Raw genomic sequence first — 57,671 nt, forward strand, 5'->3', positions numbered from 1 at the left:
ATTGTGATGGTTTGTTTACACTTGTTATTTCAAGACGGTGCATTGCCCTGGTACAGGCCACATAAAGCATTTGACGATCCGGTTCGGTTTTGTAATTTTTCTCGGTACAATTAGGCACAATTACCATATCAAATTCAAGACCTTTAGCTAAATGGGCTGTGGTAATCACCACACCGCTTCCAAATGCAACACTCTTTCCATCCAGCAAGCTTACCTGGAATTCTTCTTTTAGCTCCTCGTAAAGTTTGTTAACCTCCTTTTGTGTCTTACAAATGATCCCCAGGGAATTATGATCTTTATTTTTAAACCTTTCAATAAGCTCTTTTATGTAGCTCAATTCCTTTTCTTTAGTATTAAAGCTATGTACCCCGGGTTCGCTTCCGTGACGCTTTAGGGCTTCAACCTCAATCCTATCACTTATTCTTTTAGAAAATTGGGTAATCTCATACGTAGATCTATAACTTTTAAGCATGGTCATTGCCGTAGAATCCGGAAATATGGATTGTATGGTCTTAAGATCTGAGGAACTGAAAGGATTTACAGATTGGTTGATGTCTCCCAGGATGGTTTTCTTACAACTGAATAATTTAGAAAGTACTTTATATTGAACCGGGGAATAATCCTGCATTTCATCAATTACCAAATGTTTTACTTGGCTAAAGGCAGGAAGGCCTTCTAATTTCATTTTTAAATAAAGTAGTGGGTAAACATCACTATATTCATAGGTCGCTCCTTTGCGCATTTTCAGCAAATCTTTACGCTCCATCCATTCGTAAAAGCCCTTGTAAAGCATCCTAAGATTGGTAGAAGGAAACATTTTTCTAATAGTGGAGTGAAGTTCTGTACGCTCTTTACCTTTCACCTCGTATTTATAATACATAAAGGTGTTATTTACAATTTCACGAACCACTTCATTAAATCTTTTAAGAATAGGCAGGCGGTGAAACTGTTTAAATTTCTCTTCGATAAACCAGGCGGGAACCGGGTTTTTATTGATGAAAATATCCTGAGGTTGGAAAGCATTGTTTTCTAAATGAACCAGGTATTCATCCATCCTTTTCAGGATTTCCTGCGATGATTTAAACTCGATGCGTTCAATTAATTTCTCATTGGTACGCTCTAATAACTCCGAAACCTGCTCAAAAAAGCTTTGAAATTTAATTTGATAATCAAAAAGCCGGTCTGCGATTTCTTCAAGGCTGATCTCTTCTACGGTTTCTTCACCTAACTCAGGTAGAACATTAGAAATGTAGCTTGCAAAAACCTTATTAGGGGAGATAATTAAAATATCTTCAGAGGAAATATCATCTTTAAATTTATACAAAAGAAAAGCAATCCGGTGTAGTGCGATAGAAGTTTTACCCGATCCGGCAACTCCCTGGATAATTAAGTTTTGGGCCTCTTCATTACGGATAATAGCATTTTGTTCCCGCTGAATGGTAGCAACAATATTTTTCATTTTACTGGAAGAAGCTTGCTTTAATTCCTTTTGAAGTACCTCATCCTGTATGGCAATATCATTATCCAGCATATATTCCATTTCCCCGTTTCTTATCCTAAATTGTCTTTTTAAAGACATTAGGCCATCCACTACCTTTTCCTGGGTTATGTAGGAGGAAGGACCAGGTTCATAATCGTAGAACATACTGGAAATGGGCGCACGCCAATCATAGACCAAATTTTTATTGGTCTCCTCATCTTTGAAATTATGCACCCCTACATAAATTTCATCTTTTGCGGCTTTTTTATCTTCTTTAAAATCCAATCGCCCGAAATACGTGACATTTTTTAAACGTAGCAAACGTTTCTTTTTATCCAGGGATGCCCGCCCCAACATTGCCATATTGGAAACCGACTCTCTAACGGCATTTTTTTCGAGATGGTCCATATCCCTCTTATGCTCTTGCATATGCTCATTGGCGTCCTTAATATCCCGCCCCTGTTTGTTTAATCTTTTTGTAATCTTAGTAATGGCAATATCTATTTTAGTCAGGGTTTGTTTTAATCGCTTTTTTTCTAAATTTTCCTGTTCCATTATTTTAATTTTTAACGCATTCCATGCATAAAGAAGCATTGGAAATATTCACCTTGCTCATCAGAATTTCCTTACCGCATTTTTTACAGGTTCCCATCTTAGCCTTATTTAATTTCTCCAGAAGGTTAAATAGTTTTTCTATTCCTTTTTTCTGTTTTTTTGATTGCCAGACGGTTCACATTAGATTCTTGTTTATTTGCAATGCTTATATTCATATCCTTTTCTCGCGGCAGAGCCTCTGGAAAAGACTGATAAAGTTTAAGCACTTTTTCTTCTTTAGCTATTTCCTCAAATATTTTTTCTATTAATTCTTCTTTTTTCATAATCGATTATCATCCGGAACAGTTTGAAGCTTTTCTTAAATTCATATTCCAGATTGGACTTAAATATCATATAAAAGAAGTCATCAAGGTCCTCACAATTCCACCATCCTTCCAAGTAACTTCTCCAAACCCCAGAGATCCATCTTTCCGGATACGATCGTAGAAAGATGGATTGCGAATTTGGGGATCAAAGGAATTCTTCCCATTGATCTTAATTGGTGTTTTTGCCAATAGTGTCTCAATTGTCTTTTTGGCTTATTTCATAGACTAGATTTTATCAGTTGCTACTTTATAATCCGGATCTTCAATGATATTCACTTCAATAATTGCATCAGCATTACTTAATAATCTCCTGCAATCTCCGCTTAAGTATTTCAGGTGTAATTTTTTACCCTGTTTTTTATAGCGCTCCGTTAATTTATTTAAAGCTTCTATGCCGGACATATCTACAACCCTACTTTCAGAAAAATCAATTACTACTTCTTCAGGATCATTCAGAACATCAAATTTGTCACTAAAAGCCTGCACAGACCCAAAAAATAAAGGACCATATATTTCATAATGTTTAACACCTTCTTCATCGATTCTTTTTCGAGCCCTGATTCTTTTTGCATTGTCCCAGGCGAATACCAGTGCAGCAATAATAACACCTACTAGTACAGCTAATGCGAGGTTATGAAGTACGATGGTTACCACCGTAACTAAAACCATTACCAAAATATCTGATTTAGGCATTTTGTTTAGGGTTTTTAAACTGGCCCATTCAAAGGTTCCTATAGCTACCATTATCATTAACCCGGTTAAAGCAGCCATAGGTACTTTTTCAATTAAACCTGCACCGAACATTACAAAAATTAAGAGCATAACTGCAGCTGTAATCCCTGATAATCTCGCCCTCGCCCCGGAAGAAACATTAATAAGGCTTTGGCCAAGCATTGCACAACCACCCATTCCACTAAAAAAACCTGATAGAATGTTAGCACTACCCTGTGCCACACATTCCTTATTTCCCCTACCGCGAGTTTCTGTTATTTCATCAATAATATTAAGGGTTAATAGACTCTCGATTAATCCTACCCCAGCCATAATTGCGGCATACGGTAAAATGAGTAAGAAGGTATCCAGAGTCAAGGGTACCATGGGTATGTGAAATGGTGGAAAACCACCTTGAATAGAGGCGATATCCCCAACAGTTTTGGTTTCAATTCCAAAAGCCAACACAATTCCAAAGGTTACTAAAACAGCTACAAGAGTTGCGGGAATAGCTTTAGTAAGTTTTGGAAGTCCCCAGATAATTAACATAGTAATCAATACTAATCCTAGCATTAAAAATAATTGCGCACCCTGCATCCAAACCAGATCACCGGCAGCATTTTCTACTTTAAACTGGTTTAATTGAGACATAAAAATAATGACGGCGAGTCCATTCACAAATCCAAAAATTACAGGGTGTGGCACCAAACGCATCAGTTTTCCCAGACGCAGTAGACCTGCCGCAACCTGGATAATTCCAGCAAGAACTACAGTGGCGAAAACATATTCGGGCCCATGACTAATAGCCAGGGCTACAATTACTACAGCTACGGCTCCGGTAGCTCCGGATATCATTCCTGGTCTGCCTCCCAGAATTGCAGTAACCAGGCCTACAACAAAAGCGGCATACAATCCTGTCAAAGGTGAAAGACCGGCGATTAAAGAGAACGCTACGGCCTCAGGTATTAAAGCCAGGGCTACAGTTAGACCAGCGAGTATTTCTGTTTTATAGTCAACCTTTTGACTGAAATCGAATAAATTTAAATATTTCTTCATTTGTTATAATTGATTGGTTTTTGAATTATTTATTTTTAATGGGATAGGTTGTAAAGAACAATTAATACATTTACGGTTTGTAGGAGATGATATTAGTCTCCGGTATGAGATCACGTTATTGCAATTTTCACATCTAATTTTTTTGTTTTGCATTACCAAATCAAGAAGCCTGACAAGCTCTTGAAGATGGTTATTTAAGTTAAACTTCATAAATTCCATATGCTTTTTTCGTTCAATTTCTTTGGCAGTAATCCTGCCCCAATTTTCAATTTTATGTAACAGTGGATCTTTCCTTGTTTCATAGGAAGCCAGCATTCGATCACATTCTTCGATCTCTTTGAAAATTGCTTCTACTATAAGACCTTTCTTTTGCTTACTTTCCATAGGTTTGATTTTGATAGAACCTTACCGATTCATAGGTAAATGGATAAGACAGTTTTGTAAGTACTATTTCAAATAATTCAATTCGTTTCGTTCGTAATGAAGCAGCAAGGCAGGATAAATAATATTCCCATAACAAAAGACTGTCTTGAGGAAATTCAACTTTTAATTCATCGCTCTCATTTCGAAAATTTAAAAGCCAGTTTACCACGGTAGTATCATATTGTAATCCAAAACTTTGAAGATCCTCTAATTTTAAAACTGTGGGAATCAACCTGCTTTTTTGCACAAATGATGGAAGGATGGAGGAAGGGAAAATATGCTTATTAAGCCAGGGATCAGTTCCGTTATTATCACCTGTTATAATATTTAATAAACTGATTCCATCTTCCTTTAAAATTTGGTCTATTTTAAACTGAACCTTTGAAAAATCAGCATTAACAGTATTATCAAAGAGGTCCCAACCAACTATTTTATCATATTTCTCAAATACCGCGAAAAAATCCTTTTTTTCAACGCGAACATTTAGTGAATTGCAGGTTTGACCAATATATTTTGATTGTTTGTTTGAAGGATTCAGCGCGACTACTTCAACATGATATTTAGAAGCTGCATAGGAAGTAAAACCTCCCCAGCCAGGTGTTATGTCCAAAATTTTATCCCCGGAAGAAATTTTTAATTTCTTGCAAATGAGATCGAATTTTTGCTCTTGTGACTCCTTAGAAGAATAAACCTCCTGCCAATATCCCGAGGAAGTGTTTAGGTTATTTCCGAGAACCGAGGTGAGCAGGTTTTTTTGTGTGACAGAATGATATCTTTTATTTTCAAAGTCTTCAGGATACTTATTTTTTAGAACCTTTAATTTCATGTTGAAATTTTCAGCAAAATAAGATTGGACTTCCTTATTTAAAAAGAGCCTGTGAAATAAGCCAGTAAGATCTTTGCAATACCAGTATTCTTTAGAAAAACCTTCGGCAAGCCCTAAAGAACCTTTATTAAGGAAAAGAGAGTAGAATTTATCATCCCTAACCTGTAAGTCAAATGTGTTTGCACCATTTATGGTGATGTCCGCTTTCTCTAATAAATCGTTTACGACTTTTTTAGAATTTACCATGCTAACAGATCTAAATATGTTTCAAAGAAGTATTTTTTAAGTTACAGTGTGAAATCAGGAATTATTTGGGAATAACTATGGTGGAGTAACAAAAACCAATGGCTGGTTACATAGTAGATTTTCCGGTCGGAAAGTCGCTTTTAAAAAAGTAATTATATATGTGTTGAAAAAAAATTCCATAATAGGAAAAAAGGAAAATGATAGAAAAAAATAAATGAATGCGTTGATCCGAATGGATAGGCTTAGATGCCCGGATAATTAGGGGGGAGTAACTTTAATAAAGTATAAAGTTTGTGTTTCATTCATAACGGGGGCAAAAATATGCTAAAAGAAGGGTTAAACCAAATTCATACTGTCTTATAATTGATTAATTGTAGGTTTGTCAATTTAAGGTTAAAAAAATAATGATTTATTTTAAAGTTGGTTATTTCTATGTGAATAAATCAACCCCTAATATGATTAAAATCTTTTAACCTGCGCTTAAATCGTTAGATTCAACTGCTATATCTGGGGCGCCCCCATTAATCCTTTAACCACAATGAAAAATAAAATTCAATAACACCTATCCCATATAGGCAAAAGTTTGTTAGGCTCTTATTCAAGTGATACAGATGATATATTATTATAAGTTAATACTTGGTACTATTAGTGATTTTCTTACATTGAAAGTAAGTGAAAAACCGTTCTTAAAAAATGTAGATGACAGACCTTGAACAATCGGTAAGATTAATTGAACGTGCCGGTAAAGAGATTCTAAGATACCGTGATGCCCATACGGGTAACAGATCTTTTATTCAAAGATGTGAAACAGAAAGTTATGAAGTTTTAAAAAATCTCCAATCCCAAACCGGACTTCCATTAGTATCTAAATTTGATAATCCTGAAATTGACATCCGAAAGGACTGGGAAGAATTCTGGTTAGTTTCTCCCTTATTAGGAAAAAAAAGCTTGAAAGAGGGAAAAGATGATTTTGCAATTTCTATTGCTAAAATTAGCCACAAACGCCCTGTTCTGGGAATTATCTTTGCTCCCGCCGATAAAGTTATGTTTATAGCAACTGACAATAAACCGTACAAAATTAAAAATTTCTCTTTCGGAAAAGATGAAGATGTAAACATATTGTTGCAAGAGCAAAATGTAATTAGAAAGCCAATTGAAGGTTTCTTTTTAAAAATTTTAAAAAGTAAAAACCAGATGAATAAAAAAACCGAAAGATTCCTGGAAAATTTCAAAGCCTATCAGGAAGGGTCCTTAAAGGAAGTGGTGGATCAAAGTCCGCTCAAATTATCCGGAATTGCAGAAGGAAAATACGATTATTATCCTCATTTAAAGCCAATCCATGAATGGGAGATTGCCGCTTTTGATGCTCTTATAACAGCAAGCGGAAATATGGTGACCAAAAAGGATGGAATCCTTTCTTTAGAATATAATACTGTGAAGCTAAAATTCCCTGCCTTTATTGCCAAAAGTAACTTTCAATTTGATTCAACAGAAATAAACTAATATATTATGTTATCAGGTTCCTGAATAAAATTGACAAATAGCTGCGAGAATAAGATATCGATGAGATCCAACAAGTGCTTAATAAAAGCCTCAAAAAGAAATTACGTGATAATTTTTATCGGGAAATTCTTCCTATTTTCAGTAATACCTGCGACACCAAAGCCAATATAAGTAGTTCCAACAATGGCCCTGTCACAAGTGCGAGGGAAATTAATGGATCCTTTGGAAAAGCAGTTAAAGCAATTGCAAGTGCAATAGGGAAGTTTCAGGCAAGAGTGGATGTCGAAAACCAGGATTTGTCATGACAAATGCCCTGGTCGCAAAAACCAGTAAATTTGCGGCAAATACCCTGAAACCCTCAGTAAACCTGTTGAAATTTGCGGCAAAACTTTCCAGTAATCAGGACAATTTTTTTAAATTAATTGGTGAAATGCGGCAATAGAACTTTTGAAGGAGTTATAAAAATTGAGGATTTAATATTTATTTTTTGCATAAGTATATCCAATACCTATTAAATTATCTAATAACCGGATTAATTATCCACAATTAAGAATCCAAGAGAGTGTACCCGCAATAGCTCCTCCTATTGCTGCTCCAACAGCGCCAGATATTAGGAGATTCGTATTTAAAACTTTCCATTTCTTTGGCATCCCCCTGGGCCTCAATTTCTCTGCGAGATGGATATATTTTTTAGGACCCAACTCTACCATTTCACTAAAATTTTCTCCAGGAAAAATTAAGTTTGGAGTCATACGAGTCGCTTGTAATACTGCTCGAAACTGTAAAAGTAAAGCAACGGCTTTTTCTTCATTAGGGGAAAGATCCTGAAGCGCATAACTCCCACTAGAATCAATTTTTCTTAATATTAGTTCCATTGTACGATAAACACTTTCACTACTTTCCATAAAAATTAAAAATATTATTTTAGTGCAACAGCCTAAAAAGGTAGCAAAAACTACATAGACCATAAGTGGTTCCTGAAAAAAACTTATATTCATTAAAAATTAATTTATAACTGTCCAAGAACATGAAGTTTAAATCCTTCTTTTCATTGCAAAAATTTCTGGACTGGAAAAACACAAAACTCACCCCTCACCAATTCTTAATGATTATCAGTTCAATAGTCGGTTTTATCGCCGGTGTAGTGGCTGTGATAATCAAAAACCTTACTCACTGGATTCAGGCTGTTTTAGAAGGAGAATTGATTTCAAATTACCACAATGCATTTTATTTTATATTTCCAGTAATAGGATTATCAGTGGTACTAATAATCATAAGATGGATTTATAGAAAAGAGGTTGGTGCTGGCATACCGACTACCCTATTTGCAATTTCGAGACTAAAAGGTATAATGTCAAAATTTCAAACCTATGCTTCCTTAATTACAGCACCGATAACGGCTGGTTTTGGAGGTTCGGTTGGATTAGAAGCACCTGCAGTAGTAACCGGTGCTTCTTTAAGTTCTAACCTTTCTAGAACCCTGAAAATGAACCAGGCTTCAAGAACACTCTTAATTGGCTGTGCTGCAGCTGGAACAATGTCATCTTTATTCCAGGCTCCAATAGCCGCTATAATTTTCGCTATAGAAATCTTTAGTCTTGATCTTACTTTAGTGTCAATGATACCGCTATTATTGGCTTCGATATCAGCTATTTTAACCACCTATTTTTTTTATGGCTCTGACGTAATGCTACATTTCACCCTTTCTGAAGAATTCGATATTTCTGAAGTTCCTTTCTATATTCTTCTTGGTATACTTTCTTCGTTATGTTCTATATACTTTACCAAAATCTATTTTAGGTTTGCTAAATTCTTTAAGAAGTTTAAATCTAAATGGAGACGTTTATTAATTGGAGGTTTTGGATTGGGAATTCTTACCTTCTTTATCCCACCCCTATATGGAGAGGGTTATGATGTAATAAACAACCTTCTCCAGGAGAATTATCTCACTGCTCTTGGTACTAATAATATCTTTAGTGAGTATTTGCAAAACATTTGGGTAGTAATTGCTCTTTTAGCCGGGCTAGCCATATTCAAGGTAGTAGCAACATCCTTAACATTTGGTGCTGGTGGAGTAGGTGGTATTTTTGCTCCCGTTTTATTTATGGGCAGCGCCATGGGACACTGTTTTGCTTTAATAATTAATAATTTAGGATTGCTTAAAAATGAAATTTCTGTAAGCAACTTTACGTTGGTAGGAATGGCAGGGCTAGTGGCAGGCATCATGCACGCCCCATTAACGGCAATATTCCTTATAGCCGAAGTAACCCGTGGTTATGAATTATTCATTCCTCTAATGATAACTGCAGCGATTTCATATATGGTGACTAGTCAGTTTCAAGCCCACTCCGTCTATACACTGGATTTGGCTTCTCGAGGAAATTTACTTACTCACAATAAGGATCAGGCGGTACTTACCTTATTAGATATTAGCCAGGTATTAGAAACAGATTTTATTCCACTTAAAATTGAAATGACTTTAGGTGAAATAATTCGGGAAGGAGTGGTGAAATCACAACGAAGCATTTTTCCTGTTGTAGATCAGGAAGGTGACCTAAAAGGAATTTTACTATTGGACGATTTACGGCCCATCATGTTCGAGCAAGAGCTTTATGATAAATTAAAAGTAAGCGAAATAATGCAGGAAGCTCCTCAGGTAATTAATTTCGAAACAGATGGAATGCATCAAATAATGAAAAAGTTCGAAGAGACAGGTGCCTGGAATTTACCTGTGGTAGAAGGGCAATGCTATAAAGGATTTGTTTCAAAATCTAAATTGTTAACTGCCTATAGGGAAATCTTAATTGATGTTACCCTATAACTCAGAGATCCAAATTTCACTGATTTTTCAGGGATCAGTTCGAATGACCGAAACGAAAATTTTTAAAATATAAAACAAAACTAATAAGGACTAAAAATATACCAGTAATACTGGTGATTGTAATTAAAAAACCGAGAAATAGAAGAAGAATACCTGACAGTAAAGTCTTTTCAGAAAAATGAATTAATTCCATGGCTTCTAAATTGTCAATGTTTCTTGAATATTTATAAAGTTCTCTATCTAGTTGAATTTGAGCAATTAAAATCCAAACTAGCGACAGTTTCATTACAATCAGCCCTATTTCATTAATGAACGGGTGATTCAGACGTTCTATTGGAAGTAAATATGAATATAGCTCGGGAGCTAATGTATATATTATTGTAATTAAAAGAAAAGCAATAAATAATAACCAGTAATAGCCACCCAATCTTTTTAACCGGTTATAATTAGTGATTTTTTCAATATTAGGATGTGGTACACGAATAGGGATTGCCTGACGTACATATTTCCAAAATAGCAAAATTAACATTGCTACCAACATTAAAGCGGGGATATAAATTTGTAGACTTCCTTCCATAATTCAATACTTACTAATCAGTCGGGATTTCAAATTTACTATAAATCATTTGCATTGATTCCTTATTCTCCGTTAAAATAACTAAGGTGTCATTTGCTTCTAATTCCGTATTTCCGGACGGAGTTAAAAATTTCTCGTTACGCATAATCATAGCGATTATCGCACCTTTTGGAAAATCAATTTCCACAATTCTTTTTCCCACCAATGGACTTATAGAAGGTAAATCTATTTCCTTAAGGAAGGATTTTGCACTCTCAGATAACAAAGCATCAACAGGTGATTTTTTCTTGACTTTAAAGGGTAAAGACACATGAAGCCAATTTGCTACTAGAGATAAGGTCGTTCCCTGAACAAGAACTGAAATTAAAGAAACGAAAAAAACCACATTAAAAATCATTTCTGCTTTTTCAATTCCAGCAATTAAAGGATACGTCGCAAAAACAATGGGAACTGCTCCTCTTAAACCTACCCAGGAGATATATAGGCGTCTTCTCATTTTCATCTTAAAAATCGATAGACCTATAAAAACACTGAGGGGTCTGGCAACAAATATTAAAAAAACAGAAACCAAGATTCCAACACCCATTACAGGAATTATATGTGAGGGAACGACTAGTAAACCTAATGTTAAGAAGAGTGTGATTTGCATGAGCCACGCTAGACCATCAAACATTTTAATAATTGTCTTTTTGTGAATTAGATTTTGATTTCCGAGATAAACAGCACATAAATAGATAGCCAGAAATCCGTTGCCTCCTACAACATCGGTTGCAGAAAATGTTATAAACATAATTGCTATTGCAAGAACCGGATATAAGCCTTCAAAGTCTAAGTTTATTTTATTAATAACCTGGTGACTCACATAACCAAAGAAAAGTCCGAGACTTGCACCTAATAATATTTGTTGGAGAAATAATGGTATAAGGCTCCAGATGTCCTGGTTTTGATTAACTACTAATCCCAAGAAAGCTATTGTCAGAAAATAGGCCATCGGGTCATTACTACCACTTTCTAATTCCAGGGTTGGCCTTAAATTAGTTTTCAAAGCCATTTGTTTTGATCTTAGAATTGAAAAAACTGCAGCGGCATCTGTTGAAGAGACAATGGCTCCTAATAAAAGGCCCTCGTATATTGAAAAATCAGTAATATACCAAACAAACACCCCTACACTAATGGCCGTTAAAAAAACTCCTACGGTAGATAATGCAACTCCCTGCCATACTACGGGTTTTATACTCTTCCAGTTTGTATCTAATCCTCCAGAAAATAGAATGAAATTTAGAGCAACAATTCCAACAAACTGAGCGAGTTGAGCATTTTCAAATTCAATTTGACCAAGGCCTTCAACACCAGCTAACATTCCAATTGATAGAAATAAAATTAAGGTTGGCACCCCAAATTTGTACGATGTTTTACCTGCGAGTATACTAATAAAGAGCAAAAGTGAACCAATTAATAGTATGTTTTCAATGGTAATGTTCATTTTTTAGCCTTTTTTCGAAAATAGTTTTAAAATGTCGATGGAGCAAAAATTCAGTTTATTAAAATAAAACCAAAGAGTTTCAATAGACAATAGAGAATCTGCAAATAGCAAAATATAATCCTCCGGAACTTGAATTCCGGAAGATAATAAAAGTAGATTAAATATGATTTTGAAGGATTGTATGCCATTTTTTAGCTAACTGATACTGAACCTCCGAATCTGGAACTGCATCAATATTTTCGTCATAGAAAATCATCTCTTGTTTTTCAGTTTGGGTTTTTCCCGAGAAAATTAAACTTATAAAATTCATTTTTCCTTCCCTTTCAGGGAAATCAATAGTTTGAATTTTAACCTGGGTAATCTCTTTCAAATTAATTATGTGGAATTTGTTCTTCTCACTAGGTTCTGTATAAATTATTTTCTTTTGGGAATTATCGAAACCAATTAAAATAGAAGGATCTATTTCAAAAACTGAAAGTCGTAGGTCATTCTCTTGGGCAAACTTCATTAATTGTTTTCTATGAGAATTCGTTTTTCTATTTTGATTTATAATTAATAAAATTATTGGGCCGATAAAAAGCAGTAAAATGCCTAACCCAATTAGGGTGGAGCTTAAATCCATTTTAAAAAATTTAATGTTAAAAAATATTATTTTTTCCGTGTACGGAACTTAATGAATGAGGTACTGCTACCAGAAGAGATGAAATGGAAATATTTGTACTGACAGTTCTTTTTTAATATTTGGAGAGAACTTAAAACTACTGAAGTTATTTCTTGAAAAACTAAATCTATAATTATAAAAAGTTTTAAAAAAACCAAAGGGAACAAAATAATGTTCAGCCGTTATCGATAATCCTGCTAAATTTCTTACTTGTTCTTTATAATGCTGGGGCAGATCTGAATCGGCCTGAACATAATCCTCTATTGCTTTACCATAAAAAATAGAGTCAGCGGTATTTGTACCTGAACTAGTCCAGGTACTGAGAAGTATTAGGGTAAGAAAATTGAGTAGAAAATTCACTTTGAAGTTTAGGTGACTTTTATTTTTTTTATCCTCTGCCGAGCTAAGCGATTAAGGATGCTTTTTTTTTGTAATTGACAATGATAACTCCTTATAATCTGTGAAGGAAGCCAATTTAAGGTCTACCCATGATTAATGTTTAAAAGTAAATAAAATAATGATTCAGTCTTAATAAATATGCTCTCTATCGGACGAAAATCATAATAACGAGTTAATACGAAAGTAAATACTCCGGTAGATCTGAGTCAGATCTTTGATTCGCACATTTCAATATTCATCTGGCATGCCCATTCTCAAAGCTAAAAAAGATCAGGTGGAATTTTTCTTACCTTTAATAACAGCGGTAAAAAGTATTGCTTTCATTTAAATTTGAGCGTTATAATTTATTAACTTTAAAGGCTTTACGTTCTTTTTGATAACACAATTAATGGGGTTTGTGCGCGGTATACCAATTCATTAATAGTGAATTGTCTGAAAAGTATATTGGTTAAGGACCGGGAGCCCTGTTGAAGAACCAAGATAGAATTATGACTTAGTTTCATCTTATCACTTAATGTTGAAGCAGCATCATCACCCCTATAAATCTGGATATCAGGCTCAAATCTTTTGTATTCGATTTGTAATTTTAAAAGATGCTCTCTTGTGGTCTGTTCTGCTTCATCTTCTTTTAAAATAGTAAAGAATTTAAGATTCTTTACATTATTTTCCAGTCCTTTTAATACTCTATGAAAGTGCTCGGGGTTCAACGGATAGTTGGGGTTTACCCCTACCAGAAGTTTTTCGGGAAGGTTCATCTTCGTTTCTGTTGGTACGGTGACTGTCAACATATCTGATTCTTCAATAACAGATAAGGTAGTGCTGCCAATAAACAAACGTTTTAGTACGCCACCTTCTTTAAGGCCCGTGAAAACCCAATCAAAGTACTGGGGTGACTTTAAATTCCTAAGAAGAGTTAGAATGGGTTTCTCACTTATCTGGAAGGAATCATCACTATATACACGATCTCTTGCCAGTTCACGAAGTTTCGAAGAAGCTTCATTCATCTCTTCTTTTAAAATTTCTCGCCTGCTCACTTCATCGGCCATAGAAGGAACCAAACCGGGAATCTTATGCACAAGAACTACCTTAGCATTGATGGTCTCTGCTATACTGAATGCAAAATCTATAAGGTTGTCTGTATTTTCAGAAAAGTCAATCAAGACCAGTATTCTGTTTCGCTTATCCATAGCCTAATTATTATGTTAAGGTATATATAACAGGTTTACATAAAAATACAAAAAAGAAGCTTACTCGGTTTTTTGATAAACTCTCTATCCTATTGAATTCCTGGAAAAATTATCCTACAATGTTAAGCACATCTGCCAGCGCCGTGGCCAAACCCAGAAAGCTTAAAAATCCGAAGATGTCAGTCACCGTGGTCAGCACGATCGAAGAAGAAGTAGCGGGATCCTGTCCCAGAGATTTCAAAATTATCGGGATGACCGCTCCCGAAAACCCTGCAATCACCATTGATACCACCATTGATATTCCAATGACCACGGAGAGGCCGAAGGAGGAAGTCCAGAAATAAACGATAACAGAAGTGGTTAATGCCACGGCAAACCCATTAATCAATCCTACCATAATCTCTTTTCTCGCCACTTTGAACCACTGCGCTATCCTAATTTCTCTGAGCGCCAAACCGCGCATGGTAACGGCCAGGGCTTGTGAACCCGTATTGCCCGATTGCCCCGCCACAACCGGTAAGAAAACAGCCAGAACCGTAATTCTGGCTATTGTATCTTCAAAAAGGCCCACCACGAGGGAAGCCATAAATGCAGTAACAAGATTGATATGCAGCCAAGGTAGCCTGTTCCTTACTGCCAGGGAAACTTTTGAAAGGGCTCGTTCTTCTCTACCCGCACCAAACATCGCTTGCAGGTCTTCCGTTGCCTCTTCTTTGGAGGCAGTCACCAAGTCGCCGTTTCGAATTACGCCCAGTAACTTGTTATTGATGTCAATAACCGGCAAATGAATGATCCTCTTTTCTTCCAGCAGCTCCACCACATCTTCCAGGGGTGCCAGGGCATGTATTACACCCAAAGGAGTTTGTATGAGATCCTGTAATTTCACCTGGGGCTCCGAAATGGCTATTCTTTGAAGTGTTGCTACGCCCAAAAAAGTGCCTTCCTGGTCGACCACATAAATATTGGAAATTCGGCGGTCTCCCAGTATTCGCAGACGCTTCAACACCTCCTCTACCGTATTTCCTGGATGGAAAGTGGTTGTCATAGGGTTCATCAAATGACCCGCAGAATCCAGTGGATAACTCATCAACTCCTTAATTTCTCGGGCCAACGTGGGGGATAACAAATCCGATTTGGCTTCAGCTGTTTGCTTATCCAAACGGGAAAGCAATCTCGCTCCCAAATAAGCATCGATATTGGTGAAAGTTTGAACAAACAATTGATTATCCATTATATCAATGACCTCTGTGGCAACATCGGGATTCAGGCGTGCAAACACCTTTTTGGAATCGTTGGGATCCTGTCTTTTGAGATAATCAATGATCTCCTCAGTAGAAAAGTCATTGAGCAAGGATGCGGCATCTCCCGGAAATTGCCTAAAAAAACCGTTTATCAATTTTTCTTTAGCCGAGGAAGGAGTTTGTGACATGATTAAAATTTTAGCTTAATTTAAATGCAATGAGGATACTGGGTTTTTCATTCTCCCGGGCCCCGTAAAAAACCCGTTAACCCGATACGGTATAGCTCTCCCAGGGCGGCACCTGCCCTGATAGCTTGTTTGTCAAGCACTTCTTCGCTTTTTACACTTCCCCGGCGAACGGTTTCCAGCTTTAATGAGCCCACAAGCACGTCGGCGCGATCTGTTACCGGCAGGGCATAATAGTAAAGCCAGCTTTCATAGTTAATGACCGTTTCTAAAGGAACATCATCGTAGAGCTTTGGTACATCACAATTTGCTAAGGCAGTAAGAGGGGTCTCCTCCTCGGCCAAAAAAAGGTCCTGCAGGTTTACAACGCCATACAGTGTTTTGTCCGGATTGACTACAAATACATAAGGAGAGACGGGCCGCCTGTGCTCCTTTAAGAAGGTCAGCGCCTGGCCCACCCTGACAGATTTCCGCAAGCTAAATACGATGGGATCCATCAGGGCACCTACCGTGTTTTCCGGGTTCTTCAGTTTCAGACGCAGTGGATTTGATAAATCCGATGCCAGACCTTCCAACAGGGAGTTGCGGAGCGACCCCTCCATCTGTCTCATTATCAATTCAGCCGTTTTCAGGTCTACAGCTTCCAGTATTTCGATAGCGTAGGCCCGGTCAAGGCGTTCCAGAATACGAGATGCCTTGTAGGCATACATCGGCTCCAGTATTTTTGCTGCCAGTTCAACGGGGATTTCCTGTAACAAGTTCGCCACCTCTTCGGGCTCAAGCTCCTCGAGAATTTGCGTTGCTGCCCGGCCGTGGTTCTGAATAAAAGCTTCCAATATCCTTTTATCCGTATCCATTACTGTTCTTTTTTGATCAATACAGACTTTACTTCGTTAAACTCCTTTGAAGGGATGGTCACTTTGTCGGTTTCCGATTCCAGAAAAACTGCCGTAGTGCCTATTTTAATGATCCTGCCTTCTATATCGCTTATCTTCACATAATCTCCCTCTTTATACATTTTATGTATGTAATAAGAAGCGAGGATATTGCTGACCGATGTTTTAGCACCCAGACCAAATGCCAGGGCCGCGCCGAAAACAAGAGCCGCCAAAAGGATGCTAATCAATTGGGTGAGGAAAGTAATATCTATTCCGATCTGATCAACGGCAATAATGATGGACGTGATCAGAATAGTGTACTGCGCTATTTTTCCGAAGATCCTGCCGTAGGAAACGGCTACCCGGGACGTGGCCGAGGTAATCAATCTTCCAACCATCCTGCCCGCAATGATTCCTACAAAAACAATTAAAATGGCGGCTAAAATCCTTGGCAAATAGATCAGAACGCTTGCAAGCCAGGTGGTGATCATAGATAAACCGAGTACTTCGGTACCGAGAATAAGAAAGAAAACAAAAATAATCCAGAAGAAAGTCTTACTGATAAATGTGGTAGAGGGGCCGAAGTTGATATGTTGAACCTTGTCCCTGAATCTGTCATTGATGAGGCTGTTTAAGTAAATCAACAAGCGCCGCGCCGCCCATTCAATGAGAAGCGCCACAAAATAACCGATGGCAAAAATAATAAAGGCAAGGATTAGTTTTGGAAAGATATCTATCAGGTTATCCCTGAAACCAAATGCTATTTCACGAAGCTCTTTCATTAGCTGACTATAATTCCTGATTTAAATTTGACTGAATTAAAGAACCCTGTCTTTAGTATCGTTCCAAAATACAAAAAACTTCCAATAATCTGCAATCTTAATTTCCGCCAGTTGTAGTAGGTGTCCCCGAAGAGTCTTTTGTAAAAGATTCATTGGTTGAATTAACGCTACCCTGAGTCTTTGTTGAGAAATCAGATAGGATATAAAAGGTTATATATTTTTATGCCCTTTCTGATGTTTTCACAATAAGTCTAAAATCGTTGTTGACAACACTAAAAATGGAGTGAAAAACAAAAAGAATAAATAGCACCATGTCCCAATCGAGTAGACGGCTCCGCAGAAACTGACGTGCGACTACACACCAAAATACGTGCAGGTGTACCTTAGGTTCCTTGAATCAAAAAAGTTAATGACATTAATATTTCTTAAATTAGGGTATTTGCATTTAAAATACAGGTGGTCAGAATACGATTATACAGCCAGTAAAGCCCTAAACAAATGAAAATTCACTAATAAACAAAAGGGTGCGCCCTATGCTGTTTTTACTTTACGCTTAACTTCCCGTACACTATAAAAACAGCATAGGATCCGGCGCAAGTTTTGGTAGATATGGGGCTTAAACACTATTACCACCGCAATCTAAAAACTACTTATAAGCTTTTCTAATCCTTAATAAAATTTGAGAAATTAAAGCCAATATGGGTAACTCTAGCAAAGGCCCTATTACCAATGAGAGGGAAACTAATGGATCATTTGGGAAAGCTGTCAGGGCAATAGCCAGCGCAATAGGTGAGTTTCTTGCAAGAGTGGTTAAGCTCAGGCTTGCAGAATCCTTATAATTAAATTTTAATAGTAAGCTGGCAAAACGACCTACCAGAAAATTAATCAGAAAGAACAGAAGGATTGGAATCAGAAGAATATAAAGTACGCTAAGGTTATTGGTTAAATATTCTCCCTGCGATGCAAACATAGCTACGATGGCCAAAGCCAAAAAAATGATTTGTGCAGATTCAAAAAAAGAGTGGACCTTCTTTTGCATCAATTCTGTTTTTCTACTTTTAGCATTCCAATATTTTATAAGCTGTGCAATTAAAAATGGAACCAGAATCACCAAGAGAATACTTTCCCATAAAATTGAGGTATCTAGGGAACCTGATTTCCCGAAAAACAATAGCAGATAAACCGGAAGAAGAATTAATTGTAAAATAAGATTTACCGGCAATACAGCTGTTGCCAATGAAGTATTTCCTTTGGCAATTCCAGTAAAGATCAGATACCAGTCGGTGCAGGGTGTTACCATTAACATTACAAAACCTATCCATAAACTCAAATGATCCTGTAAAAGGAGTAATCCCAGCAGGTAGGCAAAGATTGGCGTCCAGATAAAATTGATTATAAGATTTGCCGATATGAATTTAAGATTGGAAAAACTGGATAGCAGGTTTTTTAAGGGAATATTCAAAAACAAACCAAAAAGCATTACCATTAGGAATGGGATGATTAGGTATTCTGAAAAACTTTTAATAACTGAAATTTGCCCCAGAAGTAAACCCAGACCAATTGCTACTGCAATTATTAGAGTATGATATTTGTTTAATCTATTCAAAATGGTTTTTATTTCGCCAATTTTAAAATTTTTATTGCTCCCCGCATTACAAAAGTGAAGACAATGGCTCCTATAATCAAATCTGGCCATTTACTACCTAAGAAATAGACCAGGGCACCCGCCAGGATAACGCCACCGTTCACTATTATATCATTAGAGGTAAATATAGCACTGGCCTGCATGTGGGCTTCCTTGCTTTTTGCCTTATTTATAAGCCATAAGGAGATTAGGTTACCGACTAAAGCGAAAAAGGAAACTATAATCATCCATTGAAACAAAGGCGTTTCACTACTAGTAAAGAACCTGCGTATGATTTCTATAAATCCAAGGCCGGCCAAACCCATTTGAAAATATCCACTGAATTTTGCAACTCTTTTTTTTCTTGCAACAGCACCTCCAACTGCAAATAAGCTTAGTGCATAAACAATGGAATCTGCCAACATATCGAGAGAATCTGCAATAAGCCCCATAGAAGAGGATATCCATCCGGTAGTCATTTCAATAAGAAAAAAACCGAAATTAATTCCCAACACCCACCAAAGAATATTCTTTTGTTTAGCTTGGTCTTCTATAACCGGGGTTTCAGCCTCTACCGTATCTAATAGCTTCTCATTGAGTTTTAATTCTGAAAGAGAGGAGTGGATTTCCTCTACTGCGTCTGAATGATATACTTCGAGTTTTCTGTTTGGAATATCAAAATCCAGGTATGCTATCTGATCGTAAGACTCTAATTTCATACGGATCATCTGCTCCTCTGAAGGACAATCCATTTGACTGATTATGAAAGTACTTTTTTTCATTTCTTATAAGCTAATAGTCTTAAAGCATTGAAAACAACTAAAAGTGTAGAACCTTCGTGAATAACTACGGCCACTCCGATATTGGCAAAACCGAAAATAGTTGCAGGGATTAGCAAAGCTACAATTCCAAGGCTTACCCAAAGGTTTTGTTTAATAATAGCCTTGGCTTTTCTACTTAGGCCAATAGCAAATGGGAGGGTTTCCAACTTATCTGCCATAAGAGCAATATCGGCTGTTTCCAGAGCTACATCACTTCCTGCCGCTCCCATAGCGATTCCCACTGTACTGTTAGCCATTGCCGGAGCATCGTTTACTCCATCTCCAACCATTGCCACTTTGGATTCCTTCTCTTTTAATTTTTTAATTGCCTCCACCTTTTCTTCGGGCAATAGGCTTCCCCAGGCATCGGTAAGGCCTATTTCCTTAGCGACAGCATCAGCAACTTTCTGATTATCTCCCGTAAGCATAATCATTCGCTTGATTCCTATTTTCTTTAATTCTGAAAGGGTCGCTTTAGCAGCTTCGCGTGGGGTATCCATCAGGGCTATTATCCCAATATATTCCTCATTTTTCCGAAGGAGCATCGTAGTATTTCCACCTCCTTCAAGGTCCCGGACTTTTTCAACTATTTCTTCTGAAGGTTTCATATCATTAAGGCCTTCGTATAAATCCAGGTTACCAATATAAATTGTATCACCCTCCAATGAGGCTTTAATACCTTTTCCCAGAACAGCTTCCAGATTAAAAGCCTCTGGTATTTCAGATCCTTCCAGCATCTTTTTACCATCACGAACTACAGCTTTCGCCAGGGGATGCTCGCTAAGATTTTCAACTGCAACCGCGATTTTAAGCAAAGCTTCTTCTTGGATATCTCCCAAAGGAACAACCTGGGTAAGTTTGGGTTTTCCTTCGGTTAAGGTCCCGGTTTTATCAAAAGCCAGGGCGGTAATCACTCCTAAATCTTCCAGGGGGCGGCCTCCTTTAATAAGCACCCCACTTTTTGCTGCCCGTGCTACTCCACTCAATACCGCACTGGGCGTAGAAATAGCCAATGCACAGGGACTGGCAGCAACAAGTACGGCCATTGCCCTATAAAAACTAGCGCTAAAGGGTTCATCTATCACCAAAAAGGCGAAAAGCAATGTTACTACTAAAATAAGCACCGAAGGCACAAAATACCTTTCAAATTTATCGGTAAGTAATTGCGTTGGAGATTTTTGAGTCTGTGCTTCGTTAACCAGTTTAACCAACCTGGATAAGGTAGAATCCCTGGCTTCTTTAATGACTTTTATTTCCATGGTGTTGTTCCCATTAATGGTTCCGGAGAACACCCGGTTTTCAGCTTTTATATCATCAACTTTTGAATAGTCTTTGGCAGTATCTTCTACAGGTACTTTATCTACGGGAACACTTTCCCCTGTAATTGGCGCTTGATTTACGCTGCTTTCCCCTTTGACCACGACTCCATCTGCAGAGATTTTACTATTAGGCCTAACTACAATCGTATCTCCAATACTTAGTTTTTCTATTCCTACTTCCTCAGTTAGCCCGTCTTTTTTCAATAAAGCGGTTTTAGGAGCCAGATCTGATAATGCCGCTATAGATTTACGGGCTTTGTTCATTGCATAATGTTCCAGCGCGTGTCCCAGGCTAAACAAAAATAACAACAAAGCACCTTCAGCCCATTCGCCTAAAATAGCAGCCCCAATTGCAGCAACCAGCATTAAAAAGTCGATTTCAAAACCTCCTTTTGCAACCGTTTCGATGGCTTCCTTGGCAGTAAAGTACCCTCCAAAAAAATACGCCCCTATATACAGAGCCAGGCTAACCCATTCTGGTATAGATTCTACAAAGGAAAGCCCAAATCCTATACCCAGAAGTGCACCGGAGATAATTGCAAAAATAAGTTCGGTATTTTTTCCCAAAATACCTCCGTGCTCATGAGCATGTTCTTCCCCGCCAGCATAACTTTCACTGTCTTTAGCGTGTTTATCTTTTTCTGAAAATTGCTGTTTGCTTTCTTTTTGCTCTAAATTTTCACTGGATTTAGCTGGTTTATTTAAACCACCTTCATTGGTAGAACTTTCTTCAATCTCCAAATCTTCCTTCTCCAGTTTTTTCGCGATGAAATCAAAATTAGTTTCATTTTTATCAAATTCCAACCGAACCATTCCTGCGGCAGTCACCGAAGCTTCCAAAACACCTTCAATATCTAAAAGCTTGTTTTCTATTTGGCGAGCGTGACGCGTATGCCTAATACCACTAAGCTTTATAAGTAAATGGCCATACTTTTTAGTGATTTCAGCCCCAGCTCGTTCAGCTATGCTTTGAATCCTATCTATAGAAATTTTATCAGGATCATAGTGAAAACATAGTTGAGGAGCGCCATTTGCCTCTTCATCGGCAACATGAACCCTTTCAAGACCATCTTTAGCTTCCAGTGCCTTAATAAGCCTTTCTACACATGTGTCTTTTTCGCTTGCTACCTGAGGCAGGAGTACCGGAATTTTAATTTGGATTTTTTTCATAATAAATAATTTTTTCAACTCGGAATGATTGGTTACTAGATCCTATTTACATTCGCAATCAGGCATTACATTTCTCGCATATTCCTTTAACTACCAGGTTAACATTTTCCGCCAAATAACCTTCCGGTAAATTGATATGCGGAATTTTATGGTCAGTTAAACATATAGTTTCATCGCAATTGTTACAATGAAAATGAATATGCAGATCTTGCTCTACTTCACAGTTGCAACCGGTTTCACAGAGCGCATACTTGGGTACTCCAGTTCCATCATCTATCTGGTGAACAATACCCTTTTCTTCAAAAGTTCTTATCGTTCGGGATAAGGTGGCACGATCAGATTTTACAAATGCATTTTCAATTTCGGTAAGAGCTATTGCTCTATTCTTTTTGGCCATAAACTTATAGATTAGGATACGCATTGCCGTAGGCCTAACCTCATGAGCCAATAAAGTTTTTTCTATTTCAGTCATTTTATAATTTTTTTAGGTGTGGAAGTACCTTTAAATATCATCCAGTCCTTTTTTGTTTTTATAGATTCTTTGAACACTTTCATTTTAATGTCCGTGCGAGGCCTGGCTTTTTTGCATTTCTGAGATCAAATAATAAGCATTGTTATAAGCAATCAAGGTACCTTTGGGTAGAGGCTCAAGAAGGTTAATTTCTACCCAGCCATCTTCGGTAATTCCTATTCTAACTTCAACAGTTTTAAATTCCCATGCTGTTTTACCATTTTTATCTGTTTTTTGAGCTGTAAAAATGTATGGATTTCCCTCTTCTTCTATAACCGCTTCTTCGGGTAAAGCCAAAACGGCCTCTTCTCCCGTTCGGATTTCACCTTTGATATACATTCCTGGAATCAGCTTTTCATCTTTATTTTCGATTTCAGCATGAATATGAATAGCCTTAGGATTTTGTTCAAATTTCTTACCTACTGAATATATTTCACCTATTAAATTACTGCCTGGTACCGATTCCAGTGTAAAAGAAATTTTCTGTCCTATTTTTACTTTATGGACATCTTTTTCGAAAACCATTAAATCTGCATGAACATGTTCATTATCTATCACCAAAAACATACTTGTTTGAGGTTCTACGAATTGTCCCATCTGAACTAGAACTTTTTCTATATAACCATCGATAGGACTTACCACCGGTATATACTCATAAAGTTCTCCATTTCTAACCCGGGAAGCATTCAAATTTAACTGGCGCAACTGAGATTCAAAAGCACGGACTTCGCCTTTTACGGACTGATAATCTGATTGCGTTTGTTGAAATGTCTTTCCAGAGCCTACTTGTGCTTCATATAAGCGTTTTTGTCTATCAAATTCTTTTTCCAGAAACTGCATCCGGCTATAAGCACTAATATAGTCTGATTGGATCTTCGTTAAATTAGGATGAGAAAGGTACGCAAGGGTTTGGCCTTTTTTAACCTTATCTCCTTCAATAACTTTAATGGAAGTAACATTACCTCCTAATATTGCTGTAACAGTTGCTTCGTACTGTGGTGGCACTTCCAATTGCCCATTCGCCTCCACGGTTCCCGAAAGGGCATTTTTAGTTAAAGTATCTAACTTTATTCCCAAACTATTAAATTTTAGATCTGACAGATGTAGCCTGCGCATTCCTCCTTCTTCAACTTTTGGAGTTTCAGTTTCCGGAGAATTATTATCTCCGGCATCAGAATTTTCTTTACATCCAACTACCAGTGTAAGGGCGAATGCAAAAATTAATATATTTATCGTTCTTATTTTCATATCGTATTTCATCGTAATATCTTAATTTTCAAGGTAATATTCTAGTTGGTGTCGGCTATCGAGATATTTGTAGTAAGCTTCCCACGCATCTACTTCTATACGAATAGCATCCCTTATATTTTGCAGAAAGCTTACATAATCAATGGCACCCTCCTTAAAGGCAAATACCGAACCTGCTTGTTGTTCTCTGGCCAGGGGAAGCGCTTCATTTCTGTAATAATTCCAGGAATTTCTCCATTTGATGAATTCTTCCCGCGTTGTTTTATATGCTGTTTCCAATTCAAGTTTATCCTGATTTAGATTCTGCTCGGCAATCTTCCGGTTTATTTTTGCTTCTTGTGTACGGCCTAACTCAGGTCCAAAAAATAGGGGGATTTGAATACCTACCTGATATTGAAAGAAACCAGATTGACCGTTTATTTCCTGGATGGCATACTGTCCCTGGAGTTTCGGTAAGAATTCAGATTTTCTTTCGCTCCCAACAGCTTCCGCAACAGCTACCCTTTGTTCAGAAACCTGAAGCTCTGGATGATTTTCAAGAGTTTCTACCAGAAAATTTAAGGGCTTATTCAAGGCTTCTACTGGTAAATCGGGCACATCATAAAGCGTATCGCTAACAAACCATAGATTTAATCGTTGTAAAGCTTTCAGGTAGTTTCTATAAGATTGCTCTAATTGAATTTTCACCTCGTTTCCCTGATTGGAGGTAGCCAGATATTCCAGTTTAGAAGTAGCTTCAGTTTCATACCTTATTCTTGCAGCCCTTTCGATGTCTTCGAAAATAGAATCCATCTTTTTATAAACCTGATAAGTCTTTTTGCTGGTATACACCGAAGCCCAGGCCCTGCTTACTTCACGCTTAATTCCAATGGTGGTTAGATCTAATGCATTTTCTGCAAGAGCCATTCTTTCTTTCTGTAGTTTTAATCGGGGAACAATTCCAAAGATATCAATCCCTTGTTGTTGTACCCCGATTTGGGTATAAACACCATCAGAATCATTTCCCACTTCTTCCTTCCCTGTGAAAATTTGGGTATTGCCAAAATCATAAGCTGTTTTACGCAATACCTCCTCCTTTTCAATTGCCAGTTGGGCGGCCTTTAGTTGGGGATAGTTTTGGACTGCCATCTCCTGGGCTTTTTCCAGGCTTATGACTTGCAGACTATCCTTCAAAACCTCCTGGGATGGCTCAGGATCAACTTGTCCCATTGTAGTGAAAGATCCTCCCAGGATACAGCCTAAAACTAAAATTGTGGGTAAAGATCCTGAACTGAAAGCATTAAGTCTATTTTGATCTTTCATCTCCCTCTTTCTTTCAACCAAAGTATAGAGCACTGGTAGCACCACTAATGTAAGTAGTGTTGCGGTAAGCATACCACCAATTACTACCGTGGCCAATGGTTGTTGTACTTCGGCACCAGCCGAGGTGGAAAAGGCCATTGGTAAAAAGCCGAAAATATCTGTTGTTGCTGTTAACATAATTGGTCTTATTCGTTCTTTAGTTCCTGTAAAAATTCTGTCTTTTATGCTGATTACCCCTTCTTGTTTCAGGGAATTAAACCTGTTCACCAGTACTAGTCCATTTAAAACGGCTACCCCAAACAAAACAATAAAGCCAACACCTGCTGAAATACTAAAAGGCATTCCTCTGAGCCAAAGGGCGAAAACACCGCCAATGGCTGCCAGTGGGATTGCCATATATATCATTATAGATTGTGAAAAGGATTTTAGCGCAAAATAGAGTAGAACGAAAATTAAGAACAGCGCTATTGGAACAACGATTACTAATTTATCTTTTGCACTTTGAAGATTTTCAAATTCTCCTCCATAGGAAATATAATAGCCTGCAGGTAATTCTAATTGTTCATCCAGCTTTTGTTGAATATCATTGACTACGGACTCTACATCCCTTCCACGGGCATTTACACCAACATAGGTTCTTCTATAGGTATCATCCCGAGAAATCTGCATTGGTCCTGAAACGTACTCGATATTTGCCACCTCTTTTATTGGAACCTGCGTTCCATCTGGAAGGTCTATATACAATCCGCGTAAATCGTCTATATTCCTTCGGTGAGCTTCATCAAATCTTACCACCAAATCAAAGCGCTTTTCCCCTTCAAAAATCACCCCGGCAGTTCCCCCGGCAAAAGCTGTGCTTATATATTCATTGACTTTTTGTATATCCAGTCCATATTGAGCTATTTTATCGCGATTAAACTGAACCGTCATTTGGGGCAAGCCTGATGTTCTTTCTGGGCTTACATCTCCTGCTCCCGGAACCGTTTGGATAATCGCTGCCATTTCCTGGACTTTCTCTGACAACACATCCAGGTCTTCCCCGTATAATTTTACGGCAATATCTTCCCTAACACCTTCCAATAGTTCATTAAATCGCAATTCTACCGGCTGGGTGAACACCAAATTGACTCCGGTCAGATTTTCATTAAGTTTTAGCTTAATCTTTTCAATTAATGCCTCCTTGGTTTCAGCGGTAGTCCATTTGTCCTTATCCTTTTCCAGGATAAGGTACATATCGGCGATATCCATAGGCATAGGATCGGTAGGAATATCGGCTACCCCAATCCTGGCAGTTACGGTTTTGATTTCGGGGAAATTCTCTAAAAGCAAATTCTCTATTCTTTTAGATACTTCAATAGATTCCGTCAAAGAACTACCCGGCCTAATTAATGCCTGCATGGCAATATCTCCCTCATCGAGTTGAGGAACAAATTCCCCTCCCATTCTGGAAAAAAGGAAACCGGCAACAATAAGCAAAACAACCGCTGAGGCTATTACGATCAGTTTAAGCCTTAATGCGCCTTTTAGTAAAGGCAAATACACTTTCTGAATTCCGCCTATAATTTTATCACTTACTTTTTCCAGCCAACGCTCAAATTTCCCAAACCAATTGTCTTTTTTCCGAACAGGTCTCATCATTAATGCAGCCATCATTGGAACATAAGTAAGGCATAAGAAAATGGCACCAATCATCGCAAAACCAAAAGTATAAGCCATTGGTTTAAACATTTTCCCTTCAACTCCGGTTAGGAAAAGAATGGGAGCAAAAACAATTAGAATAATAATCTGGCCAAAGAACGCCGAATTCATCATGGTACTGCCGGCATCATAGGCAGCTTCGTCCATATCGGCCTGATTGAATTTTGCTTTACCAGCTCGTATTCGTTTTTGAATTTCATACACGGTTCCTTCAATAATAATTACTGCACCGTCAATAATAATCCCAAAGTCAATTGCACCAAGACTCATCAGGTTAGCCCAAACACCAAATTGCTTCATCAATATAAAAGCGAAAAGTAAGGATAATGGAATGGTCGTAGCGGTTATAAGTCCCCCTCTTAAACTACCCAGTAATAATACCAGGGCAAAAATGACAATCAGTGCTCCCTCTAATAAATTGGTTTTAACCGTATCTGTAGTTCTTCCTATTAATTCACTTCGATCGATTATGGGATCTATGGTCAAACCTTCAGGAAGGGATTTTTCCACCTCTGCCATTCGAGCTTTTACATTTTGAATAACCGCGTTAGGATTAGCCCCTTTAAGCATCATTATTATTCCTCCAACAGCTTCTTCACCATCTTGGGTAAAAGCACCATAGCGAACCTGGCTTCCAAAATGTACTTGCTCGGCTACATCTCCGATGGTAATTGGAATACCATTTTCAGTGGTTATCGAAATTTTCCTGATATCGTCCAGCGAACGAACTAAACCTTCACCCCGAATAAAATTGGCCATTTTATTCTTCTCTATATAAGCTCCCCCGGTATTTACGTTATTTCTTGCAAGAGCTTCATATACATCAGATATACTCACTCCCATACTATTCAACTTCTCTGGGTTGATGGCTACCTCGTATTGCTTTATTGAACCTCCAAAAGAATTTACTTCTACTACTCCTTCCAAAAGGGTTAACTGTCTTTTAACCAACCAGTCCTGGATAGTTCGTAGTTCTGTGGGTGAATATTCAGTTTCAGATCCCTCCTTTGGTTTAATAGTGTACTCATAGATTTGTCCCAGTCCCGTTGAAATTGGCCCCATAGCAGGGCTTCCGAATTTATTTGGAATAGTCTCATCCAGTTCAATGAGTTTTTCCTGCACGAGTTGCCGGGGAAGGTAAGTCCCCATATCATCTTTAAAAACAATAGTAACCACAGAAAGACCGAATCGTGAAATGGAACGAATTTCTTTAACCCCTGGCAGATTTCCCATAGAAAGTTCTACTGGATAGGTTACAAATTGTTCTATATCTTCTGTTCCCAGATTAGGGGATTGCGTGATAACCTGAACTTGATTATTTGTGATGTCTGGAACCGATCCCAAATTTATGGTAGACATAGACCAAATACCAGTACCTATAAGGGCTATGGTAAGCAGGCCAATAATGAATTTATTATTGATAGAAAATGAAATGATTCTATTGATCATAAAAAAAGGTTTAATTCAATTGAAATTTCTGATCGTGCATCGAAGAAACGATACAGTAGTTTAGACCATTATTTCCCGAAAGAAATAGTTAATAAGGCCTTAAAAAAGGATATAGTTATCCTATAAAAATTGAATTAAACTCTTGGAGGTTGTAGAAAGGAATCCGGAATTTCTTTTCCTAAACTATCAAAATGAAGAAATATATCCGAAGAAATCGTATAGGTTAAAGGTTGAAATTCTGAAGAGCTAAAATTTATGGTGTGTACGTGACAGCAATGGCAGCTGCAAAAAGGAGGGCATAGATCTGCCGTTTGCTCGTGAGAATGATCTGAATTCAGATCCTGAAAATTCACTTCTGTAATTTCCGTGTCACCATTTAATGCAGAATAATTATCACTACAGGCTACAAAATTGAGTCCTAAAACATAAATAGACAATATTACCGCGATTATTTTCACAGTCGCAAAGATAAAGAAATATAGATGCACAGGGTGTGCAAAAATCTCCTCGTATCCGATTCGGTCAAAAATCCATTTAGACTTTAAATTAAAAGTGCTTGTTATCACGGAAATAAATAAAGAAGTAGGAAATCTTCTATTTTCAATCTTGAAAACAGGTTGAAATTTACTGGTAATGAAAAAATAATAATTCGCGCCCCAAATGCTGTTTTTACTTTACGCTTAACTTCCCGTACACTATAAAAACAGCATAGGATCCGGCGCAGGTTATGGAAGATATTGGGGCTTTAATCAGGAACTTTAATAAAATAGAAGCTTTTAATGAATCATCTTTTAATTATTCAATCCCAACTCATATCAAGGTTCCCATTTTATTATTACAGTTTTTATGTATTTCTAATGCCATAAGACTGTCTTTAAAATAGGAGGATTAAAAAAGATTACAGCGAGCTTAATAACTAAGCTTACTATTTACCCCTATTTTATTACAATATTTATCATAGTTAACCCTTATTTTGTTACAATAATATACTATATTTACCCATATTTTGTAACGAAAAACTATGAATTTTGAAAGACATATTAGTTCACATTTAGATAAATGGAAGAAAAATATAAACAGGAAGCCTTTAGTGATAAGAGGGGCAAGACAAGTTGGTAAAACCACTTTAATAAAAGATTTTGCAAAAAAATATAAACACTTCATATTTTTAAATTTAGAAAAGCCGGCGGATAGAAAATTGTTTGAAGAATATGATAACGTAGAAACTATTGTTGAAGCATTATTCTTATCAAATGATATAGCTTCAAAGGATATTGATACAACCCTTTTATTTATAGACGAAATTCAGGAATTGCCCAAAGCTATCCAATTATTACGTTATTTTTATGAAGATAGACCGCAATTGCATGTTATTGCAGCAGGTTCTTTATTGGAGTTTGCCATAAAAGATGTGAAAAGTTTTCCTGTAGGTCGTATCGAATACTTATATCTATATCCTCTAAATTTTGCTGAATATTTGAAAGCTGTCGATCAAAAGTCGGCATTTGAGCAATTAAACAGTATTCCGATTAAACCTTTTGCATATACGGCACTAATGGATCTATTTCATAGATATGCAATTATTGGTGGAATGCCAGAAGTCGTTAAAACTGATTTAAAAACCAAAAGTTTGGCCGACTTGCCAAAGGTTTATGAAAGTATTTGGGGTACTTATCGGGATGATGTGGAAAAATACACTTCTAATGCTACAGAAAGACGTGTAATAAAACATATCATGGAAGTTGCTCATTTATACGTAGATGAACGTATTAAATTCCAGAATTTTGGTAATTCTAACTATAGGTCAAGAGAAGTTGGGGAGGCAATGCGAAATTTAGATGATGCTAAAATAATTCAGCTCATCTATCCTACCACAGATACAGAGAATCCCGTAAAACCAAATTTAAAAAAGTCACCTAGGCTTCAGTTTTTGGATACGGGATTGATAAATCACGCTCTTGGAATTCAGGCGAAAATGTTGGGAATGGAAGATCTAAGCAACTCTTTTAAAGGAGCTATAATTCCACATTTAATTACTCAGGAGTTGATTTCATTGAATACCATAACAAACGCAAAACCAAATTTCTGGGTAAGAGACAAAAACCAGGCATCTTCTGAAGTTGATTTGGTATATCCTTATGAAGACAAAGTGATTCCCATAGAAATAAAATCTGGAGCAAAAGGCACTTTAAAATCCTTACATCAATTTACAATAAGGGCAAACCATCCTTATACCATACGAATATACGGGGGTAGCTTTAAAATTGAAGAAGATAAAACCCTGGACGGAACTCCTTATTTATTGATGAATCTACCTTATTTCCTCGGTACTCAACTTCCTAAATATATTGAATACTTTGTGAAAAATTATAGCCTATAACTCAGGAATTAAAGTAGCAATTCACTAGCTGCATCCAACACTGAGCTATCCAATTCTTTCAAATAAGCCTGGGTAATAGTTAGGTTTTGATGTCCCAGTGACTCGCTTATAATATCTGTGGCAACGCCCATTTGCTTTAAGCTATTCGCAAAACTATGTCGAGCTACATAGCTGGTTAAAGTTTTATCAATATTACAGATAGAAGCGATCTCTTTTAAATCCTTATTATAATTACTTAGCGTTTTATGTTTACGGTTTTCAATTTGGAGCGGGGTCATGTTATCTTGCAAGAGTAAAGGAAAAACATATTTTGTGCCAATCGATCTTGCCTTAAAATAATTCAAAATATCCCTAACCGGTGGCAGAATAGTAATATTAAAATTCCCTTTTGATTTGGAGCGGGTGTAAAATATTTTGTCACCATTAATTTGAGACCATTTTAAATTAATTTGATCAGCGAAATTCATTCCACGGGTATAAAAGCTGAAAACAAAATATTTATGACTATTTAAAAGATGTGGATGCTTTGATATATCCATCTTTACGATTTTCATTATCTCTGTAAAATCAAGAGCTCTTTTCGCAGGCTTACTTTTAAGCTTAGAAATTTTATAATTTTTAAAAGGATAAACGTTCGCTGAAATTATATCCCGGGCAATGGCTTTATTAAAAACAGCCCTAATTGTTCGCATTCTCAAACTGATACCACCATCATTTCCTCCTTGTGAACGCAAATGTGTTTCAAATTTTGACAAATAGGCTACAGAAATGTCCTCGAATTCAAGTCGAGTCGATAAATTGAATTTTTTAAGGGCTAAAAAAGCTTCATTATGGATTCTTGCATTTCCGGTTCTGCCGGCTAAGTTAAATTCTTTAATTAAATCACTCCAGAAATAAAAAAATTTCTTTGATTCAGGATTGGAGGTTACTCGAAAAGCATTTTCAAATTCAGAAATTCGAAAACTTTCATTTTTAAGCTGTAGCTCGGAATAAATCCTAAACGCACGTTCTTTAAATTTTAAAAGTAGCCTATTATCCTGAAGATGGTTTTTATGCCTTTTGTTGAATAATTCCGCACTGGCATCCCATTCTTCAGGAAATACATTAAATATAGTTTTGAAATATTTTGTTTTCCTGTTTTTAGTTACTCTTAAGCTGACAGGAAAAGTACCATCAGCACGTTTAACTTTATGCAATACTATTTTTACAACCGCCATTTTTGAATTTTTAATGTTCTAAATCCGTACAACAAATGCTGAAATCCATACTACTAATGCTTTAAAACCCTACGATTAAAGTTTTAAAATCCGTACAACATACGTACAACAAATCACCATATAAAGGTAAAACAAAAGAATTTAGATACACTCTTAAAAATCATAAAGTATTGATAATCAATACAAAAGAAAATAAATACTACTAAATGAAAAGTAAAATTTGAGCCTGGGGGGCGTGGGGTCGCAGGTTCAAATCCTGTCATCCCGACTATTTAAGATATCATTTTAACACAAATTAAGGGTAATTATATGATTTTCACATAGTTATCCTTTTTTGTTTCTCAAAATTTAACAAATAGCTATAAATTTATCGTGAGTTAATAGTGAGTTCACAGCTAAATCGTGAGTTAATCGTGAGCTTTTTTTTGTATTTTTATGTAGCCGATGCTCTACATTATGTATTGGCAGTTTGACTTCGTACCCTTAATAATTGTTTAAATTTAAGAGTAAAGCAATGCGTATCAGTCAATCCTTTTCTATTTCTTTCATTGTCCGAAAAAAGAAAAATCAACCAGATCTATCCTTACTCTATTATAAAATTTGTATCTCCCCTATCGTCTACTTATCTAAGATGCTCCAAATATTCATTAACCAACTTATCCGTAAAATTCTATATATCCCAAAACCATAGCCGATAGTCAAAAAATATCGACCTGTAAGCTTACTTTACATAGCCACTTTCAATATCTGGAATAATCTTCATTTTTCCATTTTCAGATTTACCTAAAATTATAACCTCTTTACTTTCTTTATATTCGGCTATGGCCTGTAGTAATTGCTTTCTGGTATCTCTTCTAATTTTGATACCTGTTTTTTGATTTTTATTCCTGACTTCAATATAGTATCCATCTCTCAGGTCTTTTGGTTTTGTTGAAGGTCTTCCCATAATATTTTTCAATTTAGACTAAACTTTTTAATAATTCTCTAGTCGTTTTAAAGTAGTAAAACTGTCAATACTTTGAGTATAAAATTGATTAGCTACTTTAATTAAAATTATTTTGCCTACTTCAAAAATCACCTAAAGGTCTAAAAACTTTATTTCCGATTCTCTCATTAAAACTTATTTAAATAATTGGATAGAAAATCAAAAGCCCAATTCCGTTTAGGGAGACAGAACTGGGCAATATCCGGAAGGAGGCTCACCACATTGGAGATAGTAAGTGAATGCGAAAAACCCGGAATCAGAAAAACCTCTTATTTAATAGAGAAAATCTCTCTTTTTCTAGAGATAAAAAACGGGTAAAACAGGCTAAATTCTTTTTATTTTTTTGAGAATTAATACTGCTTTTTAAGAAACTCTTTAAAATCCTTGGTGTTATAATCGCCCATTCCCGTATGCGTGAGCACCAACTCTCCACGGGCATTAATTACATATGTAGTGGGAAGGCTTTGAGAACTATACATTGAGGGAATATTTCCTTGGGTTTTGTAGATCTCAAAATCGTAACCTTTTCTTTTATTAAAATCTATGGCTTTTTTAAATTCCTGATCTACAGATAACATAATAAATACTACTTTATCTTTATCAACCTCCTGATAAAGTTTATTAATCCCTGGCATTTCGGCAATACAGGGAGGGCACCATGTAGCCCACACATTCATAAAGATAACTTTACCCTGAAGTTTTTCCATAGCAACTTTTTCTCCGTTAGAATTTATAAAATTCATAGAAAAATCTGCATCCGGATACTCATTGTTCACAGCAAGCTCAGAACCTTTATCAATATCTGGATCCATTAAACCAGTAGCAAGTATACCCCGTTGAAGAAATCCTAATACTTCTGTATGTAATCCTGTGAAATACAGCCCGCCAAAAATGACAATTATTATCCCATATTCAATAACACTTTTTTTATTTTTTTTATTCATTCTATTTTCAATTTTAAGTGCACCAAAGAACACAGGAATATTTAATAATTCCTGGTAAAAGTAAGCTTAGGAGATTCTCCAGGAGGTAACAAGTGTTACACATCTAAGGTTAAGCTATAAACCTCTTAAAGATATAAGTTGATGAATAATTTTGCATTGTATTTCCAGTCCTATGGTAACTATATTATAGGTTTTAAAATTTATAATGATGATCTCGCTGTTATAAAATCAATAAATGATTTGCTCTCAAATAATTCGACTTTGAATATGAAATTTTTGTTCTGTTCATTATTATTATTTTTAATCCAATCCAATCTTTAATGATGCTTTCTATCTGAATTATGTTTTCAGGAATTCCCTGCGTTTTAAATCGGTTGGTTTCCGAGAATATAATTCGTGAATATTCTCTAAATCCGATATCGAAATTGACTTAATTATTAGTCGACTGGTTTATAGTTTTCTATTCATTTTGAATTTTTCTGAGACTTTACTCTGGCTTTGAGAGATCTGGAAAAAATAAATTCAGAATACCAGACTTTAAGGTATGCTTTGGCGCACGATATAAGGCAGCCTATTTCGACAATTACATTAATAGCCGACGGATTAACATTAGTCCCTGAGCAGGAGAATTCTAATCTATTCGAGGAATGGAGTAATACGCTCAAAGAATCTTTTAAAAGCCTTGAAGTTCTCGTTGAAGATTTTGCATATAAAAAAGAGAAAGAAAAATCTTCCATAGGGAGAGTACTAAACATCGAAGATATTTGCGAGAAATAATTACCGCTCTTAAGTGAGATATAAAAAAGAAAAATATTAAAATTACCACAGATTTAAAGGTTAAAGAAATCGTTTTTCCAAGGAGCAACCTGAGAAGCGTAGTCTACAACCTTATTCATAATGCAGTTAAATTTAGCGATCCAGAAAAATCTTCAGAAATAAATATCAACACAGAAGCAGTAAAAGGTTTTACAATTCTTTGTGTAAAGGATAATGGATTGGGAATATCACTGGAACATCAAAGGCGCAATATTTAAAAAATCTTGACTATCTAATCATATTCCTGGAACCGGGATGGGCCTTTATGTATTAAAAAAATGATTGAGGATAATGAAGGCAGAATAAAACTCGAAAGTGAAGAGAAAGAAGGTATCACATTTAAAGTCTTTTTTAAGAGCGAGTCTGATTAAAAGTGTAACTGTAACAGACAGGCATTTTTAATTCCATATTTCTGAAAAAAGAATAATCCACATATTCAACTCATTTTTTATTTGAATTACCTTTAGACGAAAAATAAAATCCGTTGTGATAGGCGAATCAAGACTACAATAAAGGTGAAAAGTTAAATAGATTGTTATTTTTTTCATAGATGTCGTTAAAAGTTTTAGCCAATCATAACATAAAAATTAAATTGTGCTTATGGGAGAAAAAAGACTTAAAAGGTCCCTGGGATTATGGGACATACTTATGTTTGGGATTGGTGGTATCGTAGGTGCCGGTATATATGCAATTATTGGGGAGGCAGCAGCTCTTGGAGGCAATATGCTGTGGTTAAGTTTTATTATTGCGGCATCAGTGGCTCTTTTAACCGGCTTATCTTACGCTGAATTTGTTAGTCGTTTTCCCGATTCAGGGGGTAGTTTTGAATATATTAAACAAAGTCTGGGCAAAAAGCCGGCTTTTTTTATGTCCATTTTTATGGTATTTACCGGAGTGGTAGCGGCTGCAGCTATTGCTATTAGTTTTGCCGGTTACCTCTCAAGATTATGGGAATTTCCATCGTGGATAATCGTCATTGGTGTGGTTTCGCTAATGGCACTATTCAATATTTTTGGTGCTAAATACAGTTCCTATTATAATTCGGTCGCAACTATAATAACCCTTGCGGGACTTGCGACAGTCATCGCGGTTTGTATTCCAGAGTTTGGCTCCACAGATCTTACGAAACTAAATGATGGCGGTTGGAATGGTATAATAGCAGGTAGTGCTTTAATTTTCTTTAGTTATATAGGTTTCGAAGATCTGGTAAAAATGGCAGAGGAAACTAAAAACCCGGAGAAAAATATGCCTAAAGGGGTTCTTTTAAGTGGTTTGGCCGTTCTGGTTTTATATGTTCTAATTGCAATAAGTTCTGTGAGTGTATTAAATTGGGAAAAACTTGCAGGATCAGAGGGGCCGTTAGCCGCAGTAATAGAGACCAAACTAGGTTCAGTTGGTGCCACCGCACTGGTTGTTGTAGCACTTTTTGCAACCAGTAAAACGATTTTAAGTAACATTCTGGGAACTTCCCGCCTACTCTATGACATTGCCCGGGATAGCGAGGTAAACTGGTTAAAAAAGTTTACAACTATCTCCGGAATTGGAAATGCTCCTAATTATGCTATAATTGCCATAGCAATTCTGGCTATCGGTTTCGGGTTATTGGGAGATTTAAAAATGGTAGCCAGTATTAGTAATATCTTTATTTTTATCGTTTTTGGAATGGTAAATTTTTCCTTATTAGTATTTCGATATAAAAACAGAAAAAATAATAAAAAGGCTCCTTTTCATATTCCAATAAACGTAAAAAACATTCCTATTCCTACTGTCATTGCTTTACTTACCATCCTCATTTTATTTGGTTATAACATATATAATCTAACACAGGGAAATTTATAAAATGGAAGCTTAAAAATTGTAAAGAGTGTATTTTAGATTCTGTCCAATAATTACCTATAGTCAGATAAATAATAGAAGTGAAATTCAGGTAAAAATTGACAGTAAACTACCTCGCGGCAAGCCCACGAAGCATTATTTGAAAATATAACTTGATTTCGAGGCAAGCCTCTGAGCATTTAAATCTCGATTATCGAGTAAACTAATCAACTACAAGAATCGTAAAGCGGCAATTATTGTGGCTACAGATATAACCCAAGAAATTGAACACCAGCAAATAATTGAAAAGCAAAACGAAGAATTAAAAAATATAACCTGGATCCAGTCTCATTTAGTTAGATCTCCAGTCGCTAAAATTCTAAGTATTGTGGAAGAAACTTCATGGGAAGAACTAAATCCTGAAGAACGCAATTTTTTATTTAAAGGTTTAAATGAATCTGCTACTGAATTAGACAGTATCACGAGACAGATAATTGGAAAGTCTGGGGCTATTCTTCAGTTATAAGTCTCTATAATATAAACTTATTTAATATCATTAAAATTTGGACATAAAAAAACCACTGGTTTCCCAGTGGTTTATAATATATATAAAGAAATAAATTTACTCTAAACTTGCTTTAAGTTCAGCAGCTTTTTCCTCTTCACCTAATTGGTTATAGATATTTATTGCAGTTCTAACCGCATTAACATTATCTGGATCAGCTTCAATTATTTTTTCTAAGTAAGGCACAGCTTCTTTATAAACCTCTTTACGCTCTTCCTCAAGTTCTTCGTAACGCTTGTTGTCCTCTTTACTCATTCCAAGCTCGTTCATTTGCTCTATAAGGTCACGCTCTTTTGCTAAAATAGCCACAACAATATTCATTCTTGCGTTAACCATTTCAGGATCAATCTCAAGCGCTTTTTTATAATAATCAATGGCTTTTTCATTATCGCCTAATTCTGCAGCGGTAACACCAAGATTATAATAAACATTAGGATCGTTAGGGTTTTTCTTAACCATTTCCTGCATTAGCTCGTTGTATTTTTCTTTATTCCCCATTCGGTAATAAACATCGGCTTCAGCTTGCAATAATGCAATATTGTCAGGATTTTCGGCTTTCGCATCTTTAATTGCTTCAATAGCTTTCTCATCCTCACCTTCCTGGATATAGATTAGAGCTATGTTTTTAGCGATCTCTCCTTTTTTAGACGGAATTTTTCTATCCTGCGGATTTTCGTATTCACCAGTTTTCAGCATTAATTCTCTTTGCTCTTTTGGCATTACTTCTTCCTCACCAGTTTCTACATTAGTGGCAAGATATTCCACACCAGAACCATCAAAACCTAATTCTTTAAGTTTTTTATAATCTTCTAATGCAGCAGTGTAATCCTGAGCATTTAAAGAGTTTGCAGCAGCGTAATATAGATAAAGTGTATCCTGCTTATTTAATTGGTAGCTATAACGCAATTTATCGGAAGCACTCTCGTAATTTTCTGTATTCTGATCATTGATAGCGCTTTGAACCAGAGCGTTTCTAACCTGATCGAACCCCTGCACGGCTTCATCATCATTCCCTAATTCCTGGGCTTTTTGGAAAGCTTCTACAGCTACTTCTAAATCTTCCAGAGAGGCATTTTCTCCATTCCCTAAATAGGCCTGACCTTTATATAGGTAGAACCGCTCTGTCCATTTATCATTAGCTTCAGAAAGCATAGATTCGGCAGTTTGTAATTGGGTTTTGGCTTCTGCATAGTTGCCATCTTCTACGGCATCGCCTGCATCTCTAATTTCACCTTTTTGTGCCACGGCAGCCACCGATAATAATGACAACGCAACAGTAAAAATATTAGTCTTCATCTTGTTTTGGTTTTTATTATAGTTATTCTTCACTATCGTCTACAATAGTTGTGCCATTCGGGTTTTCTTCAGCCTCTTCAACCTTCTCCGGGTCTTCCATTAACTCCACATCATCTTCATCATGCAATACTTTTGCAACCGCTGCAATGGCATCATTTCCTTTAAGGTTAATTAATCTAACCCCCTGGGTTGCACGACCCATAACTCTAAGATTTGCAACTTCCATTCTTATTACAATCCCAGATTTATTAATGATCATAATGTCTTCATCATCTGAAACATTTTTAATCGCAACAAGGCTTCCGGTTTTTTCAGTAATGGAAATTGTTTTGACACCTTTTCCGCCACGATTGGTAATTCTGTAATCTTCAAGACTGGATCTTTTTCCGTAGCCATTCTCTGAAACTACAAGAATATCAGAATTAAAGTCTTCTACCGAGATCATTCCTACCACTTCATCTTTATCGTCAGCCAGGGTAATACCTCTTACCCCTGAAGCGTTTCTTCCCATTGGCCTGGTTTTTCCTTCTTCAAACCTAATGGCTTTACCACTTCTTACAGCTAGCATTACCTGGCTATCGCCATTGGTTAGTTTTGCTTCCAGTAATTCGTCGTCTTCTCTAATGGTAATTGCATTAATTCCGTTAGTTCGAGGTCTGGAATATTGCTCTAAAGAAGTTTTCTTCACCTGGCCTTTTTTAGTGGCCATAATCACATAATGCTTATTAATGTACTCTTCATCTTTAAGATCTTGAGTACATATAAATGCTTTCACGCGATCGTCTGGGTCTATATTGATAAGATTTTGAATCGCCCTTCCTTTTGAAGCTTTGCTGCCTTCAGGGATTTCGTAAACCCGCATCCAGAAACATTTTCCTTTTTGAGTAAAGAACAACATATACTGGTGGTTGGTTCCTGAGAATAAATATTCAAGGAAATCTTCATTTCTGGTATTCGAACCTTTCTGGCCTACTCCTCCTCTATTCTGGGTTTTATATTCGGTTAAAGAAGTCCTTTTAATATAACCGGCGTGAGAAATCGTGATCACCACACGTTCGTCCGGGATCATATCTTCAATACTTAAATCCCCTCCAGCATATTCTATAGTAGATCGTCTTTCGTCACCGTACTTTTCTTTTATTTCAAGAAGTTCGTCCTTAATAACCTGCATTCTACGTTCTTTACGAGCCAAAATGTCTTTAAGGTCTTCTATGGTACTCATAATTTCGTCATACTCTGCTCGGAGTTTATCCTGCTCTAACCCGGTAAGCTGACGTAAACGCATTTCTACAATGGCTTTTGCCTGTAGCTCGCTTAATTCAAAACGTTCAATTAATTTATTTCTGGCTTCTTCGGCATTGCTGGAAGAACGAATTAGAGCAATAACCTCATCTATATTATCTGAAGCGATTATTAAACCTTCAAGGATATGAGCGCGATCTTCAGCCTTTCTAAGTTCATATTCAGTTCTTCTTACAACAACTTCGTGTCTGTGCTCAATAAAATGATAAATAATATCTTTTAGATTAAGCATTTCCGGTCTTCCTTTTACCAGTGCAATATTATTTACACTAAAAGAAGTTTGCAAAGCGGTATGCTTGTAAAGCGTATTTAAAACTATATTAGGAATTGCATCTCGTTTTAATTGATAAACGATTCGCATTCCATTTCTATCAGATTCATCTCTTATAAGACTAATTCCTTCAATTTTCTTTTCGTTAACAAGATCGGCAGTTTTCTTAATCATATCTGCCTTGTTCACCTGGTAAGGAATCTCAGTAACTACAAGAAATTCTTTTCCGTTAATTTCTTCTAATGAAGATTTGGCACGCATCATAATACGTCCTCTTCCGGTTTTAAAAGCTTCACGAACACCGTCGTAACCATAAATTATTCCTCCTGTTGGAAAATCTGGAGCTTTAATATGCTCCATAAGCTCATCAATCTCAATATCCTGATTGTCTATATAAGCAACGGTTCCATCTATTACTTCAGAAATATTATGAGGCGCCATGTTAGTTGCCATACCTACCGCAATACCACTAGCACCATTTACTAAAAGGTTAGGAATTCGGGTTGGAAGTACTACGGGCTCGTTTAAGGAATCATCAAAATTCAACTGTGTATCTACCGTTTCCTTATCGATATCAGCAAGCATATCCTCACTCATTTTACGCATTCTGGCCTCGGTATAACGCATTGCAGCAGGGCTATCTCCATCAACAGACCCAAAGTTACCCTGGCCGTCTACAAGCATATACCGCATACTCCAATGTTGAGCCATCCTCACCATGGTATCATAAACCGAAGAATCTCCGTGAGGGTGAAACTTACCTAATACTTCCCCAACAATTCTGGCAGATTTCTTATACGAACGATTAGAAAGTACTCCAAGTTCATACATACCAAACAATACGCGGCGATGCACCGGTTTTAAGCCGTCACGAACATCAGGTAAAGCACGTGACACAATGACCGACATTGAATAATCAATGTAGGCCGATTTCATTTCATCTTCAATATTTATAGGAATAAGCTTTTCTCCTTCAGCCATATTGTAAAGTTTATTTTAGTTCTCAAATCTAACGTGCCAATTTACATATTTTATAGATGTTGAAGCCCTGTTTGGCGTATTGTTTACTCAAATTTTATTAACAAATATTTAGTGCGCTATCGTTAATAAGTTCCTTATTTTACCCTTTGAATATTGAAAGTAATTTTGTCAATTAGCTAATAACATAGGATTAGGTACAATTTTTGAAAGTTTTGTACTGAATAAATCAGAGAGAAAGGAAGATAAAGATGGATGATAATTTTTCCCCTAGAGTAAAAGATGTAATCGCATATAGCAAAGAAGAAGCGCTACGTTTAGGCCACGACTTTATTGGCACTGAACACCTTATGCTTGGTTTGCTGCGAGACGGAGATGGCAAAGCCATAGATATTTTAAATGCATTAGATATAGATTTAAGTCATTTAAGACGCAAAGTAGAGATACTTAGCCCTGCAAATCCCGAATCTACTGCGGTTTCTAATGAGAAAAGAAACCTGCACCTAACCCGCCAGGCAGAGCGGGCACTAAAAACAACTTTTTTAGAAGCTAAGCTTTTTCAAAGTTCTAATATAAATACAGCTCACTTGTTGCTTTGTATTCTAAGAAACGAGAATGACCCCACTACCAAACTACTTAACAAACTTAAGATAGATTATGACGGGGTTAAAGACCAGTTTAAATATATGATTGCCAGTGACGAAACTGACTTCCAGGATAGCCCAACGGCCGAATCATTTTCAGATGACGATAGCAGTACAGATGATGCTACTAAAGACAATCCGTTTAGCGGAGGTGGCAGTGGACCGGGAAAAACTTCCAAAAAATCTAAAACACCTGTTTTAGATAACTTCGGAAGGGATTTAACCGCGATGGCTGAAGCCGATAAGTTGGATCCTGTGGTTGGTCGTGAAAAAGAAATTGAAAGAGTTTCGCAAATATTAAGTAGAAGAAAGAAAAATAACCCGTTACTAATCGGTGAACCCGGAGTTGGTAAATCGGCTATTGCTGAAGGTTTAGCACTTAGGATCATTCAACGAAAAGTTTCAAGAATACTGTTTGACAAACGCGTAGTTACTTTGGATCTTGCCAGTTTAGTCGCAGGAACCAAATATCGTGGCCAGTTTGAGGAACGCATGAAAGCGGTGATGAACGAACTTGAAAAGAATGACGATATTATTCTTTTTATAGATGAGATTCACACCATTGTTGGTGCCGGTGGCGCTACAGGAAGTCTGGATGCCAGTAATATGTTTAAACCCGCTCTTGCAAGGGGGGAAATTCAATGTATTGGTGCTACAACCTTAGATGAATACAGGCAGTACATTGAAAAAGATGGCGCTTTAGAAAGAAGATTCCAAAAGGTTATTGTTGAACCTACTACCGTAGAGGAAACGATTGAGATTCTTAACAATATTAAAGATAAATACGAAGATCACCATAATGTTTCCTATACCGATGATGCGATCGAAGCCTGTGTAAATTTAACCAACAGGTATTTAACCGATCGTTTTCTTCCAGATAAAGCAATTGATGCGCTGGATGAAGCAGGTGCCCGTGTACATATCACCAACATAGACGTACCAAAACAGATCTTAGATCTGGAACGCAGACTGGAAGAAGTTCGCGAAAAGAAAAATTCTGTAGTTAAAAAGCAGAAATATGAAGAAGCGGCAAAACTTAGGGACGATGAGAAAAACCTTGAAAAAGAGTTACAAATAGCCCAGGAAAAATGGGAAGAAGAATCTAAGAAACATAAAGAGACTGTTGATGAAGATAGTGTTGCCGATGTTGTTTCTATGATGACCGGTGTACCAGTAAATAGAATTGCACAAACCGAAAGCAACAAACTGGTTGAACTTCCTAAGAAAATCAAAGGAAAAGTAATTGGCCAGGACGATGCAGTTGGCAAAGTGGTGAAAGCCATTCAAAGAAACCGCGCCGGACTTAAAGATCCAAACAAACCCATCGGATCATTTATATTTTTAGGACAAACCGGGGTTGGTAAAACGCAATTAGCTAAGGTACTTGCCCGGGAGTTATTCGATAACGACGATTCACTTATTCGAATAGATATGAGTGAGTATATGGAGAAATTCGCTATTTCAAGATTAGTTGGAGCACCTCCGGGGTACGTGGGTTACGAAGAAGGTGGCCAGCTTACCGAAAAAGTACGCAGAAAACCATATGCGGTTATTCTTCTCGACGAGGTAGAAAAAGCGCATCCAGATGTTTTCAATATGTTGCTTCAGGTACTGGATGATGGATATTTAACCGATAGCTTAGGAAGAAAGATAGATTTTAGAAATACAATCATTATCATGACTTCCAATATCGGAGCAAGAAAATTGAAAGATTTCGGTCAGGGAGTTGGATTTGGTACTGCTTCACAGCGTTCTCAAGCCGATGAAAATGCACGAAGTGTTATTGAAAACGCGCTTAAAAAAGCATTTGCACCAGAGTTCCTGAATAGGATTGATGATGTAGTTATCTTTAACAGTCTTGAACGAGAAGACATTCATAAAATTATTGATATTGAATTAGTTAAACTATTCAGCAGAATTGGAAGTCTTGGTTACGACTTAACACTAAGTGATAAAGCCAAAGATTATATTGCTGAAAAAGGATTCGATAAACAATATGGTGCAAGACCTTTAAATAGAGCTATTCAGAAATATATTGAAGATGCGCTTGCTGAAGAAATTATCACTTCAAAATTAGCTGAAGGTGATAAGATTTTTATGGATCTCGATGAAGAGAAAAACGAATTAACTATAAAAATTGATAAAGCTATAGAAGAAACAGAATCTTAGAGTTTTAAAAGATTTATAATTTTATAAGAGGCTATTTGAAAATCTCATTTCGAATAGCCTTTTTTTAATATTATGACTGAAATATATTAAGTTTGCAAAGAATTAATCCCTACATTAATGACTACTGAAAAAATGGAATTGGAATTTGGGCAGGTGCGCATTTTTCAAAATATCCTTATTGCCGAATTAAATGAAGGTGTCCTATTTACATCAGAAAATAATCGAGAATTATTAGCTATTGGAAAAGAGGTTTTTCAAGATGGAACCTATGGTTATATTTCTTTCCGCAAGAATTCATATGCTGTAGATCCCATGGTTTACAGAGAATCTGCCCGGGCCGAAAATTTAAAGGCTATTGCAGTGGTAAGTGAAAATGAGCTTATTAGATTAAATGCGCATAAAGTTGAGCGCCAATTTTATAAAGCTCCAAATTCTTTTGAAGTTTTCGACAATTTGGAACAAGCTATAAATTGGATAAAATATAAAATTTAATCGAAGATATTTTCTTTGAAATTGAAATTTTCCAAATAATATTTTGCCGCTTTTATATGGGGTGCCATAGTTACATCATTATGTAATACCGGGACTACCTCTCTAAATTCGGTTAAAACAGAATTTAGCATTTCTGATGTTTTTGCCGGCTCTCTAAAGTGCATCGCTTGCGAAGCATTAAATAACTCAATTGCCAATACACTATTTAAATTCTCCACAACCTTTAAAAGTTTGGTAGCGCCATTTGCTCCCATACTCACGTGATCTTCCTGCCCGTTAGAGGAAACTATAGAATCTACTGAAGCAGGAACCGCCAATTGTTTATTCTGACTCACAATACTCGCTGCGGTGTACTGCGGAATCATAAATCCGCTGTTTAAACCTGGGTTTTCAACCAGGAATGCCGGTAAGCCACGAAGTCCCGAAACCAACTGATAAGTTCTTCTTTCTGAAATATTAGCAAGTTCAGCCAAAGCAATCGCTAAATAGTCTAACGCTAAAGCTAAAGGCTGCCCGTGAAAGTTTCCGCCGGAAATAATTTTATCTTCTTCAATAAAAATATTGGGATTATCGGTAACCGAATTGATCTCGGTTTTAATGGTCTTCCTTACAAAACTCAGTGTGTCTTTGCTCGCTCCGTGAACCTGTGGAATGCACCTAAAACTGTAAGGATCCTGTACATTTTCCTTTTCACTTTTCGCAATCTGACTATCCTCCAGGAATCTGCGAATTCGTTCAGCGGTTTTAATCTGACCTCTATGTGGTCTAGCGAGATGTACCAGCTCATCAAAAGGGGATAAATTGCAATCGAAAGCATCTATAGAAACCGAACCAATAAGATCGGCCAGATAAGATAATTTATAAGATTTAAGCAAAGCGTAAACTGCATGTGCACTCATAAATTGCGTCCCGTTTAGCAAGGCCAAACCTTCCTTCGACTGCAGTTTTAAAGCTTCCAAACCCTGGCTTTTCAGTAAGTCTTCCCCACTAATTATTTCATCTTTAAAATAAACTTCACCCTCTCCTATTAAAGGCAAAGCCAAATGTGCAAGAGGTGCAAGATCTCCGGAAGCTCCCAAAGAACCCTGTTCATAAACCACAGGTAAAATACCCAGATTGTAAAAATCGATAAGCCTTAAAACGGTTTCTAACGCAATACCCGAATTCCCGTAGCTTAAAGATTGAATCTTCAGCAAAAGCATCAATTTAACAATCTCTTTGTCAACTTTATCGCCGGTACCACAAGCGTGGGATTTTACCAGGTTTTCCTGAAGCTCGGTTAATTTACCTGGACTAATTTTTACATTGCATAAAGCCCCGAAACCAGTGTTTATTCCATAAATTGGAGTATCGCTTTCGGTAATTTTTTTGTTTAAGTATTTTCTTGATTTTCTAATATTACATTCAGCCTCTTCACTTAGCGCTAATTGCTTTTTATTCACCAAAATATCTTCAATGGTTTCCAAATCTAAAATGGCTGAACTGATATAATGATGAGGCTGCATAAATTATAATATTAGGTAATAAAGTGTTATTTTGAATCTATTGCAATTACAATGATTACAGGCTTATTCTACTATATAAAAAGAAAATATTTTTAACCAAAAAAAAGATTAGAATTCATCGATTCAATGCTAAATAACATCCTTTTTATTTCTGCGTCAAAAATCCTATTTCTACTGATGTAAACCAAATTTAAACCTAAAATTTTAAGAATTTATCAAACTAAAACTATAAACAATTCAAAAAAAAGCAAATTACACCTTCTTCTCATCTTTCATTAAAGTCAAAAATGCTTTCCCCAGGTTATCGCTAATATCTCCTGAAGTTAAAGCTTCATAACCTCTTTCTTCAGCGCAAATATCTCCTGAAAGTCCGTGTAGATAAACACCTAAAATCGCTGCAACAAGTGGTTCGTATTTTTGCGACATTAAACCTGCAATAATTCCTGAGAGCACATCGCCACTTCCAGCGGTGGCCATACCGGGATTCCCGGAGTTGTTTATATAAGTGTGTTTCCCGCTGAAAACAAAGGTGTGTGCTCCTTTTAGAACCAAAATCACCTTATATTTCTTCGTGAAAGCTTCAATTTTATTGATCTTTTCAAAATCGTCTTCCCATTTCCCTATCAGTCGCTCCAATTCCTTAGGATGTGGCGTTAATACAGAATTCTTCGGAAGCATTTCCAGAAGTACGTTATTTTCAGAAAGCATATTTAGTCCGTCTGCGTCTATGAGCATAGGATTTTCAGTTTTCTCCAACAGGCCTTTAAACGCTTTTACAGTCCTGGAAGATTTACCTGCACCCATTCCGAAACAGATCACATCGGGCTCCAGATCGGTTTCAATATTGGTGAGTTCCTTATCATCATGATCGGTAATCACCATAGCTTCCGGGAAGTTGGTTTGTAAAATTTCGTATCCACATTTTGGCACAAAAACACTACATAAACCTGCTCCCGCCCTAAGCGTAGATTTTGCCGAAAGCACCATACTTCCAATCTTTCCATAACTACCACCAATCACAAGGCTGTGACCGTAATCCCCTTTATGGGAATTTTTATTTCGTGGTTTATAAAGTTGCCTGGCTTCCCGTTTTCCAATGAGCTGCGCCATAGCTTTAACTTTTTTTAGATATGCACGATCTAAACCAATATCTAAAACCTGGACTTCTCCCGAAAACTTCATAGTTTGCGGCAGAAAAAATACAATTTTGGGAGTTTGAAAAGTCAGCGTATAATTTGCTTTGATAACCGCAGCATCTTTTGCCGGAACCTTATTTGGGAATAATCCAGAAGGCATATCTACAGCAAGGCAAAATGCTCCCGATTCATTAATATGTAAAAGCAATTCTGCCAGCCAGCCTTCTGCCGGACGGTTAAGGCCGATTCCAAAAATGGCATCTACCACAAAATCTCCAGGGGAAATTTCAGGAAAATCTTCTTCTCGTTTTATCAATTCCGGCCAGATATGGCTTTCCTTTTTATAACGATCATAATTCACCAGGAAATCATCAGAACGTTTATCGCTGTAATTAACCACGTAAACTTCAACTTTATAGCCGTATTTGTGAAGTAAACGTGCAACTACGAGTCCGTCACCACCATTATTCCCTATTCCGCAGAAAATTTTAATATTGATATCTGCACCTTCCAGCCTTGCATGAATTTCGTTAAAAACCAGGCTTGCGGCCCGCTCCATCAAGCGGGTACTGGAAATTCCTTCAGTTTTAATTGTAATTTCATCAGCTTCTTTTAATTGTTCTGCAGATAATATTTTCATAATTGGCTTCGTTGAAATTTTCATTCATAAAATTACAAATTAATGCCTGAAAGCATCGATCTAAAAATTTAATCTAAACTTAAATTTCAAATAAATTTGCCAATAAAAGTTTAAGATTGAAGCTCAATATCTACAGAAATTGCGAGTCCGACCTATTGATATAATGATTCTTCATAAAAAGCCCTTTTTAATATTGTATTCAAAGTGAAATCAATAAATTTGCGCAAATTTTAGATAAATGAAAGATGTAGCCCTCGCTGCCAGACATAAAGAATTAAATGCCAAAATGGTACCCTTTGCAGGCTATAATATGCCTGTATCTTACGAAGGTGTTAATATTGAACACCAAAACGTTCGCGAAAAATTAGGTGTTTTTGATGTTTCCCATATGGGAGAATTTCTAATTACCGGTGATAAAGCATTGGAGCTTATCCAGAAAATTACCACCAACGATGCTTCAAAGCTGGTCGACGGGAAAGCGCAATATACCGTGATGCCTAACGAAACCGGTGGAATTGTTGACGATTTAATTATTTACAGGATTAATTCTGAAAAATATTTGCTGGTAGTTAATGCTTCTAACATAGATAAAGACTGGAACTGGATCGCACAGCATAACTCGATGGATGCTACGATGCGAGATATGTCTGACGAATTTTCTCTTTTAGCCATTCAGGGACCAAAAGCTGCTGAGGCAATGCAAGCTTTGACCGATGTAGATCTTTCTAACATGAAGTTCTACACCTTTGAAGTTGCTGAATTTGCAGGAATTGACAAAGTTATTATTTCGGCTACGGGTTATACCGGTAGCGGTGGATTTGAGATCTATTTCAAAAACGAAGATGCCGAGCAAATTTGGGATCGGGTTATGGAAGCCGGAAAAGACTACGGAATAAAGCCTATTGGTTTGGCTGCACGTGACACTTTAAGATTGGAAATGGGCTTTTGCCTTTACGGAAATGATATAGATGAAACCACTTCCCCAATTGAAGCTAAACTGGGTTGGATTACCAAATTCACCAAAGACTTTATCAATTCTGAAGCATTAAAGAAGGAAAAAGAAGAAGGACCAAAACGAAAACTTATCGCTTTTGAATTGGAAGAACGCGGAATACCACGCAAGGGTTACGAAATTGAAGATGAAGATGGCAAGGTTATTGGCGAAGTAACTTCTGGGACAATGTCACCATCGCTGGAGAAAGGAATAGGTTTAGGCTACGTGCCTTCTGAAGTTGCTAAATTTGGCAACAAGATTTTTATAAAAGTTAGAAAAAAATCCATTCCGGCCGTACAGGTGAAATTGCCCTTTTATAAAGGATAATTTTTGGAACGAATCTTAATTTTAGGAGCAAGCGGCTTTATAGGCAATGCCTTATATAAAGAGCTATGCTCCTTTTTTGATACTCACGGCACCTACCACACTCCAAACCGCGTTTTTGAAGAAAATCACCAGTTCCATCATTTTGATATGGAAACTGAAAATATCGAGATCCTGCTTCAAAATGTAAAACCAACGATTATTATCTCTGCAGTTCGGGGAAATTTTGACGCGCAGATCATCACGCATTTTGAGATTATCAATTACATCCTTACCCATAAATGTAAATTGCTGTTTGTTTCATCGGCCAATGTATTTGATGCTTTCACCAATTTTCCCTCTTATGAATACGACAAAACTTTATCGCAAAGTATTTACGGTCGCTTTAAAATTAAGATTGAAAATGCGCTGCTAAGACTGCCAAACGATAAATACAATATTTTACGTTTACCAATGGTTTTTGGGCATAATTCTCCCCGATTAAAACAAATTAAAACGCTTATTGATCTAGGAGAAGCCATAGAAGTTTTCCCTAATGTGGTTATTAATGTAACCGAAATTGAAAAAGTAACCCAGCAAATTCATTATATCATCAACCGGAAAAAACAGGGAGTTTTTCATTTAGGCAGCAGCGATTTGGTTCATCAAAAAGATTTTATTGAAGAAGTTTGTGAAGTTTTAGGACATAAAAATCTAGTATTTAAAAATATCTACGATTCCAATTTCGACCGGTTTTTAGCCGTTTTGCCTAAAGAAAATATTCTACCCAAAAACTTACAGGTTTCGGTAAATCAGGTTACAAAGGCTTCAGTAAAGAATTAGGTGTTAATCTTGTACTAAAAGCGATTTAGATTTAAAATTCAGGCTTTAGTTGCTTAAATTTAAAGGACTAATCACTAAAATTTTTACAATGAAAAAGCTAAGCGAAGACGAAATCAATAAAAAGCTGGAGAATCTTGAAGGATGGGTTTATAAAGATAATGCTATTCATACCTCTTTTCAGTTTGCAGATTTTAAAGATGCTTTTACGGTAATGACACGTATTGCTTTTGAGGCCGAAGCCCAGCAGCATCACCCAAACTGGGGAAATGTTTACAACGAACTCGAAATCTCCCTTTCCACCCACGATGCCGACGGGGTGACCGAAAAAGATTTTAAGCTAGCAAAAGCTGTCGAAGAAATAGTAGAGGCTTCAGCTTAAATTCAAGATAAATAATTTCAAAAAATTTAAAGCTTCCAATTTTTAAATTGAATTGGAAGCTTTTTTATATTTTTGCCTCAATTTTTTATTCAGAATACATGGGAAGAGCATTTGAATTTAGAAAGGCGCGTAAGATGAAACGCTGGTCTGCAATGGCCAAAGCCTTTACCCGTATTGGAAAAGATATCGTGATGGCCGTAAAAGAAGGCGGTCCCGATCCTGACACCAATTCCAAGTTAAGAGCAATTATCCAGAACGCGAAAAGCGTGAATATGCCCAAAGACAATATTGAACGTGCCATTAAAAGGGCAAGTGATAAAAGTCAGGGCGATTATAAAATTGTTTTATTTGAAGGTTATGCCCCTCACGGAATTGCCGTCTTGGTAGAAACCGCTACCGATAATAACAACCGTACCGTCGCCAATGTTCGCTCTCATTTTAATAAATGTGACGGAAACCTGGGAACTTCAGGTTCGGTAGAATTTATGTTTGACCATACTTGTAATTTCAGGTTAAATGCTGAAGGATTAGATGTGGAAGAACTGGAGCTGGAATTTATAGATTTTGGCGCCGAAGAGGTTTTTGAAGATGAAGACGGAATTCACATTTACGCACCCTTTGAATATTTTGGGGCTATCCAAAAAGAACTAGAAAACCGGGAAATTGAAATACTTTCTTCAGGATTTGAAAGAATTCCACAGGTAACCAAACCACTTTCGGCAGAAGAAGCCGCTGATGTTGAAAAACTACTGGAACGACTGGAAGAAGATGATGACGTCCAAAATGTATATCATACTATGCAAGAAACTGAAGATTAATTATAGTTAGTTTCTTTTCAGAATAAGACATAAAAAAAGCTGTTTGTTCTCCAAACAGCTTTTTTAATTTTTAATGCTCTCCCCTATCGTGTTTGGTAGGTTGCCCTTTTCGGCGTTTCTTTTCTTCTTCTAAAAGAGAAAGTTCACGACCCGTTTGTCCTTTTACAGAAGTATTTTCCTGTGCCCTTCTTAATAAATAAGGCACTACTTCTCTTACAGGTCCAAAGGGCAATAATTTTGCCGAATTATATCCTTTCTTGGCCAGGTTATAACTAATATGGTCACTCATCCCATACAACTGGCTAAACCAAATACGGTCGTCGTTTAAAGGCAAGCCTTTATCTTCCATACTTTGTAGCGCAAGGTAATTACTCACCTCGTTGTGCGTTCCTATAAATAAGTGAATATCATTAAGATTTGCTAAACAATAAGACATCACGCTGTTAAAGTTAACATCGGTGGCTTCTTTGTTTTCACAAATTGGTGTAGTATAATTGTATTTTTTAGCACGTGCATTTTCCTTTTCCATATAAGCACCACGTACAATTTTAGCTCCTATTTTAAAGCCTTCTTTTTTAGCTCTTTCGTGAAGATTCTTTACATATTCCAATCTGTCCCAACGGTAGCACTGAAAAGTATTATAAATAAGGATTTTCTCCTTATTATACTTCTTCATCATTTCCTCCATCAATTCATCGGCTGCGAGTTGCATCCAGCTTTCCTCGGCATCGGCATATAACCTTACGTTATTATCGTAAGCGCATTTACAAAGAGTATCAACTCTTTCCTTAACACGGTCCCATTCTTCTTTTTCATCGTCACTAAGGTTAACCCGTTCCGTGATTTTTTCCCAAATGGCAAACCTTCCAATTCCGGTAGGTTTAAAAAGAGAAAACGGTAATTCTTCACTTTTCGCAGCAAATTTAATCAGCTTCATTTTCTTATCTAAAGCAGCATCGAACTGTTCTTCAGTCTCCTTTCCTTCTACCGAATAATCAAGGATTCCATGCAGTTTTTCAGCATACATCTCTTTGGTTAGCGGCTTGCAATCATCTTCGGTCACACCACCACAAAACTGCTCAAAAATGGTCTTTTTAATCAGTCCTTCTACAGGCAGGTGAAGTTTTAAAGAAATTTTAGTCAACCAGGAACCGGCGTCAACCAGCTGCTTGTTTTTCATCATGCTGAACAAAAAGATAGCACGATCCAGTTCTAAATCAGATTTTAATTTAAAAGCTGTTTTAGTATCATTAAAAATTTTTCTATTAATCATGGGGTATGTCTTGATTAGCACAAATATAATTATTGAAGTTTGATTTCATTATGAATATTTCTGCTTATTTTCGAACCCGAATCACAAATGCTAAAAACGTCAAGAACTATGTCTAATATGGCAGCTAAAGGGCCGGTTTACTACCAGGAAAATGGTTTCCTTAAGATAAATACCTACTTAAAGGAATCAAAACCTTCTAAAGTCTTTATTTTAGTAGACAATAATACGCATCGTGAATGCCTTGCTATATTCCTTCAAAAAATTGGGACTTCAGAAAATTTTGAAATTTTGGAAATTGAAGCCGGAGAGATCAATAAAAACCTTGAAACCTGCACAGGTTTATGGAATGCCCTTTCTGAATTGGATGCCGATCGCAAAAGCCTGATGATAAATGTAGGCGGCGGCGTGGTAACCGATCTTGGCGGATTTGTAGCTTCAACTTTTAAACGTGGCATCAGTTACATAAATGTACCCACCAGTTTACTGGCCATGGTAGATGCATCGGTTGGCGGAAAAACCGGTGTTGACCTTGGAAACCTAAAAAATCAGATCGGGATAATTAATCACGCTGAAATGGTGATAATTGATCCTGCATTTCTAGCCACTCTTCCGCAAACCGAAATGCGAAGCGGCCTGGCAGAAATCCTAAAACATGCTTTAATTAGTAGGGAGGCTTATTGGAATAAAGTGACTAATTTAAGTAAGCTTACTTTAGATGATCTTGATGACATCATAAAAGAATCGGTAGCGATAAAATCTAAGGTAGTAACTGAAGACCCTGAAGAAAATGGATTGCGCAAAACCCTGAATTACGGCCATACACTTGGTCACGCCATTGAATCATATTTTTTGACCCATTCAGAAAAAACTACTTTATTGCACGGGGAAGCTATTGCCGTAGGGATGGTTTTGGCTACTTATATCTCAAAAGAGTTGCAGGATTTTCCGGAAGATAAATTAAAAGAAATAACCAGTAAAATCCTGGATATTTATAAAAGGGTGGAATTTACCGAAGAAGATATAAAGCAAATCATAGATTTGATGAAATATGACAAGAAAAATTCCCACGGAAATATAAATTTTGTACTGCTAAAAGATATTGGCAACACCGTGATAGATTGCAAAGTACCTAACGAGCTAATTTGGAATGCATTCGAATATTACAGGAAAGCTTGATTTATAATATAAAAACAGTATTTTTAAAACCTACTAACTACATCCTCATAAACTTTTATTTATGAAAAGAATTATTGTTGACTACAAAAAATTAACTCCGGAAATCCTCGGACTTTTAGTTGAGAAGTATCCTGACGGATACGACGACGACCAGATTATTGCTTTTAAAAATGCAAAAAATGAAACGGTTGAAGCGGTTGAAGTGAAAACTGAAGAAACTATTTACCTAGTGAAGGTAAGTACACGACTTGAAAACACAATGGCCAATTTTGATGAGGATGACTACGATGATGCCGATTATAACGAACCTATCGTAGAAATTCCTGAAAAAGACGAAGAGGAAGATAAAGACTAGAGAATTACACAGTATTAAAATTATAAAAGGGATTTTTCTTAGCGAAGAATCCCTTTTTTATTGAATTGTAGAAAAAACGTATTCACTGAATCATTCACTATAAGTGAATTAGGTAACCGAGTAGGTCACATTTTATTTGATATCAAACAAAAAAAAATGATTCCCAGTTTTACTAAAAGCACTGAAAATCATTCATTTAGGTGGTTTTTGAGATATTTTGATATTCAAAAAGTCGGGGTGGCAGGAAGCTTTTCAAGTTGCTTCAGCTCTTTAAAACCCCGACTTTAAATCTTTAATTCTGGATATATTCACCGAATCATTCACTAAAATAGAAAGAACAACAAGACTAATATTATTTGGTCGTCTTTGGTGTTATAAAGGTATAAAATTTATATTTAATTCTTTTTATGCTTTAATTCTTCAATCACGGACTTAAACCATTCTGAATATTCAGGATAGGTTTCTAGAATAAGATCTTTTTTATCTGTCTTTCTAGAAATATTTTCAATTTCTAAATTAAGATTATTTTTCCATACTGCTTTGAATCCAGTTTTATCTGGAATATTTAAGTCATTTAATATCTCAACATTCACTTCGGCAAAAGAATCATTTTCAAAATCGTATTTTTTTAAATTATCCTCTACTACCTCAAGCTTTAAACAATTACCAGTCTCTGTATAAATTGATTTTAGAATGTCCTGAGGTAAAAGATCTTCAAGTTCGCTTTCTTTCTTACCCTCTTTTTTATACTGATAAACAAAAATATCTTTATTAATGTAATCCTTGTATTTACCTTCCAAGAACTTCTTTAAATCGTTCGCCGCTGAATCGTCATCAATAATAAATATCCATTTTGTTCCTAATTTAATAGGGTTTTTAATTAAGAATTTTTTTATATCAGAGCATTTACCTCCTTGATAAAATGTAGAATTTTTTAAATTAAATGGTCTTTCTGATTCTTTTAAAAATGTTTCGTAAAAGTTTTTAAAAATTATCACGTCTCCATGACCTTCAAAAACAAAATTGACAACATTTTTTGTGTTTAGATCGTTTTCTAAATCAAAATCTAAAGCTGCAAATAAAACTTCTTCTTGCATGAAATACCCAATTCGATCTTTCTTAGAAACATTTATAGAAGTTTTCTCCTCCTTCTTAATTAAATAAATATGGCGATCATAATTTTCTTTATCAATCATAAAGATTGAATGTGTTGCATAAATAACAATATTGGATTTTTCAGAAATTTTTATTAACTCTTGTAACATATATCGAACTCCGGAGGGGTGCAAATGTGTTTCAGGTTCATCCAATAATAATATTGTATTTTTCAAAACGCCTTGAGCCGCCTCAGCTCCAACTGTCATTAAGAAGGATAAAAATGTTTGCGCGCCTTGGCTTTTTTCAGCCATATTGAAATAACTTTTACCTTTAAACTCAGGATCAAAAAATTGAATTCGTATTTGGTGCTCTTCAAGGGTAATTTTAACGTCTTGATCGTAATCTGCCCAAACATTATCTATATGTGCATTTAAATTTTCATTCAACTGGTCATTAATTCTAGACCTTTCTCCATCATCTTCCTGAATTAATTTAATATTATGTTTAAGCTCCTTTAAACTGTCAATTTTCAAACCAACTCTAAAAACATTTAATAGAGGCCTCGAAATTTGACTTAATTTTTCTTTATTTAAAATATCATCGAAACTTGTTCGGGATTTTAAAATGAAGTCTTCACTATACTCCCAAAACACAACCTTAGGTAAAAAATCTTTTAAATCTTCCTCTAAAATTTGCGAAAAATAAAAACCTAAATTTTCAATCTCACTAGAATAAATATCTTCATAAGGGGTATTAAGTAAATCTAATCTTTCTTTTTTTCCTTTTAGTTTAGAGATGTTCTTCCTTAATTTTTCCTGGTAAGTTTTTAAATTATTTGTGTGCTTTGTTAATAATCCTTTTTCGGATGTGGACAAGGACTGAAAAGGTTTACTTTTTAAAGTATTTTTTTGAATCTCTGAAACCTCAATATTATTTTTTAATTCATTGTTTTCTTCCTCTAAGAAAATAATTTCCTTTTCTTCTTTTTCGATAATTTTCTCAAAATCAAATTCAAGTTTTTTGTTTAAATCATTTAATTGTTTTTCTGATTTTGAAATATTATTCTCCAATTTTTCAATTTCTTGGATCAGAGTAACTCTATCTTTATCTTTATCTTGATTTTCTAATTCTAATTTCTCATTTTTATACTGAGCAATTTTATTTTTACATTCTTCGATACTTTTTTTAAGCTGGTCTAAATCTTTTTCAGATGTTTTAATCAAGGAATTAGGAATTACCAAAGCTTCCTCGAGAGGTATAAATCTGTCCTCAGCAAATAATTTTTTTTCAGTATCGAAAAATTCTTTTTTTAGAACCACGGAATCTTTCAAGTCATAATCTTGGATTCTAATTTGAAATGATCTGACTTCATTTTCAGACTCTAAATCCAATTCAATTGAATATTCAATCTTAAGTTTTAAACTTTCAAAATTACTCTTAACAAGGGTATTCGTGTCGAACCAACTTTGTAAATCTTCTTTAATCTTTTTTTCTTGCTCTCTTTTAGGAGAAAACTGAAACCTAAGTTTCGGATTAAGAGTTTTACTTATTTTAGGTACATGTTTTTTTTCTAAATGAAAGTCTTCATTTAAGATTCTAACTGCTTGGAGAATGTTAGATTTTCCAGACTCATTAATACCAACGATACCAGTACAATTGCTAGTAATTTCAAGTTTTTCATTAACTAAACTTTTAAATGAATCGAAATAAATTTTTTCAAGAACCATGGGGGATGCCGAATTTGATTATTAGAATCTTTTTCTTACTTATTTAACAGCTTCTCCAAATAAGCCACCTTATCCTTCTCAGCCTGAACCAGGCGTTCATAAAGTTCAACTATTTTTTCAACTGGATCTATTGTACAGAAGTAATTGTTATTATTTGCGCTGTTATCTTTGAAGGTGTTATTGATAATATTGAATACCGCTTCTTCACTAAAATGACGGATTGCTTCAGGAGAAACTTTTAAAACCTCTGAAACTTTATTAAGTGTTTCATCTTCCACTTTTTCGCTTTTTTCAAGGCTGGAAACACTTTGTTGGCTAATGCCTAATTCTTCGGCTAGAGTTTCTTGCTTCATTCCGCGTAGTTCGCGAATGCGGGCAATCTTTCGCCCTATATGGTTGGGTTTGGTAGTTGTTGTCATAATCTCAAAGATAAGGATTCATTTTAAAGTTTTAAGACTTTTAGTATGCGGTAAAATACAAGCCGTTGCGGGTATTTTACAAAGCCAATTGGTAGGGTACGGCCTTCTTGCTTTCTACCTTCAACAGGAAATTAAAAAACACCATTATTATGAAGGTATTAACAAATATAGGAATTAATCCTACTAAAAATGTACAGGGGCAAAAGACTCTTCAACAAGTTATTAACGAGGTTCTGCCTATTCTTTTAAAGCAAGTAAGCTTAGAAGCTATTTATTGTTCTGGTTTTGAGTCCCATTTCAATACTAAAGAGAACATTTTTCAGGAAAATTATCAGTTGAAAACACGCTGGCAGTTAAACCTACTACTGATTGGAGAAAATCATCCCAATTCTACAGCTGATCTGGCAGATATAGTTTATCAGCATACCGAAGGAGAAATGAACCTTTTGTTACTTTGCTATAGCCGCAAACAAATATCCCAGGCTAATAACAGTCACAAGCACCTTTTTGCAAAGATAATCCGGTCGGGTTGGTTGGTCTATGGCAAACCACAAGAATTAGCCCCACTAAAATTGGCCAATCTTCCCGATTTGGATTTTAAGGGAATCAT

The 57,671-nt window shown here is 36.2% G+C and carries 47 protein-coding genes (2 of these 47 running past the window's edge); 17 read left to right on the forward strand and 30 right to left on the reverse strand.

Annotation, left to right across the window (positions count from 1 at the left end; genetic code table 11):
- The 5 genes from LB465_RS06320 to LB465_RS06340 all read right to left on the reverse strand — a co-directional run.
- On the reverse strand, positions 1-2,035 hold the 5' portion of the coding sequence (locus LB465_RS06320; RefSeq protein ID WP_224468320.1) for a HelD family protein. The gene continues 20 nt to the left of window position 1, outside the view; 2,035 of the gene's 2,055 nt are visible here — the first part of the coding sequence; the start codon lies at positions 2,033-2,035; the stop codon falls past the left edge of the window.
- A 125-nt stretch (positions 2,036-2,160) separates the two neighbouring features.
- Positions 2,161-2,358, reverse strand: a complete 198-nt coding sequence (locus tag LB465_RS06325) for a hypothetical protein (protein ID WP_224468322.1) — start codon at positions 2,356-2,358, stop codon at positions 2,161-2,163.
- A 267-nt stretch (positions 2,359-2,625) separates the two neighbouring features.
- Positions 2,626-4,167: a SulP family inorganic anion transporter gene (locus LB465_RS06330; RefSeq protein WP_224468325.1), complete on the reverse strand. Its 1,542-nt coding sequence runs from the start codon at positions 4,165-4,167 to the stop codon at positions 2,626-2,628.
- A gap of 3 nt (positions 4,168-4,170) precedes the next feature.
- On the reverse strand, positions 4,171-4,551 hold the full coding sequence (locus tag LB465_RS06335) for a hypothetical protein (protein ID WP_224468327.1): 381 nt from the start codon (positions 4,549-4,551) through the stop codon (positions 4,171-4,173).
- Entirely contained in the window at positions 4,541-5,662 is a 1,122-nt protein-coding gene (locus LB465_RS06340) for a class I SAM-dependent methyltransferase (RefSeq protein WP_224468329.1), read from the reverse strand. Before LB465_RS06340 ends, LB465_RS06335 begins: the two co-directional genes overlap by 11 nt.
- Positions 5,663-6,361: 699 nt before the next feature.
- Between LB465_RS06340 and LB465_RS06345 the strand changes: the two genes are divergently transcribed.
- Both LB465_RS06345 and LB465_RS06350 read left to right on the forward strand, forming a co-directional pair.
- The gene (locus LB465_RS06345) at positions 6,362-7,165 is read left to right on the forward strand and encodes an inositol monophosphatase family protein (RefSeq protein ID WP_224468331.1); all 804 of its coding nucleotides are present in this window, start codon (positions 6,362-6,364) and stop codon (positions 7,163-7,165) included.
- A gap of 74 nt (positions 7,166-7,239) precedes the next feature.
- Positions 7,240-7,470, forward strand: coding sequence for a hypothetical protein (locus tag LB465_RS06350; RefSeq protein WP_224468333.1), 231 nt, complete (start codon positions 7,240-7,242; stop codon positions 7,468-7,470).
- A 231-nt stretch (positions 7,471-7,701) separates the two neighbouring features.
- Here LB465_RS06350 and LB465_RS06355 read toward each other — a convergent pair whose 3' ends face one another.
- Entirely contained in the window at positions 7,702-8,163 is a 462-nt protein-coding gene (locus LB465_RS06355) for a hypothetical protein (RefSeq protein WP_224468335.1), read from the reverse strand.
- A 29-nt stretch (positions 8,164-8,192) separates the two neighbouring features.
- Here LB465_RS06355 and LB465_RS06360 point away from each other — a divergent pair, with 29 nt between their 5' ends.
- A complete protein-coding gene (locus LB465_RS06360; protein ID WP_224468337.1) occupies positions 8,193-9,986 on the forward strand; it encodes a chloride channel protein in 1,794 nt (597 codons plus the stop codon).
- A gap of 34 nt (positions 9,987-10,020) precedes the next feature.
- Here the strand turns inward: LB465_RS06360 and LB465_RS06365 are convergent, their stop codons facing one another.
- The 14 genes from LB465_RS06365 to LB465_RS06430 all read right to left on the reverse strand — a co-directional run bounded on the left by LB465_RS06365 (position 10,021) and on the right by LB465_RS06430 (position 28,979).
- Positions 10,021-10,563: a hypothetical protein gene (locus LB465_RS06365; protein ID WP_224468341.1), complete on the reverse strand. Its 543-nt coding sequence runs from the start codon at positions 10,561-10,563 to the stop codon at positions 10,021-10,023.
- Positions 10,564-10,576: 13 nt separating this feature from the next.
- Positions 10,577-12,046 carry a potassium/proton antiporter gene (locus LB465_RS06370; RefSeq protein ID WP_224468343.1) on the reverse strand — a complete coding sequence of 490 codons (1,470 nt, stop codon included), beginning with the start codon at positions 12,044-12,046 and terminating at the stop codon, positions 10,577-10,579.
- A 157-nt stretch (positions 12,047-12,203) separates the two neighbouring features.
- Entirely contained in the window at positions 12,204-12,554 is a 351-nt protein-coding gene (locus LB465_RS06375) for a hypothetical protein (RefSeq protein ID WP_224468345.1), read from the reverse strand.
- 914 nt (positions 12,555-13,468) lie between these two features.
- Complete coding sequence (locus LB465_RS06380; protein ID WP_224468348.1) at positions 13,469-14,293, reverse strand: universal stress protein; 825 nt, start codon at positions 14,291-14,293, stop codon at positions 13,469-13,471.
- 109 nt (positions 14,294-14,402) lie between these two features.
- A complete protein-coding gene (gene mgtE, locus LB465_RS06385) occupies positions 14,403-15,722 on the reverse strand; it encodes a magnesium transporter (RefSeq protein ID WP_224468351.1) in 1,320 nt (439 codons plus the stop codon).
- A gap of 47 nt (positions 15,723-15,769) precedes the next feature.
- A complete protein-coding gene (locus LB465_RS06390) occupies positions 15,770-16,576 on the reverse strand; it encodes a CBS domain-containing protein (protein WP_224468353.1) in 807 nt (268 codons plus the stop codon).
- Positions 16,576-17,379 carry a mechanosensitive ion channel family protein gene (locus LB465_RS06395; protein WP_224468356.1) on the reverse strand — a complete coding sequence of 268 codons (804 nt, stop codon included), beginning with the start codon at positions 17,377-17,379 and terminating at the stop codon, positions 16,576-16,578. Before LB465_RS06395 ends, LB465_RS06390 begins: the two co-directional genes overlap by 1 nt.
- Positions 17,380-18,025: 646 nt before the next feature.
- Positions 18,026-18,985, reverse strand: coding sequence for an arsenic resistance protein (locus tag LB465_RS06400; RefSeq protein ID WP_224468358.1), 960 nt, complete (start codon positions 18,983-18,985; stop codon positions 18,026-18,028).
- A gap of 8 nt (positions 18,986-18,993) precedes the next feature.
- A complete protein-coding gene (locus LB465_RS06405; protein ID WP_224468360.1) occupies positions 18,994-19,785 on the reverse strand; it encodes a cation transporter in 792 nt (263 codons plus the stop codon).
- Positions 19,782-22,313, reverse strand: a complete 2,532-nt coding sequence (locus LB465_RS06410; protein WP_224468362.1) for a heavy metal translocating P-type ATPase — start codon at positions 22,311-22,313, stop codon at positions 19,782-19,784. Before LB465_RS06410 ends, LB465_RS06405 begins: the two co-directional genes overlap by 4 nt.
- 58 nt (positions 22,314-22,371) lie before the next feature.
- On the reverse strand, positions 22,372-22,785 hold the full coding sequence (locus tag LB465_RS06415; protein ID WP_224468365.1) for a Fur family transcriptional regulator: 414 nt from the start codon (positions 22,783-22,785) through the stop codon (positions 22,372-22,374).
- Positions 22,786-22,869: 84 nt separating this feature from the next.
- Complete coding sequence (locus tag LB465_RS06420; RefSeq protein ID WP_224468538.1) at positions 22,870-24,072, reverse strand: efflux RND transporter periplasmic adaptor subunit; 1,203 nt, start codon at positions 24,070-24,072, stop codon at positions 22,870-22,872.
- Positions 24,073-24,093: 21 nt separating this feature from the next.
- Complete coding sequence (locus LB465_RS06425; protein ID WP_224468367.1) at positions 24,094-28,521, reverse strand: CusA/CzcA family heavy metal efflux RND transporter; 4,428 nt, start codon at positions 28,519-28,521, stop codon at positions 24,094-24,096.
- 134 nt (positions 28,522-28,655) lie between these two features.
- Positions 28,656-28,979 carry a DUF6660 family protein gene (locus LB465_RS06430; RefSeq protein ID WP_224468370.1) on the reverse strand — a complete coding sequence of 108 codons (324 nt, stop codon included), beginning with the start codon at positions 28,977-28,979 and terminating at the stop codon, positions 28,656-28,658.
- A 563-nt stretch (positions 28,980-29,542) separates the two neighbouring features.
- Between LB465_RS06430 and LB465_RS06435 the strand changes: the two genes are divergently transcribed.
- Entirely contained in the window at positions 29,543-30,901 is a 1,359-nt protein-coding gene (locus LB465_RS06435) for an ATP-binding protein (RefSeq protein WP_224468372.1), read from the forward strand.
- Between the two features lie 8 nt (positions 30,902-30,909).
- On the opposite strand, the gene LB465_RS06440 is transcribed toward LB465_RS06435, so the two are convergent.
- The 3 genes from LB465_RS06440 to LB465_RS06450 form a co-directional block, all read right to left on the reverse strand.
- A complete protein-coding gene (locus LB465_RS06440; RefSeq protein WP_224468374.1) occupies positions 30,910-32,118 on the reverse strand; it encodes a site-specific integrase in 1,209 nt (402 codons plus the stop codon).
- A gap of 721 nt (positions 32,119-32,839) precedes the next feature.
- A complete protein-coding gene (locus LB465_RS06445) occupies positions 32,840-33,064 on the reverse strand; it encodes a hypothetical protein (RefSeq protein WP_224468376.1) in 225 nt (74 codons plus the stop codon).
- A 389-nt stretch (positions 33,065-33,453) separates the two neighbouring features.
- On the reverse strand, positions 33,454-34,047 hold the full coding sequence (locus LB465_RS06450; protein WP_224468378.1) for a TlpA family protein disulfide reductase: 594 nt from the start codon (positions 34,045-34,047) through the stop codon (positions 33,454-33,456).
- Positions 34,048-34,545: 498 nt separating this feature from the next.
- Between LB465_RS06450 and LB465_RS06455 the strand changes: the two genes are divergently transcribed.
- From LB465_RS06455 to LB465_RS06470, 4 genes are all read left to right on the forward strand, one after another.
- A complete protein-coding gene (locus LB465_RS06455; RefSeq protein ID WP_224468380.1) occupies positions 34,546-34,824 on the forward strand; it encodes a hypothetical protein in 279 nt (92 codons plus the stop codon).
- Positions 34,825-34,913: 89 nt separating this feature from the next.
- Positions 34,914-35,081 (forward strand): ATP-binding protein, encoded by a 168-nt coding sequence (locus LB465_RS18475; protein WP_224468540.1) that lies wholly within the window; start codon positions 34,914-34,916, stop codon positions 35,079-35,081.
- A 382-nt stretch (positions 35,082-35,463) separates the two neighbouring features.
- Complete coding sequence (locus tag LB465_RS06465; RefSeq protein WP_224468382.1) at positions 35,464-36,702, forward strand: APC family permease; 1,239 nt, start codon at positions 35,464-35,466, stop codon at positions 36,700-36,702.
- 235 nt (positions 36,703-36,937) lie between these two features.
- Positions 36,938-37,204 (forward strand): hypothetical protein, encoded by a 267-nt coding sequence (locus LB465_RS06470; RefSeq protein WP_224468384.1) that lies wholly within the window; start codon positions 36,938-36,940, stop codon positions 37,202-37,204.
- Positions 37,205-37,300: 96 nt separating this feature from the next.
- On the opposite strand, the gene LB465_RS06475 is transcribed toward LB465_RS06470, so the two are convergent.
- Both LB465_RS06475 and gyrA read right to left on the reverse strand, forming a co-directional pair.
- Positions 37,301-38,539 carry a tetratricopeptide repeat protein gene (locus LB465_RS06475; RefSeq protein ID WP_224468386.1) on the reverse strand — a complete coding sequence of 413 codons (1,239 nt, stop codon included), beginning with the start codon at positions 38,537-38,539 and terminating at the stop codon, positions 37,301-37,303.
- Positions 38,540-38,561: 22 nt separating this feature from the next.
- On the reverse strand, positions 38,562-41,093 hold the full coding sequence (gene gyrA, locus LB465_RS06480; protein WP_224468388.1) for a DNA gyrase subunit A: 2,532 nt from the start codon (positions 41,091-41,093) through the stop codon (positions 38,562-38,564).
- A 248-nt stretch (positions 41,094-41,341) separates the two neighbouring features.
- On the opposite strand from gyrA, the gene LB465_RS06485 reads away from it, so the two are divergent.
- Positions 41,342-43,903, forward strand: a complete 2,562-nt coding sequence (locus LB465_RS06485) for an ATP-dependent Clp protease ATP-binding subunit (protein ID WP_224468390.1) — start codon at positions 41,342-41,344, stop codon at positions 43,901-43,903.
- A gap of 117 nt (positions 43,904-44,020) precedes the next feature.
- On the forward strand, positions 44,021-44,395 hold the full coding sequence (locus tag LB465_RS06490; RefSeq protein ID WP_224468393.1) for a hypothetical protein: 375 nt from the start codon (positions 44,021-44,023) through the stop codon (positions 44,393-44,395).
- Here LB465_RS06490 and hutH read toward each other — a convergent pair.
- Both hutH and LB465_RS06500 read right to left on the reverse strand, forming a co-directional pair.
- Complete coding sequence (hutH, locus tag LB465_RS06495) at positions 44,392-45,900, reverse strand: histidine ammonia-lyase (protein WP_224468395.1); 1,509 nt, start codon at positions 45,898-45,900, stop codon at positions 44,392-44,394. The two genes, LB465_RS06490 and hutH, sit on opposite strands and share 4 nt — an antisense overlap.
- Before the next feature lie 252 nt (positions 45,901-46,152).
- Complete coding sequence (locus LB465_RS06500; RefSeq protein WP_224468398.1) at positions 46,153-47,676, reverse strand: NAD(P)H-hydrate dehydratase; 1,524 nt, start codon at positions 47,674-47,676, stop codon at positions 46,153-46,155.
- Between the two features lie 238 nt (positions 47,677-47,914).
- On the opposite strand from LB465_RS06500, the gene gcvT reads away from it, so the two are divergent.
- From gcvT to LB465_RS06520, 4 genes are all read left to right on the forward strand, one after another.
- Positions 47,915-48,997, forward strand: a complete 1,083-nt coding sequence (gene gcvT / locus LB465_RS06505) for a glycine cleavage system aminomethyltransferase GcvT (protein WP_224468400.1) — start codon at positions 47,915-47,917, stop codon at positions 48,995-48,997.
- 3 nt (positions 48,998-49,000) lie between these two features.
- Positions 49,001-49,816 (forward strand): sugar nucleotide-binding protein, encoded by an 816-nt coding sequence (locus tag LB465_RS06510; RefSeq protein WP_224468402.1) that lies wholly within the window; start codon positions 49,001-49,003, stop codon positions 49,814-49,816.
- Positions 49,817-49,904: 88 nt separating this feature from the next.
- Positions 49,905-50,195: a 4a-hydroxytetrahydrobiopterin dehydratase gene (locus tag LB465_RS06515; protein WP_224468405.1), complete on the forward strand. Its 291-nt coding sequence runs from the start codon at positions 49,905-49,907 to the stop codon at positions 50,193-50,195.
- Positions 50,196-50,293: 98 nt separating this feature from the next.
- Positions 50,294-51,013 (forward strand): YebC/PmpR family DNA-binding transcriptional regulator, encoded by a 720-nt coding sequence (locus LB465_RS06520; protein WP_224468408.1) that lies wholly within the window; start codon positions 50,294-50,296, stop codon positions 51,011-51,013.
- A 70-nt stretch (positions 51,014-51,083) separates the two neighbouring features.
- Here LB465_RS06520 and LB465_RS06525 read toward each other — a convergent pair whose 3' ends face one another.
- A complete protein-coding gene (locus LB465_RS06525) occupies positions 51,084-52,286 on the reverse strand; it encodes a proline dehydrogenase family protein (protein WP_224468410.1) in 1,203 nt (400 codons plus the stop codon).
- 87 nt (positions 52,287-52,373) lie between these two features.
- On the opposite strand from LB465_RS06525, the gene aroB reads away from it, so the two are divergent.
- Together aroB and LB465_RS06535 are read left to right on the forward strand one after the other, a co-directional pair.
- Positions 52,374-53,462: a 3-dehydroquinate synthase gene (aroB, locus tag LB465_RS06530; RefSeq protein WP_394370922.1), complete on the forward strand. Its 1,089-nt coding sequence runs from the start codon at positions 52,374-52,376 to the stop codon at positions 53,460-53,462.
- Positions 53,463-53,523: 61 nt separating this feature from the next.
- Positions 53,524-53,817, forward strand: a complete 294-nt coding sequence (locus tag LB465_RS06535) for a hypothetical protein (protein ID WP_224468412.1) — start codon at positions 53,524-53,526, stop codon at positions 53,815-53,817.
- Positions 53,818-54,212: 395 nt separating this feature from the next.
- Here the strand turns inward: LB465_RS06535 and LB465_RS06540 are convergent, their stop codons facing one another.
- A complete protein-coding gene (locus LB465_RS06540) occupies positions 54,213-56,642 on the reverse strand; it encodes an AAA family ATPase (protein ID WP_224468414.1) in 2,430 nt (809 codons plus the stop codon).
- Between the two features lie 35 nt (positions 56,643-56,677).
- Complete coding sequence (locus LB465_RS06545) at positions 56,678-57,061, reverse strand: helix-turn-helix domain-containing protein (protein WP_224468416.1); 384 nt, start codon at positions 57,059-57,061, stop codon at positions 56,678-56,680.
- Between the two features lie 149 nt (positions 57,062-57,210).
- Between LB465_RS06545 and LB465_RS06550 the strand changes: the two genes are divergently transcribed.
- Positions 57,211-57,671, forward strand: the 5' portion of a protein-coding gene (locus LB465_RS06550; protein WP_224468418.1) for a histone H3/H4 domain-containing protein. It continues 421 nt past the right edge of the window; 461 of the gene's 882 nt are visible here — the first part of the coding sequence; the start codon lies at positions 57,211-57,213; the stop codon falls past the right edge of the window.

The sequence above is a fragment of the Salegentibacter lacus genome, from assembly GCF_020164555.1.
GTDB classification, from domain to species: domain Bacteria; phylum Bacteroidota; class Bacteroidia; order Flavobacteriales; family Flavobacteriaceae; genus Salegentibacter; species Salegentibacter lacus.

What these genes read in the sequence shown, in the direction of transcription:
- LB465_RS06325 (WP_224468322.1), bottom strand. Translation starts at nt 2,358, where the DNA reads ATGAAAAAAGAAGAATTAATAGAAAAAATATTTGAGGAAATAGCTAAA.
- LB465_RS06330 (WP_224468325.1), bottom strand. Translation starts at nt 4,167, where the DNA reads ATGAAGAAATATTTAAATTTATTCGATTTCAGTCAAAAGGTTGACTAT.
- LB465_RS06335 (WP_224468327.1), bottom strand. Translation starts at nt 4,551, where the DNA reads ATGGAAAGTAAGCAAAAGAAAGGTCTTATAGTAGAAGCAATTTTCAAA.
- LB465_RS06340 (WP_224468329.1), bottom strand. Translation starts at nt 5,662, where the DNA reads ATGGTAAATTCTAAAAAAGTCGTAAACGATTTATTAGAGAAAGCGGAC.
- LB465_RS06345 (WP_224468331.1), top strand. Translation starts at nt 6,362, where the DNA reads ATGACAGACCTTGAACAATCGGTAAGATTAATTGAACGTGCCGGTAAA.
- LB465_RS06355 (WP_224468335.1), bottom strand. Translation starts at nt 8,163, where the DNA reads ATGAATATAAGTTTTTTTCAGGAACCACTTATGGTCTATGTAGTTTTT.
- LB465_RS06360 (WP_224468337.1), top strand. Translation starts at nt 8,193, where the DNA reads ATGAAGTTTAAATCCTTCTTTTCATTGCAAAAATTTCTGGACTGGAAA.
- LB465_RS06365 (WP_224468341.1), bottom strand. Translation starts at nt 10,563, where the DNA reads ATGGAAGGAAGTCTACAAATTTATATCCCCGCTTTAATGTTGGTAGCA.
- LB465_RS06370 (WP_224468343.1), bottom strand. Translation starts at nt 12,046, where the DNA reads ATGAACATTACCATTGAAAACATACTATTAATTGGTTCACTTTTGCTC.
- LB465_RS06375 (WP_224468345.1), bottom strand. Translation starts at nt 12,554, where the DNA reads ATGAAGTTTGCCCAAGAGAATGACCTACGACTTTCAGTTTTTGAAATA.
- LB465_RS06380 (WP_224468348.1), bottom strand. Translation starts at nt 14,293, where the DNA reads ATGGATAAGCGAAACAGAATACTGGTCTTGATTGACTTTTCTGAAAAT.
- mgtE (WP_224468351.1), bottom strand. Translation starts at nt 15,722, where the DNA reads ATGTCACAAACTCCTTCCTCGGCTAAAGAAAAATTGATAAACGGTTTT.
- LB465_RS06390 (WP_224468353.1), bottom strand. Translation starts at nt 16,576, where the DNA reads ATGGATACGGATAAAAGGATATTGGAAGCTTTTATTCAGAACCACGGC.
- LB465_RS06395 (WP_224468356.1), bottom strand. Translation starts at nt 17,379, where the DNA reads ATGAAAGAGCTTCGTGAAATAGCATTTGGTTTCAGGGATAACCTGATA.
- LB465_RS06405 (WP_224468360.1), bottom strand. Translation starts at nt 19,785, where the DNA reads ATGAAAAAAAGTACTTTCATAATCAGTCAAATGGATTGTCCTTCAGAG.
- LB465_RS06410 (WP_224468362.1), bottom strand. Translation starts at nt 22,313, where the DNA reads ATGAAAAAAATCCAAATTAAAATTCCGGTACTCCTGCCTCAGGTAGCA.
- LB465_RS06415 (WP_224468365.1), bottom strand. Translation starts at nt 22,785, where the DNA reads ATGACTGAAATAGAAAAAACTTTATTGGCTCATGAGGTTAGGCCTACG.
- LB465_RS06420 (WP_224468538.1), bottom strand. Translation starts at nt 24,072, where the DNA reads ATGAAAATAAGAACGATAAATATATTAATTTTTGCATTCGCCCTTACA.
- LB465_RS06425 (WP_224468367.1), bottom strand. Translation starts at nt 28,521, where the DNA reads ATGATCAATAGAATCATTTCATTTTCTATCAATAATAAATTCATTATT.
- LB465_RS06435 (WP_224468372.1), top strand. Translation starts at nt 29,543, where the DNA reads ATGAATTTTGAAAGACATATTAGTTCACATTTAGATAAATGGAAGAAA.
- LB465_RS06440 (WP_224468374.1), bottom strand. Translation starts at nt 32,118, where the DNA reads ATGGCGGTTGTAAAAATAGTATTGCATAAAGTTAAACGTGCTGATGGT.
- LB465_RS06445 (WP_224468376.1), bottom strand. Translation starts at nt 33,064, where the DNA reads ATGGGAAGACCTTCAACAAAACCAAAAGACCTGAGAGATGGATACTAT.
- LB465_RS06450 (WP_224468378.1), bottom strand. Translation starts at nt 34,047, where the DNA reads ATGAATAAAAAAAATAAAAAAAGTGTTATTGAATATGGGATAATAATT.
- LB465_RS06465 (WP_224468382.1), top strand. Translation starts at nt 35,464, where the DNA reads ATGGGAGAAAAAAGACTTAAAAGGTCCCTGGGATTATGGGACATACTT.
- LB465_RS06475 (WP_224468386.1), bottom strand. Translation starts at nt 38,539, where the DNA reads ATGAAGACTAATATTTTTACTGTTGCGTTGTCATTATTATCGGTGGCT.
- gyrA (WP_224468388.1), bottom strand. Translation starts at nt 41,093, where the DNA reads ATGGCTGAAGGAGAAAAGCTTATTCCTATAAATATTGAAGATGAAATG.
- LB465_RS06485 (WP_224468390.1), top strand. Translation starts at nt 41,342, where the DNA reads ATGGATGATAATTTTTCCCCTAGAGTAAAAGATGTAATCGCATATAGC.
- LB465_RS06490 (WP_224468393.1), top strand. Translation starts at nt 44,021, where the DNA reads ATGACTACTGAAAAAATGGAATTGGAATTTGGGCAGGTGCGCATTTTT.
- hutH (WP_224468395.1), bottom strand. Translation starts at nt 45,900, where the DNA reads ATGCAGCCTCATCATTATATCAGTTCAGCCATTTTAGATTTGGAAACC.
- LB465_RS06500 (WP_224468398.1), bottom strand. Translation starts at nt 47,676, where the DNA reads ATGAAAATATTATCTGCAGAACAATTAAAAGAAGCTGATGAAATTACA.
- gcvT (WP_224468400.1), top strand. Translation starts at nt 47,915, where the DNA reads ATGAAAGATGTAGCCCTCGCTGCCAGACATAAAGAATTAAATGCCAAA.
- LB465_RS06515 (WP_224468405.1), top strand. Translation starts at nt 49,905, where the DNA reads ATGAAAAAGCTAAGCGAAGACGAAATCAATAAAAAGCTGGAGAATCTT.
- LB465_RS06520 (WP_224468408.1), top strand. Translation starts at nt 50,294, where the DNA reads ATGGGAAGAGCATTTGAATTTAGAAAGGCGCGTAAGATGAAACGCTGG.
- LB465_RS06525 (WP_224468410.1), bottom strand. Translation starts at nt 52,286, where the DNA reads ATGATTAATAGAAAAATTTTTAATGATACTAAAACAGCTTTTAAATTA.
- aroB (WP_394370922.1), top strand. Translation starts at nt 52,374, where the DNA reads ATGCTAAAAACGTCAAGAACTATGTCTAATATGGCAGCTAAAGGGCCG.
- LB465_RS06535 (WP_224468412.1), top strand. Translation starts at nt 53,524, where the DNA reads ATGAAAAGAATTATTGTTGACTACAAAAAATTAACTCCGGAAATCCTC.
- LB465_RS06540 (WP_224468414.1), bottom strand. Translation starts at nt 56,642, where the DNA reads ATGGTTCTTGAAAAAATTTATTTCGATTCATTTAAAAGTTTAGTTAAT.
- LB465_RS06545 (WP_224468416.1), bottom strand. Translation starts at nt 57,061, where the DNA reads ATGACAACAACTACCAAACCCAACCATATAGGGCGAAAGATTGCCCGC.